This is a genomic window from Mesorhizobium sp. WSM4830 (assembly GCF_055811495.1).
In genome coordinates this window covers 15765-69415 of record NZ_JBVVQI010000005.1, presented here as the reverse complement: position 1 = coordinate 69415, position 53651 = coordinate 15765, and the positions used below count along the sequence as shown (strand labels likewise).

Genomic DNA, 53651 nt, shown 5'->3' with positions numbered 1-53651 from the left:
AGCCAAGCAGAAGAACGTTTTTCGCAACAGGCTTTACCGCGAAAGGATCGAGGCGGACCCTGAAGCGTACGCCAAGTTTAGAGCGCGCGCCAATGAGCTCAGACGAGGGAAAGACAGAAGCAGGGGATGGAAAGCAGCTAACCGCGATAAACAGAACGCTTACAACCGAGCATATTACCGGCGCGCGAAGGCGCGGAAGGCCATGAAGCTAGACCCCGGCAGGATCTACGCCGCAATTTTCAAGGCCATACCGACCGGTTGGCCGAAGCATATGCGAGACGACGTCGCCGGGATGATTTGTCTCGACATACTGGAAAATCGCGCCCACCTCGATCGTGTAGACCAGCTTGTAAAAACAGCCTCGACCCGGTTCAACCGCACCATGGAGACGTGGAAAACGAAATCGCTCGATGCAGCAATTGAAGGCACGGACAACGCTCTTATCAACATGGTGACGGTTGACGACTTGCCATGGCATTAACGTGCGTCATCGCGCCCGTACGTTAGGAACGGAGTTAGGAATGGAAAGGAAGCAGAGAAGAAACTGCATTATAATCAACACGTTACTAGCAAATATGGCGGAGGGAGTGGGATTCGAACCCACGGTGGGCTTGCACCCACGCCGGTTTTCAAGACCGGTGCCTTAAACCGCTCGGCCATCCCTCCAAGGTGACTTTTCAATCACTTAGGATATCGCGAGAGGAGCGGGTTCGAGCTGTCGGTACCGGATTGGCACCAGGACGTTCCCCGACCGGTTCGCGTTCCATTCCTGTAAAGCCGCATTCAACGCCAAGTCAACCGTGGCGGCCGCACCTTTCGGCGCGATCCAGGACGGTGAGAAGCGCCATGGCGAGCTGTGTTTTGTGCTGAGTGTGGAAAATCGTTTTTAAAACCCGCACGGAGTATTAATCGTTGAGCGCTGATATGTTGAGCGCATTAGGGACATGTAAGTAAATCGTATTCTGGAGTTGATTTTGGCCGTACTTGGCGCTCTCCCGCCCGGTCTCCGCTGTAGACCAATCTGCGAAACCGACTGGGAGGGAGTGGTCGATTGCCTGTGCAGGGGCTTTCCGGCGCGTAACCGGAGCTACTGGACACACGCTCTGACCCGCTTGTCGCAGCGGCCTGTGGTTGCCGAGTTCCCACAATATGGCTTTGCCATGGAGCACGCCGGTCAGATCGTCGGCGTTGTGCTCACCCTTTATGCTCGCTACCAGGGGTCGGAGAGCGAGGAAATCCGCTGCAATCTTTCAAGCTGGTCAGTCGATGCAGAATTCCGTCCTTATGGTGCCATGTTGGTAGCGGCGGTTCTCAAGCGGAAGGACGTGACCTACACGAACATTTCGCCCGCACAAGCGACATTGAAAGCCAACCGGGCGCTCGGCTTTCGGCTGTTCTCCAGCGGACAATTTACCTTCTTGCCGGCTTTAAGTTCGGCGCAGCGGTCATGTCGCGTGCTCGAAATGCGTCCCGATCTTCCGGAATTGGCGATGCTGCCCGAGGGTGAGAGATACATACTCTCGGAACACGCCGCGCTGGGCTGCCTGTCGTTGATCTGCATTTGCGACGGAGCAGCGTTCCCCCTGGTGTTGATGCCGCGCCGAATGTTGCACGGTGTTATCCGATCCCATCAGGTCATCTATTGCCGCTCGCTTGCGGATTTGAGCTGCTGCGCCGGTGCGATGGGGCACTTTCTCTTGCGAAGAGGAATCCTCGTTTGCTTTGTCGACGCCAAGGAGCCGATTCCAGGTTTGGTGGGATGGTACCGGCCCAACAAGGGGCTGAAATATTTCAGGGGTCCCAAACCACCTGCACCTGGAGATCTGACGTTCACCGAGCTTGTGATCTTCGGTCCCTGAATCTGCGCTGGCAGCCAGGCCAAGCGAAGGGCAAAGTGCGCCACGAACGGCGTTGCTGATCGATAAGCGATGACTTTCATGCCGATCGGCGAGACGGTTCGTGCCACAATCTCGCCCGGTTCCGACCACAATCGGTTAATACGGTGATAAACAATTCCTGCGCACAAAAAGGATTGGGGTAGGGCGTCACCGGCGTTTCTGGAGTGGGTGCTTTGGCATCGCTGACGTTTATGCTGCGGTGCCTTCGTCGATGCTATAGGGGACAATCAAAATATGCAGACCACGGCGCGCCCGCGTCTTCGTCGCGCTTCCGCTTTCGCGCTGTTTGCCTTGTCGGCCGCCTTTCTTGCGGCATGTGCGACGCCGCAGCAAAAGGCGATGGTCAACAAGAAACCTCGCTCCAAGGAATATTTTTCCGAAGCCGAGTATGGCGTGAAAGCCAGCCCGCGCGTGATGTTCAAGACATCTCGGGGACGCGACCAGCTCGGCAAGCCCTATCAGGTGCGCGGCAAGTGGTATTATCCGAAGGAAGACAAACGTTACGCCAAGGTTGGCCTCGCGTCCTGGTACGGTGAGGCGTTCCACGGCCGGTTGACCGCCAACGGCGAAGTTTACGACATGGCAGATCTGACGGCGGCGCATCCGACCATGCCGCTGCCGAGCTATGCGCGGGTCACCAACATGAAGACCGGCAGCTCGGTGATTGTGCGCGTCAACGATCGCGGACCCTATCATGATGGACGCATCATCGATGTGTCGAAGCGCGCTGCTGAAATGCTCGATTATGCCAATATCGGTACGGCCGAGGTGAAGGTCGAATATGTCGGCCGTGCGCCGCTCGAAGGCAATGACGGGCAGTATCTTATGGCTTCGTATCGTCCAGGCAACAGGGTGCCGGATCCGTCGGACGGTCTGCCCAGCGGTGTCATGGTCGCGATGAATGGGCCGTCGCCAAGCCTGCCGGTGAGCGCTGCTGCCGTGCCGTTCCCCGGTCAGCTGACGAATTCCGGGCAGGGATCCGATGCAGGGCCTGTCATGGCGGTGCAAGCATCTGCTTCGGGAGACATTGTACTGCCCGATTTCGGCCCGATCGTGCCAGAGCGTCCGGAGATCAACCTGCCGGCGCAATCGCCGTTCACCGTGGCGTCGCTGTCTTATGCGGACGAGCGCGTGCAGCGCGCCTCCAACGCGTTTGCCGGGTTGGATGGCGCCGGCATTTCGCCCGCCGAAATTCTTCAATCGTGGAAGCGGCAAGCTCCTCCAACCGGGTCGCCCGCGGCCTATGTCGCGGCGGGTTCGTTCGAGAATGCCGCCGAAGCGGAGCGTGTGGCTGCCCAGCTTTCCAGCTTCGGCAAGACCGAGATCCAGCGCTCGGAACTTGAAGGCAAGGACTGGTACTCGGTCAACCTCTTTGCCGACGGCCGTGGCAGCCTGGACGAGATGCTGCAGGCAGCGTGGTCGCATGGTGCGCCGGATGCGCTTGCTGTACGCAACTGAGCTCGGGGCTGCCTGGTTTTTTCGTGCGCGATTGATCCGCCAGGCAAAAGCCTGATAGCTTCTGCCAACTTGCAAAAGCGCCGGCTCACTGGTCGAACCTGATGAAATTTTTTCACCCTTTCACCGGGCTTATGGCGCTCGGCCTGCTGCTGCTCTCGCTTGCGCCGGCCTCAGCACAGCTTTTCGAGACCAAGGCCGCGCAGGCCTTCATGATCGATGCCGAAACCGGAACCGTGCTGTTTTCCAAGGACGCCGACAGGTTGATCCCGCCGGCCTCGCTGGCCAAGCTGATGACGATGGAAGTGGTCTTCGACGCCATCAAATCAGGGCGCATGACGCTCGATGACACCTTCGTGGTGAGCGAGAACGCCTGGCGCAAAGGCGGCGCTCCTTCGGGGACATCGACCATGTTCGCCAAGCTCAAGTCGACGATCAGGCTGGAAGACCTGATCCAGGGCGTGACCGTGCAGGCGGCCAATGACGGCTGTATCGTCATCGCTGAAGGGATGGCCGGGTCCGAGGCAAACTTCGCGGCGCAGATGACCGAGCGTGCCCGCCAGATCGGCTTGCAGAAATCGACTTTTGTCAATTCCACCGGTCTGCCGGCCGATGGGCAGCAAACGAGCGTTCGCGAACTCGCGCTTCTGGCGCTGCATATCTGGCGCAACTACCCGGATCTCTACCGCTATTACGGCCAGAAGGATTTTACCTGGAACAAGATTTCCCAGAGGAACCGCAATCCGCTGCTGGCCATGGATATAGGCGCCGACGGGCTCGCGGTCGGCGCGAGCGAGCAATCCGGGTTCGGCATCGTCGGCTCGGTCAGCCACAATGGCACAAGGGTGATCGCGGCGATGAGCGGCCTGGCAAACGACCGCGAGCGTGCTGAGGAAGCGCGAAAGCTGCTCGACTGGGGCGTTCGCTCCTTCGAGAAGACTGAAATATTCGCCAAGGACGAAGTGGTTGGCGAAGCCCAGGTCTTTGGCGGCGCCAAGTCCGGTGTCGCGTTAAAGGCAAAAGGACCGGTGCAGATCTTCCTGCCGATCACCAACCGCGACAAGCTCACCGCCAGGATCGTCTATGACGGACCGGTTGCAGCGCCGGTGGAGGAGGGGCAGCCGGTCGGTGCGCTGCGCGTCTGGATCGGCGATACGCTGAGCCAGGAGACGCCGCTGTTTGCCGCCGAGTCGATCGGTGTCGGCTCGCTGCCGCGGCGCGCGCTCGATGCCGCCAAGGAACTGGCCGTCGGCTGGCTGCGTTAGCACCGTCGCGGTGGACCTTTTTTCCCGCCGGGACTATACGGTCCCCGAAGTATGGACAAAGGCTTTGGCGCGCGGATTTTTCATCACTTTTGAAGGCGGCGAAGGAGCAGGCAAGTCGACGCAGATCGAGCGACTGGCAAAGAAGATGCGCGCCAAGAAATACGATGTGCTGGTGACACGTGAGCCGGGTGGCTCGCCGGGCGCGGAGGCGGTCAGGCATGTCCTGCTTTCAGGCGCAGCCGAGCCGTTCGGCCCCAAGATGGAAGCGTTGCTTTTCGCCGCTGCGCGATCCGACCATGTCGAACAGGTCATCCGGCCGGCGGTCGAGCGCGGCTCGGTCGTGCTTTGCGATCGTTTCATGGATTCCTCGCGCGTCTACCAGGGCGTCACCGGCGGCCTCGACCCGGCATTCATGGACGCGTTGGAGAAGGTCGCCATCAACGGCATGGTGCCGGACATGACACTGATCTTCGACATCGACCCTGCCGAGGGCCTGAGGCGCGCTACCGCCCGGCGGGGAAGCACTGACGGACCGGACCGCTTCGAGAAGGAAACATTGGCCATCCACCAACGCCGGCGTGAGGCGTTTCTCGCGATCGCCGCAGCTGAACCCGAACGCTGCGTCGTCGTCGATGCGTCAGTCGACCCCAACACGGTGGAGGATGTCGTTACCGCCACCGTCTTCGCGGCTCTCGAGAGGATGATGCCGGCGCAAAGAAGGCAGGCGGCGCCGGCATGATTTTCGAACGCATCGCGCCCGAACAGCACGACACGCTGGACGGGGTGCCAGAGCCATCCGAGACGCCGCGTCTTGTCGGTCACCTGCAGGCGGCCAACATGCTGGCCACCGCTTACCGCTCGGGAAAGCTGCCGCACGCACTGATCTTTGCCGGACCGGTTGGCATCGGCAAGGCGACGCTGGCCTTTCACCTGGCGCATCATCTGTTGAGGCACCCGGCCTTCGAGCAGGCGCCGGAAAGCCTTGCCGTTCCAGATCCGGCTTCGTCACTGTTTCGCCAGATCGCCACCGGGGCACATCCTTCGGTGCTGCATCTTACACGCCCCGCGAACGACAAGACCAAGAGCTTCAAGACAGTGGTCACGGTCGACGAAATCCGCAAGGTCAGCCGTTTTCTGTCGTTGACGTCGCACGACGGCAGCTACCGGGTGGTTATCGTCGATCCCGCCGACGACATGAACACCAATGCTGCCAATGCCTTGTTGAAGAATCTTGAAGAGCCGCCCGCGCGCACCTTGTTCATCCTCATCGTCCATGCGCCGGGCAGTCTGCTGCCGACGATCCGGTCGCGCTGCCAGATGGTGCGGTTGGCGCCGCTCGATGCCGAGAGCTTGATGACGGTTCTGGAGGGTATCGAGCCGCCGCCACCGGAGGATCCTGCGGCGCGCGCGGCGCTGGCGGAGCGGGCAGCGGGCAGCGCGCGCAATGCGATCCTGTTGACGCAGTATGGCGGGCTTGAAATCGCCGCCACCCTCGACGCTCTGGTGATGTCCAAAAAGACAGATGTCGCAGGCGCCTACCGTCTTGCCGAGGCGGTCGCCGGCCGCGACCAGGCGATCCCGTTCGAGATATTCAATCGCCGCGCGCTTGATCTGCTGTCGGCCGGCGCCAGCCAGGCAGCGCTCGCCGGCGATCTCGCGCGGGCCAAAACGCTGTCGGATACTTGGCACGAGGCTTTGAACGCTATATCTGAAACCGAGACCTACAACCTCGACAAAAAGCAGCACGCCCTGACCATGATCGACCGCCTGAATTCTGCAATGCGAATGTGACGGCCGCTGGCGTGGCTTTTGAAGCTCCTGAGTATTGATTCCCAATCAATCGCAGGAACTTCGAAGCCACCACATTGGCGTCGGATGGCAATTGCCGTTTCGATGCGATATCTCACCGCGACATCTTTCATTCAGACATTCATGACGGCTCATCCATGGCACGCGAAAAATACTACGTCACGACGCCGATTTTCTATCCGAACGGCAAGCCGCATATCGGCCATGCCTACAATGTCATCGCCAGCGACACGCTGGCCCGCTTCCAGCGGCTCGACGGCAAGGACGTCTTCTTCGTCTCGGGAACCGACGAGCACGGTTTGAAGATGCAGCAGACGGCGGACGCCGAAGGCCTGACGCCGAAAGCGCTTGCCGATCGCAACTCGGCGATCTTTCGCTCGATGCTCGAAGCGACCGGTTGCTCGAACGACGTTTTCATCCGCACCACCGAGGAGCGTCATTACAAGGCCTGCCAGGCGATCTGGACGCGCATGGCTGAGAATGGCGACATCTACCTCGACCGCTACAGCGGCTGGTATTCGGTGCGGCAGGAAGCCTATTTCGACGAGGCCGAAACCAAGGTCGGTGACGACGGCGTGCGCCGCGAACCGCTCGGCTCGCCTGTCGAATGGACCGAGGAAGAGAGCTATTTCTTCCGCCTTTCCGCCTATCAGGACAGACTGCTCGCGCTCTACGAGAACAGCCCCGAGTTCGTCGGACCGGCAGAGCGGCGCAATGAAATCATCAGCTTTGTCAAATCCGGCCTGAAGGATCTGTCGATCTCGCGCACCACATTCAAATGGGGCGTGCCGGTGCCCGGCGATGGGAAGCATGTGATGTATGTCTGGGTCGATGCCCTAACCAACTACATCACCGCCGCCGGTTATCCGGATCCGGCCAATGAGAGATGGTCTTTCTGGCCGGCGAACGTCCACGTCATCGGCAAGGACATCATCCGCTTCCACGCGGTCTACTGGCCGGCATTCCTGATGTCGGCCGGCGTCGAATTGCCGAAGCGCGTGTTCGCGCATGGTTTTCTGTTCAACCGTGGCGAGAAAATGTCGAAGTCGGTCGGCAATGTCGTCGACCCGTTCGCGATGATCGAGCACTACGGCCTCGACCAGGTGCGCTATTTCTTCATGCGCGAAGTGCCGTTCGGCCAGGACGGCAGCTACAGTCATGAGGCAATCGTCAACCGCACCAATGCCGACCTCGCCAACGATCTCGGCAATCTGGCGCAGCGCTCGCTGTCGATGATCGCCAAGAACTGCGGCGGCGTGGTGCCTAAGCGCGGCGAATTGAGCGATGCCGACAAAGCGATCCTCGATCAGGCAGATACCGCCCTTGTCACGGCGCGCAGGACGATGGCCGACCAGGGCATCCACCTTGCTCTGGCGGCGATCTTTGGCGTAGTGGCCGAAGCCAACCGCTATTTCGCCGGGCAGGAGCCATGGGCGCTGAAGAAGACCGATCCGGCGCGCATGGAAACGGTGCTGTGGACGACCGCTGAGGTGATCCGGCGTGTCGGGTTGCTGTGCCAGCCCTTCATTCCGCAGTCGGCGGCAAAGCTGCTAGATCTTTTGGCGGTGCCGGCCGGCAGCCGCAATTTCGAGCATGTCGCGGAAGGCCATTCGCTGGTATCCGGTACGGCGCTGCCGGCGCCGGAACCGGTATTTCCACGCTATGTCGAGCAAACGGATACAAGCACCTGATGCTGGTCGACAGTCACTGCCATCTCGACTTTCCGGATTTCGCCGAAGAGCGGGCGGCCATCGTCGCCCGCGCCCTTACGGCCGGCATCGGCCGAATGGTGACGATCTCGACGAGGGTGAAGCGATTTAGCCAAGTGCTTGAGATTGCCGAGACTTTCGATGAGGTGTATTGCTCGGTAGGCACCCATCCGCACAATGCGGCCGAAGAGCTTGATGTCACTGTCGATGATCTGGTGCGGCTCTCTGCTCATCGCAAAGTGGTGGCGATCGGCGAGGCCGGGCTCGACTATTTCTACGATCATGCGCCGCGCGACGCACAGGCGCAGAGCTTTCGCACCCACATCGCCGCGGCGCGCGTGACCGGTCTGCCGTTGGTCATCCATTCGCGTGACGCCGACGATGACATGGCTGATATCCTCGAAGAAGAGACAGGGAAGGGCGCCTTCCCCTTCATCCTGCACTGTTTTTCGTCGGGGCGCCGGCTGGCCGAGATCGGCGTGGCGCTCGGCGGCTACGTCTCGTTTTCCGGCATCCTGACCTTCAAGAACTCCGCCGAGCTGCGCGCCGTCGCCGCCGATGTGCAGCGCGACCGTCTGCTGGTCGAAACCGACGCGCCATACCTTGCGCCGATACCGTTTCGCGGCAAGCGCAACGAGCCTGCCTATGTTGCGCATACAGCCAAGGTGCTGGCCGAGACGATCGGCGTCAGCGAGGCCGAGATCGCTGATATCACCACGGATAATTTCTTCCGGCTGTTCAGGAAAATGCCGCGCCCGAGCGCGCCGGGCGCCTGACGCATGAGCGACCGGTTACGTCTTACCGTCCTCGGCTGCGGCTCTTCGCCGGGCACGCCACGCATCACCGGCGACTGGGGCAATTGCGATCCCGCGAACCCCCGGAACCGGCGCACGCGCACTGCAGCGCTCGTCGAGCGGATCGCGGCGAGTGGCGCCCGGACCACGGTCGTCATCGACACCGGCCCGGATTTCCGCGAGCAGATGCTGCTGGCATCGGTCAAGCGCATTGATGCGGTGGTCTATACACATCCGCATGCCGACCATATCCACGGCATCGACGATTTGCGCGGCTTCGTGCTCGAGCAGCGCCACCGGATCGACATCCATGCCGATCAGGCTACCATGCTGCGCCTACGCGAGGCGTTCCGCTACTGTTTCGAAACACCGAAAGGCAGTTCGTATCCGCCGATCGTCAACGCCCATATCATCGACCACCACAGGCCGGTGGTGATCGAAGGCGAGGGCGGCGCCCTCACCCTCGAACCGCTGCTGCAGCTCCATGGCGACATCACCTCGCTGGGTTTCCGCATCGGCGGGCTGGCCTATTGCCCTGACGTCAGCGACTTTCCGGAGGCGACCGCCAAGCGTTTGCGCGGGCTGGACATGCTGGTCATCGACGCGCTGCAATACACCATCCATCCGAGCCATCTGTCGCTTGGCCAGGCGCTTGGCTGGATCGAGAGACTGGCGCCGAAGAACGCGGTGCTGACGCATATGCATGTGCCGCTCGACTACGCCACGGTAATGGCCGAGACGCCTGATAACGTCGAGCCTGCTTATGACGGCATGACGATCGAAATCCCTTATGAATCAGCGTGAAGGACCAAGTTTTTACGGCTGGGTTCCCGGGTTGGATCTCGCGAGGTGCTATCTTCACGCCACATCTAATCGGCCACGTCAGTTCCATAATCTATCTTATGCGACTAACGCCTATAGCATCCGTTGGCGGCGAGATCAGACCGGTCATTCTTAGACATTCGCTATAGCGCTGTGGAGGCAACGGGCATGCTAGGGTTGCGAATCATGAAGACACTCCCGCTGCTTGCAAGTCTTGCCCTCACACTCGCGTGCGCGCTCACTGACGCGCGAGCGCAGGACCTTGATCGTGCTCCAGGCGAAAACGACCTGGCTTTCGCCAAACGTGTTGTTGGGTTCGCCGACAATGCTGATCCGCACACCACAGCCGTGAGCTGGAACGGCCTCCAGACACTCTTTGTCGATTACCAGACCGCTGAGGACTATCCGGAACGCCCGCTCGTCGCGCTGCAACGACTAGCTGACAACAGGTATCGTGCAATCCAGGTCACGCTCGGTGAACAAGAGGGCGACACACCGGACATTGCGCTGGGCCTCGCCAACGCCGACCACGACCCGGCAAAGGAACTGATCGTGATACTTTCCTGGGCTCAGATGCACTACGATGTCGAAGGGACGCTCTACGAAGTTCGCATCTTCGATGATCCCAAGCCGGGCCAGAAGGCGCTGACTCAATTGAAAGCGAGCCGGAAGTTCGATGCCACATGCGACTGCCATTGGCGCGATGGCACAACGAAGCACTTCCGCTTCAAGACCATCGCGGCGGTCAAGACTGAACTGAAGCGCCTGGGCTATTAGCGGCCGGCGGGGGCTCGCTTCCCGGATGTTGCCCTCGCCACCTCGCCTATGCTGACCCGCAATCTTCACCAGCGCCGGCACAGGCACAGGCTGGGTCGCTCGTCAGAACTCCATATCACCGAAATCCCCGCCATTATCGGAGCTGGAATCGCCTGCCTGATCGGCTTCGTCCGGCTGCGGCGTCGGCTGTTCAGCTGCCTTCGCTTCGCTGCCGCCAAACATGCCGGCGATCGCGTTGCCGAGCAGCACGCCGCCCGCCACGCCCATCGCGGTCTGCGCGGCGCCGGCAAGAAAACCGCCGCCTGCCCGCTGTGGCGTGTCCTTCGGCCCTTCAGTTGCAACGGAGGCGGTGCGCCCTGCCCGCGGAACCGAGCCTGAGCGCCTGCCGCCGCCGCGGCCGAAGAAGCCGCTGAGCGGTCCACCGCCGGCCGGCTGCTGCGCCTGCTCTTCCAGTTCTTCGATGCGTGCCTGAGCTGCGTTCAGCGCCTGCTCCTGCACCACGATCGTCTGGGCCATGTAATATGGCGCCCCAGGCTGCTGGGTGATCTGGTCCTGGATGAAGCGCTCTGCTTCGGCATCGCGCGGCGGCGCCTGGCGCTCGACGTTTGCCAATTTCTCGAAGAGCTGTCCGATCGCCTGTTGATCGTTTCTGTCCATGATGTCCAACTCCGGTCTTGGTTCAACGCCGGCTATTCGCGCTCGCCGGTGAAGTTCAACAGCAGTTGGAAGATGTTGATGAAGTTCAGATAGAGCGAGAATGCACCGAAGACAGCGAGCTTCTGCTGTGATTCCGCACCGAAGTTTTCCGCATACTGCTCCTTGATGGTCTGGGTATCCCAGGCAGTGAGGCCGATGAAGACGGCGATGCCGATCACCGAGATCGCGAACTGGAGCGCGGTCGAGCCCAGGAAGATATTGACGACGCTGGCGATCACCACGCCGATCAGGCCCATGATCAGGAACGACGAGAACTGCGTCAGGTCGCGTTTGGTCGTGTAGCCGTAAAGGCTGGTCGCGCCGAACATGGTGGCGGCGATGAAGAAGGTGCGTGCGATGCTGGTGCCGGTAAAGACCAGGAACACGGAAGCCAGCGACAGGCCCATGACGGCGCAGAATGCCCAGAACATCGCCTGGGCGCCGGCTGCCGACATCGTCTGCATCCGAAACGAGAACAAGAGCACAAAGGCCAGCGGGGCAAGCATCACCACCCATTTCAGCGGGGTGGAGAAGATCGGCACGTAAAGGGCGGGCGTGGAAGCCACCACGAACGCGATCACGCCCGTGACGACGAGGCCAAGGCCCATATAGTTATAGACGCGCAGCATGTGCCGGCGCAGACCTTCGTCGTAGACGGCTCCGGCTCGGGCTCCGGCCCCGATATATCCGAGATTGTTCATGTGGTTCTCCTTCTTGAAGGTCGATCAGTAAAGCGTTTTGGCGAGCGCTTCGGCCGTGCGATCGAGACCGCCGACATCGCTGCGTCCGACGACCGCGTAGGCGACCTCGCCGATCTGGAAATAGGCCGAGGAAACTTCGCCCGAGGGAGCGACAGTCGGTTTGACGACGTCGAATGTTCCGGGCCGGATGGCGAACAGCGAGACCAGCCCCATCTCTTTTGTCTCGACGGCCATCTCGACGCTCGGGCCGAATTGCGATGGATAGATCTGCACGTCACGGACCGTCCAGTCCGCTGGCAGCGATGGCATCACGATCGCAGTCGCGGCGCGGATTTCATCGGCGTTGTAGCCGGGTGCCGCGGTTTGGGACGACATCGCCTCACGCATCAGTGTCGTGCGGTGCGCCCGCACCGCCTCTTCTACATAGGCGGGCGGATGGGTCGAAGCGACGACTTCCGTCACCGATATCGGCCCGATGAGCCCATTCGCAAGCCAGCCTGCAGCGACGAAACCAGCGACCACCGCCGCTCGCTGCAAAGCACCAAGGACACGGCCGCGCGCTAACCCCCGCTCCAGCCGCCGTGCCGCATCGGCCGTCGCGGGCCTCGCCATGCCTTTTGATCCGGCAAGCGCCACGCGCAATTCGTCACGCATCCGTAGGTCGGACATCACCCGCGCGGCCGCTTCCGGGCGAGCCGAAAGGAACGCCTCGACCTCGATGCGACGAGCCACGTCCAGCTGATCGTCGACATAGGCGTCGAGATCGGTGTCGGTCACGGGATCGCGCAGTTGGTTCATCATCGACCTCCGACGATCTTCAGATGGCCTTTCGCGCGTGCCGGCACGGCGTCCTCCATCTCGCGCAGGGCCGCACGCGCCCTGGCGATGCGCGACATCAGCGTGCCCAGCGGTACGCCGCTGATCTCGGCCGCCTCGCTATAGCCAAGCCCCTCGATGGCGACGAGATACAACGCCGAACGCTGCTCCTCCGGCAATTCGAAAAAAGCGTCGCGCACCTGCGCCAGACGGACCGAATGCTCCTGCGGAGCCTGGACATTCGCCTCGGCGAGATGGCCCGCCTGTTCAATGCGCATTGCTTCGGATTTGCGGGATCGCAAGCCGTCGATGAACGCGTTGTGGACGATCGACAGCAGCCATACGCGAAGATTTCCGCCGGAGCGGAAGCTGCCGCGTCGCTCATAGGCACGCACCAGCGCATCATGTACCAAATCCTCTGCATCGGCGCTGTCGCGTGTCAGCGAGCGTGCATAGCGGCGCAGTGAACCGAGCTGTCCCAGAATATCGAAGCGTGGCATCGGCCGTTTCATGTCCTGTTTACGGAGCAGGTTGGCATTTTAATCCCGCCCTCCCCGAATTTTCTTGCGGCTCGCCGCGCTCGCGTTCTGGGAGATACCGCGCCTGCCTTCGCCCCGCAGATAGTATCGGCCGCCCTCGAGGCAGACCGACGCCGAGTTGGCGCATATGAAACTGCTGGCAAAGTATGGCCGGTTTGCGTATCACTCCGCCGCCAACGGAATCTTATCGATGTTCGAAAATCTCCAGCCCGCGCCTGCCGACAAGATCCTGGCCTTGATCGGCCTCTATCGCGCCGATCCGCGTGCCGACAAGGTCGATCTCGGGGTCGGCGTCTATAGGGATCGCGACGGCAAAACGCCGGTGATGCGCGCGGTGCGCGAAGCCGAAAAGCGGCTGCTGCAAGGCCAGGATACCAAGACCTATCTCGGCCTTGCCGGCGATACCGCCTTCAACGCGGCGATGGCCAGGTTGGTATTCGGCCCAGCAGCCGACATGACGCGCATTCGTGCGGCGCAGGCGCCAGGCGGCTCCGGCGCGCTGCGGCTGGTGGCAGAGCTGCTGAAAAGGACCCGCACCGACGCGATGGTCTGGCTGTCGGATCCGACCTGGCCGAACCACATGCCGGTGATGCGCGCCGCTGGCCTGCAGACACGCGAATACCCCTATTTCGACGCTGCTTCTGGTGCGGTTCGCTTCGACGACATGCTGAATGCATTGAGAGCCGCGAATCCTGCCGACGTCGTATTGTTGCATGGCTGTTGCCATAACCCGACAGGCGCCAATCTAGACATCTCGCAATGGGCTGCCGTTGCCGATCTTGTCGTTGAGCGCGGCCTGCTGCCCTTTGTCGACATCGCCTATCAAGGCTTTGGCGAGGGGCTTGATGCGGATGCCGCCGGCTTGCGCCTTCTGGCGGCGAAAGTTCCGGAAATGGTCGTTGCCTCGAGTTGCTCGAAGAACTTTGCCGTCTATCGCGACCGCGTCGGTGCAGCGCTGATCATTGCGAAAGACGGCGCGCAGGCGGATTTGGCGATGGGCCAGATGCTGTCGGCGGCACGTGCCATGTATTCGATGCCGCCGGACCACGGCGCGGCCGCGGTGCGCATCGTGCTTGAAGACCCCGCATTGCGTTCCGACTGGGAGGCAGAGCTTGAAGAGATGCGGCTGCGCATGCTGCGGCTGCGCGTCCAGTTCGCCGAGGCGCTGCGCCGGCAGTCCAACTCCGATCGTTTCGATTTCGTCGCCAGCCATCGCGGCATGTTTTCCCGGCTCGGCCTGTCGGAAGCGCAAGTCGAGCGGTTGCGCGCCGAGCATGCCATCTACATGGTCGGCGACAGCCGCATCAACGTTGCCGGCCTGCCCGAGGACGGCATGGATGCGCTCGCCAAGGCGATCGTCTCAGTGCTCGACTGATGCTTTTTGGTTGACCATGATCTTTCCGAAAACCAGCTTCCACTTTTCGCTGACGCAGTCGGTCCGTTCGGGATCATGGTCTGGCCGCCCATCTGGGGACAATGCGCCCTCGCCGGCTGAAGCCGTTGGCCGCACAGCCGTGTGCAGGATAGCGTTCGCCTGATGAAACCCTCGAAAGACATTTCCCGGCTGATCGAGATAATGGCCGCGCTACGAGCACCGGAAACCGGCTGCCCATGGGATATCGAGCAGGACTTTTCGACAATCGCGCCATACACGATCGAGGAAGCCTACGAAGTGGCGGACGCCATTGCGCGCGGCGACCTGGACGATCTGCGGGATGAACTCGGCGATCTCCTGCTGCAAGTGGTCTACCACGCGCAAATGGCCGAGGAGGCCGGTGAATTTTCATTCGGCGATGTGGTCCAGGCCATCACCACAAAAATGATCCGCCGCCACCCCCATGTCTTTGGCGACGACAAGGCGCGCAGCGCCGGCATGGCCAAGGGCATGTGGGAAAAGATCAAGGCAGAGGAAAAGGCTGAGAAACGCAGTGCGCGGCTCACCCGTGGGCTCGACCCGGAAGACCATGGCAAAGGCTTTCTCGACAGCGTGCCGGTCGCCCTGCCCGCGCTTACCCGGGCGCTGAAGCTGCAGGAAAAGGCCGCCCGCGTCGGCTTCGACTGGAGCGAGGCGGCACCGATCCTCGACAAGATCGAGGAGGAGATCGGCGAACTACGCGAGGCGTTGGCCAAAGGCGACACTGCGCCGATCAAGGACGAGTTCGGCGATATGCTGTTTGCGGTCGTCAATCTCGGCCGGCACCTCAAAATTGATTCCGAAGCGGCACTCAGCGGCACCAACGAAAAATTCCGGTCGCGCTTCCACTATGTCGAGCGGACGCTGCAAGCGTCGGGAAGCAGCCTCGAAGAGGCGACGCTGGACGAGATGGAAGCGCTCTGGCAGCAGGCAAAGAGCGCGAAGTAAACGCCCCTACCCGTTGTTTTGACGGCGCAATCGGCTTTCAATCTCTTGCCGAGAGCTGTGCGTGGCCTTGAGCGCGATGGTCACGCTGCCATCCTCATTGTCATCACGCGAGACGATGTCGCCGTTGCGGTAAAGCCAGTCGACGACGGCGAGTTGGTCGGGCTTGAGCGTGACGGTGAACGTCTCCAGTTCGCCCGACATCATCGTCTCGATGATCGCCTTCAGCGCATCGATGCCCTCGCCGGTTACCGCCGATATGGCGATCGGCGGTGCCTTCTTGCCGTCAGCACCATCGGCAAGCAGCCGCGCCCGGTTGCCCTCGTCGAGCCGGTCGATCTTGTTCCATACTTCGATGACGCGCTTGTTATCGCCGGCATCGACGCCGAGATCGGCAAGGATGCGCTCGACATCTTCGGCCTGCGCGGCCGTATCGGGATCGGAGATGTCGCGCAGATGAATGACGAGGTCTGCCTCGACCACTTCCTCCAGCGTCGCCCTGAAGGCCGCGACCAGATGCGTTGGCAGGTCGGAAATGAAGCCGACCGTATCGGAAAGGATGATCGGCGTGCCGTGCGGCAGGCGCACGCGGCGCAGCGTCGGGTCGAGCGTGGCAAACAGCATGTCTTCCGCCAGCACCCCTGCTCCGGTCAGCCGGTTGAACAGCGTCGACTTGCCGGCATTGGTGTAGCCGACGATCGCCACCACCGGAAACGGCACCTTCTTGCGCTTGGCGCGGTGCAGGTCGCGGGTGCGGCGCACGGTTTCGAGCTCGTGCTTCAGCTTGGTGATCTTGTCCTGCAGCACACGCCGATCCGACTCGATCTGGGTCTCGCCAGGGCCGCCGAGAAAGCCGGCGCCGCCGCGCTGGCGCTCGAGGTGGGTCCAGCTCCGCACAAGGCGGCCCTTCTGGTAGTTGAGATGGGCAAGGTCGACCTGCAGCGTGCCTTCCTTGGTGCGGGCGCGCTCGCCGAAAATCTCCAGGATCAGTCCGGTGCGGTCGAGCACCTTGGCGTTCAACTCTTTTTCGAGGTTGCGCTGCTGTACCGGTGTCAGCGGATGATCGACAATGACCACTTCCGCGTGGCCCTCTTTGACGATCTCGGCAAACTCCGCGACCTTGCCGCTGCCAAGCAAGGTCGCCGGACGTGGATCGTTGACGGTCACCACCGCCGTGTGGACCAGGTCAAGGTCGATGGCGCTGGCGAGGCCGACCGCCTCGTCGCGACGGGCCTCGGCAGAACGGGTTAGGCGCGGGCGATTGGTATCGTCGTCGCCACGCGGCTGCCGGGTAAGCACCGGCACGATGACCACCGCCCGGGTCGGACCGTTGGCCTCTATCCCGGTCTGATGTACTGGTTTTCCGCGAACGCTGCGGTCCGCGTCTGTCTCACGTGCCAATCAGGCGCCCTGGCTTTCCTCACCATCGAACATCTGAACCGGCTGGCTCGGCATGATCGTGGAAATAGCGTGCTTGTAGACAAGCTGGGAATGGCCGTCGCGACGCAGCAGAACGCAGAAATTGTCGAACGAAGTGACCACGCCGGTCAGCTTCACGCCGTTGATGAGAAAGATGGTGAGTGGGTTTTTGCTCTTGCGAACTGAATTCAGGAACAGGTCCTGAAGATTTTGCGATCGTTCCGCCATTGTTCTTGTCTTTCGCCGATCCCCTTCGGTTTGCAGGCCAATGCGCCAAATTAGCCGGCACATGTCAAGCACGCAAACACCATCTTGCCGTCAGTAACGACAAGCAGAACGAGATATATTGATGTTCATTCCATCTGTGCGGTTATCAGGCTGGACTTTTTTCCGCAACGTCAAAAAAGGCCTGCCGTAATGAAACTGTTATCGAGCCCGGGTGGCCGTTGGCGACGGCAGCGCCATCGATCGCTACCACGGGCATGGCAATCGTGGTCGCGGAGCTGATGAAAACCTCGCGTGCGGCCTTGGCCTCGGCAACCGAAAAGCCGCGCTCCTCGATCTTCAGGCCGAGCTTGGCAGCGACATCGAACAGCGTCGTGCGGGTGATGCCGCGCAGGATGCCGTGCTCGGCGGGGCGCGTCACCAGCACGCCGTCCCTGGTGATGATCCAGGCGTTCGACGATCCACCTTCCTTGACGGTGCCGTCGACATCGACGAACCAGGCCTCCTGAGCGCCGGCTTCCTTGGCTTTCTGCTTGGCCAGCACGTTCGGCAGCAGGCCGACCGACTTGATATCCACCCGATCCCACCGGTTCTCCGGCACCGTGATGACCCGGATTCCGCTCTCGGCCCGCTTCGCGGCAGCTGCAGGATCGGCTTTTTTGGCGGTCACCACCAGCGACGGCTTCGTGCCCGCCGGCGGGAAGAAAAACTCGCGGCTGGCGACACCGCGCGTCACCTGGACATAGACCAGGCCGTCGACGACATGGTTGCGGCGCACCACCTCGCGCATGACGAGCGGCAGCACGCCGCGCGTGATCGGCCAATCGATCGAGAGTTCGGTAAGCGAGCGGTTCAATCGGGCGAGATGGCGCGGCATGTCGACGATGAAGCCTCGTGCCACCTCGCAGACCTCGTAGACGCCGTCGGCGAATTGATAGCCACGGTCCTCGATATGCACGGAAGCTTCGGCGTGAGCGACGTAGCGCCCGTTCACATAGGCAATGCGCGGCATGGCTAATCCCTGGAAGAAGTCCCGGCTTTCTTATGCGATTCCAACACCGCCGTAACCGATAATTGCGTGGGCCACGACCGGTTTGGCTGTCAGACGCCCAGCGACTTCAGCTTGCGGTGCAATGCAGAGCGTTCCATGCCGATAAACTCTGCTGTCTTCGAGATGTTGCCGCCAAAACGGTTGATCTGGGCGATCAGATAGTCCTTCTCGAATTGTTCGCGCGCTTCCCGCAGCGGCAGCGCCATTATGTGCTGATCGGACTTGTTTGGAGTGCGCGGCATGACGTCGCCGATCTCGGCAGGCAAGAGGTCAGCGGTGATCGGCGCATCGACATTGTCGCCGCGCGCCAGGATCATCAGGCGCTCGACATTGTTTCGCAACTGCCGAACGTTGCCCGGCCAGTTGTGCGCCTGCAGCACCGCCAGCGCGTCGTCGCCGATGCGGCGCGGCTTGATGCCGGCCTGGCGAGCGATCTGCTTCATGAAATTGTCGACCAGATAAGGAATGTCCTCGCGACGCTCGGCCAGTCCCGGCACCATAACCGGAACCACGGCCAGGCGGTGATAAAGGTCCTCGCGGAAACGGCCGTCGGCGATCATGGCTTCCAGGTTCTGCGAGGTCGACGAGATGATGCGCACGTCGACCTTGACCCGCTTGGTGCCCCCTACCCGCTCGAACTGCTGTTCGACTAGCACGCGCAGGATCTTGTTCTGCGTCTCGCGCGGCATGTCGGCCACTTCATCGATGTAGAGAATGCCGCGATGGGCCTCCTCCAGCGCACCGACCTTGCGTTCGACGCCGTTCGATTCGGTGCCGAACAGCTCGATCTCCATACGCTCCGGGGTGATGTTGGCGGCGCTCAGCGTCACAAACGGTGCACTCTTGCGCGCTGAGAGCGCGTGGATGGCGCGCGCGGCCAGTTCCTTGCCCGAGCCGGAGGGGCCAATGATCATGACGCGGCTGTTGGTCGGCGCGACGCGCTCGATGGTCTGGCGCAATTGGCTCATTGCCGACGACATGCCGATGAGGTCGAAAGTCTCGCCGCTGCGCAGCTTGAGGTCCGAAACCTCGCGTCTCAATTTGGAGGTTTCGAGCGCCCGTTCGGCAATGAGGATCAGCCTGTCGGCCTTGAAAGGCTTTTCGATGAAATCATAGGCGCCGCGGCGGATGGCCGAGACTGCCGTTTCGATATTGCCGTGGCCCGAGATCATCACCACCGGCAGATTCGGGTGCATCGTCTTGATCTCGTCTAGCAAAGCCAGACCATCGAGCCGCGAACCCTGCAGCCAGATGTCGAGGAAGATCAGTCTGGGTGCCCGGTCGGCGACCGCCGCCAGTGCGCTGTCGGCATCAAACGCCGTGCGTGTTTCGTGACCTTCGTCGCTCAGGATACCGGCGACGAGTTCGCGGATGTCTTCCTCGTCATCGACGATGAGAATATCAGAAGCCATTACCGACCTTTTCAGTTTCTTTTTCGTGTTCCGTCTTGCCCTCGCCGCGTATCGGAACGGTGGCGGCAACCGGCAGGATGATGCTGATCATTGCACCCCGCCCATCGTGGAAGTCCGCTGGTGCATCGTGCAATTCGAGTCGCCCGCCATGGTCCTCCACGATCTTCTTGACGATAGCGAGGCCAAGCCCGGTGCCTTTCTCGCGTGTCGTCATGTAAGGCTCGAGCAAGCGCTGCCGGTTCTCGCGCGGCAAGCCCCTGCCGTTGTCGATGACGTCGATTCGAATCGCGCCATTCTGACGCCCGGCTTGAATCCGGATTATGCCGTGCGGACGATCCTCTGCATCAAGTCCGTCGATGGCTTCGGCAGCATTCTTGATGACGTTGCCGAAAGCTTGCGCCATCAGCCGGCTGTCGAACGTGCCTTTGAGCGGCTCGTTGCCGAAGAAGCGCTCGAAGGTGATGTCAGCCCGGCTCACTTCGACCAGGAACGAGGCTTCGCGCAACGAATCGCGCAGGTCGATGGCCTTCATTTCCGGTTTCGGCATGCGGGCGAACGCCGAGAACTCGTCGACCATGCGTCCGATGTCCTCCACTTGCCGGATGATGGTGTCGGTGCATTGATCGAAAACCTCACGGTCCTCGGTGATGACCTTGCCGTACCGTCGCTTGATGCGCTCGGCCGAAAGCTGGATAGGCGTCAGCGGGTTCTTGATCTCGTGGGCAATGCGCCGCGCCACGTCGGCCCATGCGGAGGAACGCTGTGCCTGGACCAGATCGGTAATGTCGTCGACCGTCACGACGTAGGATTTATCCTCCGAACCGTCGTCGCCGGCTTCGATGGTGATCTGCACGTTGAAGGTCCGTTCAGTGCCGGCACGATAGAAGGTGACCTGTTCGCGATAGACCGGCTTGCCCGACTTGCGGCCGATCTCGAAGACGCGCCCGACATGCGGCAGCACGGCGGAAAGGTTCTGCCCAAGCGCTGCCGTGGCGGATATGGCCAGCATCGTTTCGGCCGAACGGTTGACAATAGTGACGATGCCATATGGATCGACGCCGATGACCCCGGCGGTGACGCCGGCAAGCACCGCCTCCGAAAAGCGCCGCCGTTCATCGATCAGATCCTTGGCCGACAGGATCTCGTTGCGCTGCGATTTCAACTCCATCAGCATCTTGTTGAATGTGTCGCCGAGCGAGGCGACATCGCCATCGGAGGGGCGGACAGGCACGGCTACGTCGAGATTGCCGGTAGCGACCTCATCGGCCGCGCCGATGAGCTGACGAATCGGCCGCACCAGGCGGTCGGCCACCGCAATGCCAGTCCAGATGGCGGACAGGATGATGATCAGCGTCAGCGACAGATAGGGAAGCGCGAAAGCCACTTGCGAGGTGCGGCGATTGTCTTCGAGACCGCGATATTCGGCGGTGTTGGATTTGACGATCTGCCGTGCCTTGATCACCTCGGGATCGACGAGGCGGATGGTGTAGAGATAGAGCCCGTCGATCTCGCGCAGCTTGACGATGGCACCCATGATGTTGCGGGTGCGCGGTTCTATCAGCACTGGCTTCCCGCCGGCAGCGCTTGCCACGGCGCCCTCCGGCGGCTCCGGCATGGCAAAGTCCGCGTCGGTCTTGGCGCTCATGACGAAGGAACCGTCGGGCTTGATGAGTGCAGCGTGCGCCAGCGAGCGTCCCACCGCCTCCTTGTTCATGAGGTCGAGGAAACCGGTACGATCGAGGCCGTAGAGCGTGCGCGAAGCGTCGAGGTCATAAGCCATCGACAACGTCGTGCCCTGAAGATTTCGCGCGTTTTCCTGCACATAGGCGTCGGCGATCGACAACGACGAATTGACGATCGTCTTGGTGCGGATCTCGAACCAGCGGTCGAGGCCGATGTCGAGCGTGATCGACGCGATGATCGCCACCATGATCGCGGGGATGGCGGCGACCAGCGCAAACATCGCCACGATGCGCACATGCAGGCGCGACGCAGCCTTGCCGTGCCGGCGTGCCATCAGGATGCGATGCACCTCGCGGCCGACCAGCAAGATCAGAAACAGGACGAACGCCGCATTAAGCGCAATCAGCGCCAGCGTCGTCCTCGCGTCGGGCGTGATCGGCGTCGCGCCAACCAGAATGGCGAAGGAGATGGCCGCCGTCACCAGCGCACCGGCAACGGCGATCACGCCGGGCAGCGCAAGCAGCCGGCGACCGTCTCTCGCGCCCGTATTGCTGAAAAGCGGTTTGCTCAGTGTCGGTGCGTGCAGGGCCATGTCGCAGTCTAGAGCCAGTGATTGCGTCGGATGTATGCAACGCATTGTGGCGATTATGCAACAAGTGTGGCCGAGACGGAAATCTTTCGGCAATCGATCCCCTGGAAAGCGCTCGTAAAGGGATTCGTCTAGACCTGCCTGGACGATTTATAGACGTTGACGCCGAGTTCGCGGATCTTCTTGCGCAGCGTGTTGCGGTTGAGCCCCAGCAGTTCGGCAGCCTTGATCTGGTTACCGCGCGTTGCGGTCATTGAGGCGAGGACGAGCGGATATTCGACCTCGGAGAGGATTCGCTGATAGAGGCCGGCCGGTGGCAAATCGCCGGCAAACGAGGCAAAATAGCGTTGCAGGAAATGCTCCACCGCCTGGCCGATGGAAAGGTCATCGGGAATGAGGTTGCCACCACCTGGAACGACAGGCCTTTCGCCGGTCTTCAACTCCGCCTCGATGATCTCGGCGGAAATCTCGTCCTGCGAATACAGCGCAGCCAGCCTGCGGATGAGGTTTTCGAGTTCGCGCACGTTACCCGGCCATGGATAGCGCTTCATCAGCTCGATGCCGCCGGTCGAGATGCGCTTGGTCTGCAGGCCTTCACTGGCGCCGAGCTTGAAGAAGTGCCGGACGAGGTCCGGAATGTCCTCCGATCGCTCGCGCAGCGCCGGCAGCCTGAGCGGCACAACGTTCAAGCGGTAGAACAGATCCTCCCGGAAAAGCCCCTGATTGATCAGCGTGCGTAGGTCCTTGTTGGTGGCAGCGACGATGCGCACGTCGGTCTTGATCGGCGTGCGGCCGCCGACCGTAGTGTATTCGCCCTGCTGCAACACACGCAGCAGCCGCGTCTGCGCTTCCATCGGCATGTCGCCGATCTCGTCGAGGAAGAGCGTGCCGCCTTCGGCTTGCTCGAAACGGCCGGTGGATCGGTTCTGCGCACCAGTGAACGCACCCTTCTCGTGCCCGAACAACTCCGATTCGATCAAGTCGCGCGGGATCGCTGCCATGTTGATGGCGACGAAGGGACCGCCCCGGCGGCGGCCGTACTCATGCAGCGCGCGCGCCACCAGTTCCTTTCCGGTACCCGACTCTCCGCTGATCATCACCGTTAGGTCGGTCTGCATCATGCGCGCCAGCATGCGGTAGATGTCCTGCATGGCCGCCGAGCGGCCGACCAGCGGCATCGTTTCCGGCGGCTCGTCGGCCCGCGTATCGATCTTGGGCCGCCGCGGCTCGGAAAGCGCGCGGTTGACGATGTTGAGCAGTTCGGTCAGGTCGAACGGTTTCGGCAGATATTCATAGGCTCCGGTTTCGGAGGCTCGGATTGCTGTCATGAACGTGTTCTGCGCACTCATGACGATGACCGGCAGTTCCGGTCGCGCCTTCTTGATGCGCGGCAGCATGTCGAAGGCGTTCTCGTCAGGCATGACAACGTCGGTGATAACCAGATCACCCTCGCCCGCCGCAACCCAGCGCCACAGCGTCGAAGCGTTGGAGGTGACACGCACGTCGTGGCCAACGCGCGAAAGCGCCTGGTTGAGGACGGTGCGGATGGCCGCATCGTCGTCGGCGACGAGAATATTGCCGCGAACGGTCATTTGCGGTCTCCTTCACCGTCGTCGTCGGTGCCAAACTGGGTTTCTTTCCACGCCGGCATCAGGATGCGGAAGGTGGTGCCGCGCGGGGTCGATTCGCATTCGATGATGCCGCCATGCTCGCCGACTATCTTTGCGACCAGCGCCAGACCGAGACCGGAGCCGTTCGGCTTGGTGGTGATGAAAGGATCGAACAGGATCGGCAGGATATCCTCGGAGACACCCGAACCGTTGTCGCGTACGCAGAATTCCAATGGCAGCGACACGCGGTCCTGAGTCCCGGGTACGGAAACGCGAATGCCCGGGCGGAAGGCTGTCGACAGTATGATCTCGCCCTGTCGATCGCTGCCGATCGCCTCGGCGGCATTTTTTACCAGATTGAGGAACACCTGGATGAGCTGGTCGCGATTGGCAAAAACCGGAGGCAATGATGGATCATAGTCCTCCAATATCTTGATCCGCTTGGCAAAACCGTTCTTGGCGATTGCCTTGACATGGTCGAGCACGACATGGATGTTGACGGGATAACGGTCGATCGGCCGCTCGTCCGAAAATACCTCCATGCGGTCGACCAGCGAGACAATGCGGTCGGTCTCGTCGGTGATCAGCCTGGTCAGTGCGCGATCCTCGTCAGACGCCGACAGTTCAAGCAGCTGCGCGGCACCCCGAATGCCGGACAGCGGGTTCTTGATCTCATGGGCAAGCATCGCGGCAAGGCCGGTAACCGAGCGTGCCGCGCCGCGATGCGTCATCTGCCGGTCGATCTTGTCGGCCATTGAGCGTTCCTGGAACATCACCACGACCGAGCCTGGAAATTCAGTCACCGGTGCGACGTAGAGGTCGACTACCTTCTCGATGCCGAGACGTGGCGACGACACGTCCACCCGGTATTCGTTGACCGGCGCCCGGCGCTCGCGCACCTGGTCGACAAGCGTTAGCAGCGGACTGCCGAAAGGAATGAGCTTGTGCAGCGTGTTGCGGGCGAGCATCGTGGCGCTCGAGCGGAAAAAATCCTCGGCATCGGCATTGGCGAAGGTGATGAAGCCTTGTGGATCGACCATGATTACCGGCCGACGAATGGTGTTGAGCACAATATGCGCGGCGTCCGCCATATCCGTGCTCTGTGTGACGGTAGCGTTCATGCCGCACTCCGCAGGTTCGCCGCTTCGGGAGCGCTTGAGAACATGTCGCGCAGCAAGGCAATGACATGCCCAGGCTCGAAAGACGTGAGTATGGCCTTGCGCCGGTCGTCGCTTGTGGCGGCGTGGCGGTCGAGATACCAGCCGAGATGCTTGCGCGCCTGGCGCAATCCGCTTTCCACGCCATATAGCGTCAGCATGTCTTCGTAATGGGCAATGACGTAGTCGCTCAGCGCTTGCGGGCTGTCCGGCATGCCGGATACCGGCTCGGCCAGCGCGGCCGCCACAATGCTGCCGGCAGTCCACGGCGCGCCATAGTGCGCACGGCCGATCATCACCGCGTCGGCGCCGGACTGATCGAGGATCGACGCAGCCTCTGCCGGCCAGCCGACATCACCATTGGCAACCACCGGGATCGAGACGGCCTGCTTGACGCGTGCGATGGCACGCCAGTCGGCTTTGCCCTGATAGAACTGGCAACGCGTGCGGCCGTGCACCGTAACCATTTTCACCCCGGCCTGCTCGGCGCGTCGCGCCAGCATCGGCGCGTTGAGCGCACCTTCGTCCCAACCGAGCCGCATTTTGACCGTGACCGGCACGTCGATCGCGCCGATCACCGCTTCGATCAGCGACAGCGCGTGGTCGAGGTCTCGCATCAGTGCTGAACCGGCATAGCCGCCCGTCACCTTCTTGGCCGGACAGCCCATGTTGATGTCGATGATGTCGGCACCCTCGCCGGCCGCGATTCGCGCGCCCTCGGCCATGTGCACCGCCTCGCGGCCGGCAAGCTGGACCATGTGGACAGGCAGCCCGGAATGACGGATGCGCAGGCCCGAGCCAGCCCTGCCCTTTGCGAGCTCACCGCTCGCCACCATTTCCGATACAACCAGCCCGGCGCCATGGGCATGGGCGCGCTGCCGGAACGGCTCGTCGGTGATGCCCGACATCGGCGCGAGAAACACGCGATTGCGGATTCTCACGCCACCCACATCCAGCGGCGAAGCCAATTTGGTCACATCAGGCATGCACAAAAACCAAGCACCTTCGATTGCTGCACATTCTCTAGCCAGAACGACGGCAATGTGCAACGCGCAATGTCGTGACATTAAGGCGCATTTGGGAAAAAAGGACCGCCGGACCGCATCAATCCCTAGGTCTTCCGAAAGCGATACCACTTTTCGGGATCATGCGCTAAGCGTCTCGGCATGAGAGATGCGAGCGAAAAGCAAGCCGCGGACGACAAGGTCGCCGTGGTCATCGTTGCTGCCGGCCGCGGCGCGCGCGCCGGACATGCCAATGGGCCGAAGCAGTATCAGCAGATTGGCGGCGGCGCCGTTATTGCACGCACGCTCGACGCCTTTCTGACGCATCCGAAGATTGGACCTGTCGTCGTTGCTATCCATGCCGATGATGGCACGCTCTTCCGTCGCGCCGCCGGCGCAAATGCCGACCGTGTCGTCGCTGTGACCGGCGGCACGTCACGGCAGGAGTCCGTCCGCCTTGGACTGCTGGCGTTGAGAAGCCATGCGCCGGGCCGGGTCCTGATCCATGATGCGGCTCGGCCGTTTGTCGACGCGGAACTGATAGACCGCACGATCGCCACCATTGGCGAGCGCCAGGGAGCACTGCCTGCCTTGCCGGTTGCCGATACGCTCAAGCGCGAAACGGCCGAAGGTATGATCGGCGAAACCGTGTCCAGGGCCGGGCTTCATGCCGCACAGACACCGCAGGGCTTTCCGTTCTGGCCGATACTGGCTGCGCACGAAAAGGCTCATCACCTGGGCAAAGCGAATTTCACCGACGATGCGGCAATCGCCGAATGGGCGCATATTCCGGTGAAGATCGTTCCCGGCTCGCCGGACAATGTCAAACTGACCTGGGCACGGGATATTGCAATGGCGGATCAGCGGCTTTCCAGCGCCTCACGTTTTCCCGACATCCGAACCGGCAATGGCTATGACGTCCATGCGTTCGAGCCCGGCGACCATGTCACCCTGTGCGGCGTCGCCATTCCGCACGACAGGAAGTTATCCGGCCATTCGGATGCGGATGTCGGCCTGCACGCCTTGACCGACGCCCTGCTCGCCACCTGCGGGGCCGGTGACATCGGGACGCATTTCCCGCCATCCGACCCGCAATGGAAAGGGGCCGCTTCACGCATCTTCGTCGAACACGCGGCCAAGCTGGTGCGCGCCCGCGGCGGGCGCATCGCCAACGCCGATATCACGCTGATCTGCGAGGCGCCGCGCGTCGGCCCTCATCGCGAGGCCATGACCGAAGCGCTTTCGGCAATGCTGCGAATTTCGCGCGACCGCATCTCGATCAAGGCGACAACCAATGAGAAGCTCGGCTTCGTCGGCCGTGAGGAAGGCATAGCGGCCATCGCGACCGCCAGCGTTGTATTTCCAGGGGATGTCCCTGAATGAGCAATAGCGATCTAGCAGATGCCCTGCTTCAGGCCTGCCAGCAGCGCGGCATCATGCTGGTGACGGCCGAGAGCTGCACCGGCGGCATGATCATCGCCGCGCTGACCGACATCGCTGGCTCTTCCGCGGTGGTCGATCGCGGCTTCATCACCTATTCCAACCAGGCCAAGACCGAGATGCTCGGCGTCTCGGCCGCTACGCTCGAGGCGCACGGCGCGGTCTCGCGCGAGACTGTGGTGGAGATGGCGGCCGGAGCCTTGGCCCATTCGCCGGCCGGGCTCGCCCTGGCGGTGACCGGCATCGCCGGACCGGACGGCGGCTCTGCGGAAAAACCTGTCGGCCTGGTCTGGTTCGGCGTTGCCGTGGCTGGGCGGCCGGTAGTCAGCGAATGCCAGCTGTTCGCCGACAAGGGCCGTGATTTCATCCGCCGGGAGACGGTCCGGCATGCGCTTGAGCTGGGTCTGCGCGCGCTCGCTGCGGATCAGGCTGCCGATGGTGCGCCGTAGATGATTTCGGCCCGTTTCTCGAACGCCTCGGAGAACATGCGGAAGGCGCGGTCGAACATGGTTCCCATCAGCGCACCCAAAATGCGGCTCTTGAACTCGTAGTCGATAAAGAAGCAGACGTTGCAACCGCTGCCGTCCGCCGGGTCGAAGCGCCAGACATTGCTCAGATATTTGAAAGGGCCGTCAATGTATTTGACATCGATGGCGTTCTCTTCCGGCTTCAGCAGCACCTGCGTGGTAAAGGTCTCGCGGATCGCCTTGTAGCCGATGCTCATGTCGGCGATGAGCAAGGTGCGTCCGTCGCGTTCCTTGCGTGAGCGAACCGTCAGTGCCTCGCAAAGCGGCAGGAATTGCGGATAAGATTCGACATCGGCGACCAGAGCGAACATCTGCTCCGGCGTATGCGCAACGCGGCGATGGGCTTCGAATTGTGGCATAAAACCGGAGTGTTAGGCGGACTTTTTGAGAAACGCTTCGCGCGCCGCGCGCAACCTGGCGAAATCGTCGCCGGCGTGGTGCGACGAGCGTGTCAGCGGGCTCGACGCCACCAGCAGAAAGCCCTTGGTCCTGCCGATCGTCTCGAAGGACTTGAATTCCTCAGGCGTGACGAAGCGGATCACCGGATGGTGTTTCTTCGAAGGCTGCAGATATTGGCCGATGGTCATGAAATCGACATTGGCCGAACGCAGATCGTCCATCAGTTGCAGGATTTCGTTCCGCTCCTCGCCAAGGCCAACCATGATGCCGGACTTGGTGAAGATCGAGGGGTCAAGCTCCTTGACCCGCTGCAAGAGCCTGATGGAGTGGAAATAGCGCGCACCCGGCCGAACCGTCAGATAGTTAGACGGCACGGTCTCGAGATTATGGTTGAAAACATCCGGCTTGGCCGCCACGACGATCTCCAGCGCACCGTCCTTGCGCAGGAAATCGGGCGTCAGGATCTCGATCGTCGTCGACGGGGTTGCTGCCCTGATCGCACGGATGACATCGGCAAAATGCTGGGCCCCGCCGTCGGCCAGATCGTCGCGGTCGACGGAGGTGATGACGACATGGCTTAGGCCCATCTGCTTGACGGCGTGTGCGACACGCGCCGGCTCATCGGGATCGAGTGCGGTCGGGATGCCGGTGGCGACATTGCAGAAGGCGCAGGCCCGTGTGCAGATCTCACCCATAATCATGAAGGTGGCGTGCTTCTTCTCCCAGCACTCACCGATATTGGGGCAGCCCGCCTCTTCGCAAACCGTTACCAGTTTGTGAGACCTAACGATTTCGCGCGTCTCGGCATAGCCTTTCGACATCGGCGCCTTGACGCGGATCCAGTCAGGCTTGCGCAGAACGTCCTGATCCGGCTTGTGGGCCTTTTCGGGATGCCGCAGGCGCGGCGCGTTGGCAATCGTGTCGAGGACGGTGACCATGTGAAACCCGGCTCTTGGCAAGCGCTTGTCCAGCGCTCGCTCTACCCACGTCATCTAGGACTTTTCGGCGAAAAGAAAAAGGCCGCGATCACGCATGCCGCGGTGGCCTTTTTCGCATAGCAAGTATCGGCACAGGTTAGCGGCGCACCAGTCGTCCGAGCGCAATCAGAATGCAGGCACCGATGAAGCCGGTGATCAGATAGGCGATCCAGCCGACGCCGAAGATGCCGATGTTCAGGGCCTGCAAGATGGCGTTCAACACGATTGCGCCGACAATGCCGAGAATGATGTTCATAAGGATGCCGGTATTGCTCTTCATGACCATCTCGGCGAGCCACCCCGCCAAGCCGCCGATGATGATGGCTGCTACCCAACCCACGCCGTTCATTTCCATATGCCCTCTCCTTGTATGATGGATGATGCGTGCGAAACGAATTGCTCTGCCGTCGAGTTCCTTTGTGTCTTCCGCGTGAGACTCGCCCAATTAATTTATCATGCATTCAGTGCGCGACCATAGGCGTCGAGTACACTCTCCTTCATCATCTCCGACAGCGTCGGGTGCGGGAAGATCGTGTGCATCAGCTCTTCCTCGGTGGTCTCCAGGTTCATCGCCACGACGAAGCCCTGGATCAGTTCGGTTACTTCTGCGCCGACCATGTGGGCACCCAGCAACTGGCCGGTCTTCTTGTCGAAAATGGTCTTGACGAAGCCTTGGTCCTCGCCGAGCGCAATCGCCTTGCCGTTTGCGGCGAACTGGAAGCGGCCGACACGGATGTCCTTGCCGTCGGCTTTCGCTTTGGCTTCCGTCAGTCCGACCGAGGCGACTTGCGGATTGCAATACGTGCAGCCCGGGATCTTCAGCTTGTCGGTGGCATGCACGCCGGGGAAATTGGCGATCTTTTCCACGCACACCACGCCCTCGTGCTCGGCCTTGTGGGCGAGCATCGGCGGTCCGGCTACGTCACCGATGGCATAGATGCCGGGCACGTTGGTCTTGCCGTAGCCGTCGACGACGACACAACCGCGTTCCGTCTTCACGCCGAGCGCCTCGAGGCCGAGATTCTCGATGTTGCCTTGCACGCCGACGGCCGAGATCATGCGGTCGGCAGTGATCTTCTCGACCTTGCCGTCCCTCATCTCGACATGCGCGGTGACCGAGCTAGCACCCTTCTCGACCTTGGTCACCTTGGCTTCGAGGATGATCTTCATGCCCTGCTTTTCGAATTGCTTTTGCGCGAATTTCGAGACTTCGGCGTCCTCGACCGGCATCACGGCTGGCAGCAGTTCGACCACCGTCACCTCCGCGCCCATAGTGCGGTAGAAAGAGGCGAACTCGATGCCGATGGCGCCAGAGCCCATCACCAGCAACGATTTCGGCATCTCTTTTGGCACCATCGCCTCGAAATAGGTCCAGATCAGCTTGCCGTCCGGCTCGATGCCGGGCAATGCGCGCGGCCTGGCGCCGGTCGCCAGGATGATGTGCTTGGCGCTATAGGTGCCCTCGCCCTTGACGCCCTTGGGCGCCGGTGGCTGCGGCTCCATCGGCTTCTTCGACGATTTCGACACGACGATCTCGCCAGGTTTGGTCAGCTTGGCTTCGCCCCAGATGACGTCGACCTTGTTCTTCTTCATCAGGAAGCCGACGCCGCCGTTGAGCCGCAGCGAGACCTTTCGCGAGCGATCTACGACGGCGGCTGTGTCGACGCTGACCTTGCCATCGATCTTCAGGCCGTAATCCTTCAGATGATCCGAATAGTGCATGATCTCGGCGGAGCGCAGCAGCGCCTTGGTCGGAATGCAGCCCCAGTTGAGGCAGATGCCGCCAAGGTGCTCGCGCTCGACGATCGCCGTCTTGAAGCCAAGCTGGGCCGAACGCACTGCAGTGACATAGCCGCCGGGGCCGGAGCCGATGATGATGACGTCGTAGTTCTCAGCCACGGCTCTCTCCTTCACAATTCCAACATGAGGCGCACGAGCGGCGCCAGCGCTTGCCCGACGTTCCGCGTGTTTTCTGCGTCGAGGTGGACGCCGTCGAGCGGCGTGGTTTTGGCCACCGTGCCGGCATCGAAGAAGCCGCAGCCGGCCTCGTCGGCAAGGGCGGAATATTGCGGCGCCAGCCGCTTTGACGCGTCATCGCCGCCGGCGAACATTTCCTTGAATTCGGCGTTTTCCGTGCGGCTGACTACGGGCGGCGCGACGATCAGGATCTGCGGCGCCGGCCAATCGAATGGGTAATCGTGACCGCGCACGATATCGATCAGGCGTTGCACGCCTTGCTTGGCCGCGACCGGATTACCATGAATCCACGGCTTCATATCGTTGGCGCCGAGCATGATGATGATCAAGTCGATCGGCGCATGCGTCGTCAGGATTGTTGGCAACAGCCTTGCACCATTGCGGTCCGCCCCGGCCAAGTGATCGTCAAAGGCGGTGGTTCGGCCATTCAGGCCTTCGGCGATGATCTCGACGCCGCTGCCCAATGCCGCCTGCAGCACGCTCGGCCAGCGATCTTCCAGCGGATGCCGGCCGAGGTTTGCCGCGTCATAGCCCCAGGTCAGCGAATCGCCGTAGCAGAGGACCGTCTTCATGTGGCTGCCTCGCCGAAACCTGGTTGCGAGCGCCCCAATCGCCAGCGCACAAAAAGCCACTGGACCAGCACCGTAGCGATGCCCGGCAGGACGAGACCGGCGACGATGGGAAGATCGCTCGACCACTGGCGTTTGCCCGGCGGCTGGGAGAAAGTCCAGCCGATCAGGGCAACTCCAATGAGCACAAAAAATGCTAACCCTATGATCGCGGTCAGTTTTGTTGCCCGTCGTGGGTCCGACATGAATTGTGCGATGAAGAATGCGAGCGTCGCGAAGATGGTGACGAGAGCCGAGATTATGAATACAAGGATGTACTCCACGTCGGCATTGGTGGCGACGGCGAGCCACTGCACCACCAATCCGCCGGCTAAACCGGAAAGAAAGAAGGCAAACAGGCTGGTGAAGAATTTCCGCACCGCCCTGTTCCCCTCTCTTAGACCAGCATGCCCATCGGATTTTCGATCATACGCTTGAAGGCGACGAGCAGCTCGGCGCCGAGCGCACCGTCGACTGCGCGGTGATCGGTCGACAGCGTCACCGACATGATTGTGGCGATCTTGATCTCGCCGTTCTTCACCACTGCGCGTTGCTCACCGGCGCCGACCGCCAGGATCGTCGCATGCGGCGGGTTGATGACGGCAGAAAAATCCTTGATGCCGAACATGCCGAGATTGGACACCGCCGTGGTGCCGCCCTGATATTCTTCCGGCTTCAGCTTGCGGCTGCGGGCGCGGCCGGCAAGATCCTTCATCTCGTTGGAGATGACGGACATCGTCTTTTCGTCAGCACGCCGGATGATCGGGGTGATCAGGCCGCCGGGGATCGATACGGCAACGCCGACATCGGCGTGCTTGTGCTTGATCATGGCGTTTTCTGTCCACGACGCATTGGCATCCGGAACCGCCATCAGCGCCATGGCAAGAGCCTTGATGACCATGTCGTTGACCGACAGCTTGTAGGCCGGCGTTTCGCCCTTCTCGGTCTTCTTCACCGGCGCGGCCGCATTGATCTGCGTGCGCAGAGCCAGAAGTGCGTCGAGCTCGCAGTCGAGCGTCAGATAGAAATGCGGGATGGTGGTCTTGGCTTCGACCAGCCGCCTCGCAATGGTCTTGCGCATATTGTCGTGCGGGATCAGCTCGTAGGAGCCTTCGGCAAACAGTTTGAGCACCTGCTCGTCCGACATCGCCTTGGGTGCTGCGGCCGCAGGTGCCGGAGCGCCGGCGGGCGCCGCTTTTGCCGCTGGTGCCGCCTCGGCGCCGCCACTGGAAATTGCGGCATCGACATCGGCCTTGACCACGCGACCATGCGGGCCGGAGCCTGTCAGCACCGCGACATCGACGCCGGCTTCCCTGGCAATGCGCCGGGCCAGCGGCGAGGCGAAGATGCGCTCACCGCTTGCATGGCCGTTGGCGGTAGGCGGCGCTTCCGCCTTGGCTGCAGGTGCGGCAGGCTCCTGCTTCGGCGTTTCGGGCTTTGGTGTTTCAGCTTTGGAGACGTCCGCTTTCGGAACCTCAGCCTTTGCCGGCGCAGCGGCGTCACCGCTTTTCGCGGCAGAAGCAGCATCCTCGCCCTCGGCCGCCAACACCGCGATCAGCGCATTGACCTTGACGCCTTCAGTGCCCGCCGGAACCACCAGCTTGGCAACCGTGCCTTCGTCGACGGCTTCGACTTCCATCGTTGCCTTGTCGGTCTCTATCTCGGCAATCACGTCTCCCGGCGAGACCTTGTCGCCTTCCTTGACCAGCCACTTGGAAAGGTTGCCTTCTTCCATCGTGGGCGGAAGCGCCGGCATGGTGATGTTGATCGGCATTTTGTCCTCCCGCCCTGCTCAGCGATACGTGACGGCTTTGACCGCCTCGACGACCTCGCCGACATTGGGCAGCGCCAGCTTTTCGAGGTTCGCCGCATAGGGCATCGGCACGTCCTTGCCGGCAATGGTGATGACCGGTGCATCGAGGAAATCGAAGGCGCGCTGCGAGACCTGGTTGGCGATATGGTCGCCGACCGAGTTCTGCGGAAAGCCTTCCTCGACCACCACCAGGCGATTGGTCTTCTTGACCGAGGCGATGATCGTGTCGAAGTCGAGCGGGCGGATGGTGCGCAAGTCGATGACCTCGGCATCGATGCCCATGCCACGCAACTCCGCCTCGGCCTTGATCGCGTAGGTCATGCCGATGCCGAACGAGACGATGGTCACGTCCTTGCCGGATTTGTGAATGCGCGCCTTGCCGATCGGCAACACGAAATCGTCCATCTTCGGCACGTCGAAGGAGTGGCCGTAAAGGATTTCGTTCTCAAGGAAGATGACCGGGTTCGGGTCGCGGATCGCCGCCTTAAGCAGACCCTTGGCGTCGGCGGCGGTGTAAGGCATTACCACCTTCAGGCCGGGAATATGGCTGTACCAGGCGGCATAACATTGCGAATGCTGCGCGGCGACGCGGGCAGCCGCGCCGTTCGGGCCGCGAAAGACGATCGGGGCGCCCATCTGGCCGCCGGACATATAGAGCGTCTTGGCGGCTGAATTGATGATCTGGTCGATCGCCTGCATGGCGAAGTTGAAGGTCATGAATTCGACGATCGGCTTCAGGCCGGCCATCGCCGCGCCAACACCAACGCCGGCAAAGCCGTGCTCGGTGATCGGCGTGTCGACCACGCGCCGCGGACCGAATTCCTGCAATAGGCCTTGCGTGATCTTGTAGGCGCCCTGATACTCGGCGACCTCCTCGCCCATGACAAAGACATCGCCGTCGCGGCGCATTTCCTCAGCCATTGCATCGCGCAAGGCTTCACGCACCGTGGTCGAGACCATTTCGGTGCCGGCCGGGATGTCCGGATCGGCGGCAATTTCCAACCTGGGCGCGGCGGCAACAGGTGCTGCAGCTTCGCTCTTGGCCGGAGCGGCAGCGGGGGGCGGAGCGGCAGCGGGCGCTTCTGCTTGCGACTTGATAGCCTCCTCGCCGATGCCTTCGCCTGCCTCGTCAATGTCTTCGCCATCGACGGCCAGCACAGCGATCAGGGTGTTGACCTTGACGCCTTCGGTGCCGGCAGGAACCACGATCTTGGCAAGCGTGCCTTCGTCCACGGCTTCGACTTCCATCGTTGCCTTGTCGGTCTCGATCTCGGCAATGGCGTCACCGGCCACGACCTTGTCGCCCTCTTTCTTCAACCACTTGGAAACGTTACCCTCTTCCATGGTCGGCGAGAGGGCGGGCATGAGAATTTCGATCGGCATGTCCTTGCCCTCTCGTTAAAGTACGATATCGGTCCAGAGCTCGGACGGATCCGGCTCCGCGTCGTTCTGGGCAAATTCTGCGGCGTCGGCGACAACGTCGCGGACTTCCTTGTCGATGGCCTTGAGCTCGTCCTCGCTTGCCCATTTTTTGTCGAGCAGCCGCGCCTTGACCTGCTCGATCGGGTCACGTTCTGAGCGCATTTTCTGCACTTCTTCCTTGGAGCGGTATTTTGCCGGATCCGACATCGAATGGCCGCGGTAACGATAGGTCTGCATTTCGAGAATGAGCGGCCCATTGCCGGCGCGGCACCATTCGGCGGCGAGGTCGCCGGCGGCCTTCACGGCGCGCACATCCATGCCGTCGACCTGGATGCCTGGAATCTTGAAGGAGGCGCCGCGGTGCGAGAAATCCGTCTCGGCCGACGAGCGCGAGACCGAGGTGCCCATGGCGTAGCGGTTGTTCTCGATGATGTAGATCACCGGAAGCTTCCACAGCGAGGCCATGTTGAAGCTTTCGTAGACCTGGCCCTGGTTCGCGGCGCCATCGCCGAAATAGGTCAGCGTCACATTGTTGTTGCCGCGATAACGGTTGGCGAAGGCAATGCCGGTGCCGAGCGACACTTGCGCGCCGACGATGCCGTGGCCGCCGTAAAAATGCTTCTCCTTGGAGAACATGTGCATCGAGCCGCCCTTGCCCCTGGAAAGGCCGCTACGGCGCCCGGTCAGTTCGGCCATGACGCCGCGCGGCGACAACTCCATGGCCAGCATATGACCATGGTCGCGATAGGCGGTGATCATCTGGTCGCCATCGATCAGCGCCATCTTCATGCCGGTAACGACCGCTTCCTGGCCGATGTAGAGGTGGCAGAAACCGCCGATGAAGCCCATGCCGTAAAGCTGGCCGGCCTTTTCCTCGAAGCGGCGGATGAGCAGCATGTGCCGGTAGGCGGCAAGCTCCTGGTCCTTGGTGAACTCAACAGGCTTTGGGGTGGAAAGGCCCGGCGTTTTGCCGTCGGATTTGGATTTGGCAGGCGCTCTTCTGGTGGCGGTGGCCATGCATCACTCCCTGTGGGCGTCTCTTGGCGGACAGCGAGGGAGATCAGTTCTCCCACCGATTTGAGGCAGGCTAACATGCAGGGAAGGCTTTCGCCATGCCGAAAACGCATGGCTGTCATGCATCTAAGCAATTAAAATCATTGCAAATATCGCTGATTAACTGAGATCAGGTTATCTTGCGACCGGCAGCATGATGGTGATCTCGTCGGCGTGGGACAGATTAAGTGCCTTGCGCGCCTGCTCGTCCAGCATGTCCTTCTCCAGCGTGCCCTCATGCATCAGCTGAACGCGGCGCTCGAGGTCGATCCGGCGCGCCTTGACGGCATCGAGCCTGCCCTGCAATTCGGCAGTCTCGGCTTCGAGCTGATACTTGGAATAGATGCCGAACTCGCCATGATAGGCATGGAAGCCGAAATAAGTCAGGAACACCACGCAGAGCGAGGGGATGATCAGCCGGCCGGTGTTTCTTTGCTTGTGCTGGCGTGTCCACATGGTCCGAATCCTCTACGCCACCTTTGTCGCCCGATTGTGCTTAATGGACGGTTACAGACTGTTGGATTCAGAGCCAGGAAGCAAAAAAGGGCGGGAATGTCCCCGCCCTCGCCGCCGCGGATTTTCTCTCGAAAATCAGCTTTTCACGATGGACTTGCCGGCATATCGCGCCTGCTTGCCGAGCTCCTCCTCGATGCGGATGAGCTGGTTGTACTTGGCCATGCGATCGGAGCGTGACAGCGAACCCGTCTTGATCTGCCCGCAATTGGTGGCAACGGCGAGGTCGGCGATGGTCGAATCCTCGGTCTCGCCCGAGCGGTGCGACATCACCGCGGTATAGCCGGCCTTGTGCGCGGTCTCGACGGCGTCGAGCGTTTCGGTAAGCGAGCCGATCTGGTTGACCTTGACCAGGATCGAATTGGCGACACCCATGCGGATGCCGTCGCGCAGCCGCGCCGTGTTGGTGACGAACAGATCGTCGCCAACCAGCTGCGTTTGCTTGCCGATGAGATCGGTCAGTATTTTCCAACCGTCCCAGTCATCCTCCGCCAGGCCGTCCTCAATGGTGATGATCGGGTAGTCGGCAGCAAGCTTGGCCAGATATCTGGCCTGCGCCTTCGGGTCGCGGGTTTTCCTCTCGCCTTCATAGACGTAGTTGCCATCCTTGAAGAATTCGGTCGCCGCGCAGTCGAGGCCTAGCGCAACCTCCTCGCCGGGCTTGAAGCCAGCCTGCTCGATCGATTCCATGATGAAGTCGAGCGCGGCCGGCGCGCTCTTCAGGTTGGGGGCAAAGCCGCCCTCGTCGCCGACATTGGTGTTATGGCCGGCGCCCTTCAGCTTCTTTCGCAGCGTATGAAAGATCTCCGAGCCCCAGCGCACGCCGTCGCGCAGCGTCGGCGCGCCGATCGGCAGGATCATGAATTCCTGGAAATCGATCGGGTTGTCGGCATGCGCGCCGCCATTAATGATGTTCATCATAGGCACCGGCAGCACATGGGCCTTGGTGCCGCCGACATAACGGTAGAGCGGCAGGTCGGCCGCTTCGGCCGCGGCCTTGGCCACCGCCAGCGACACGCCGAGGACGGCGTTGGCGCCGAGCCGGCTCTTGTTGGGCGTACCATCGAGCTCGATCATGGTCTGGTCGATATGGATCTGATTCTCTGCCTCCATGCCGCCGATCGCCTCGAACAGCTCGCCGTTCACCGCCTCGACCGCTGTCAGCACGCCCTTGCCGAGATAGCGGGGGCCGCCATCGCGCAGTTCGACCGCCTCATGCGCGCCGGTCGAGGCACCGGACGGCACCGCGGCGCGACCCATCGAGCCGTCTTCGAGCACGACGTCGACCTCGACGGTCGGATTTCCGCGGCTGTCCAGGATTTCACGCCCGACAATGTCGATGATGGCCGTCATTGCGATGTCCCCAATTGATCGATTGAAGCGTCGCGCACCTCTTAGCCAAAGCGCCGCAAAACGCAATCGGGGCACCTGCAAATATTGCCCGTGCGCTACGGGATTCACGAAGCACGAAGCGCTGTCATCATTTGTCATGCGCCGCATGCCGGTTTCTGGTCTATGGCTCTTGTCGCGCGGGGCGAAACAGGAGGAGTTTCGCCATGTCCCAGTTGAGCGGTATTGTGAGTTTGTTCCTGATTGCGGCTGCGTTCCTGACGTCGTGCGACAATCAGCAACCCCCGCAGGGATCGTCGCCTTTGCCGGCCCTGCAGATTGCGCAGTAGCATCCCGCCACATCGAAAGGCCCCCGATTTCCGGGGGCCTTTTTTGATTCCAGGAGACTTAGTCAGTGCCAGTAAGGTCAGTGCCAGTAAGGCTCGACCTTGTAGTAGTTGTATGAGGCGTCACGCGCGGCCTCGCCGTCGGCGCCGGTCAGCTCGTTGATCGAATAGGAAGGAGCGGCCATCAGCTGGTCTTTGGTGAACGGCACGACATAGCCACCCTTGTTCTCATCATAGTCTAGGCTCGCCCACGGAATGGCGTGGTATTTCTCGCCGATGCCGAGAAATCCGCCAAAACCGATCACGGCAAACATGATTCCGTTCGACAATTTGTCGAGCATGACGTCCTCGATGTCGCCGATATGAGTGCCTTCCGTATTGTAGACCGATGTGCCGATAACCCGCGAAGCGGCGATGGCTTCGGTGTGTCCCGTCTGGGTCGTCATGGTGTGCTCCTCGTCATCGTTGACATTAGATTTTGACAATGAGGGCCGCGGGCTAAGGTTCCAGGCGGGTTCGAAATTCTTCAAAGTTTTCTTGGCGACGCTGCTGTGGCGCTACCGCTGGTTCAACCCACGCTTTTGGCGATGCGATCGAACGCCATCAGCCGTTCAAGCAATGCGGGAAGATCCTTCAGCGGCACCATGTTGGGACCGTCGGAAGGCGCGTTGTCGGGGTCCTGGTGCGTCTCGATGAAGACGCCGGCGACGCCAACCGCGACGGCCGCGCGCGCCAGCGTCTCGACAAAGCGCCGGTCACCTCCAGACGAACCGCCCTGCCCACCCGGCTGCTGCACGGAATGGGTGGCATCGAAAATCACCGGCGCGCCGATCTCGGCCATGATCGGCAGCGCCCGCATGTCGGACACCAGGGTGTTGTAACCAAAGGATGCGCCGCGCTCGGTGACCAAGACATTGGCGTTGCCGGAGCCGATGATCTTGGCGACGACGTTCTTCATGTCCCACGGCGCGAGGAATTGCCCCTTCTTCACATTGACCACCTTGCCGGTTCTTGCCGCAGCAATCAGCAAATCGGTCTGCCGGCTAAGGAAGGCGGGAATCTGCAGGATATCGACATGCGGCGCGACGATCGCGCATTGTTCCTCAGTGTGGACGTCGGTCAGGATCGGCAGCGAAAAATTCTTGCGCAAATCGTCGAAGATCGGCATTGCCGCTTCAAGTCCCGCACCGCGCGTGCCGCCAAGCGAGGTGCGATTGGCCTTGTCGTAACTGGTCTTGTAGACGAGCCCGATGCCGAGCCTTTCGGTCAGTTCCTTTAGCGCACCGGCCATGTCGAAAGCGTGCTGCCGCGATTCCAGCTGGCATGGACCGGCGATCAGCGACAGGGGCGCGCCGTTGCCGAAAATGACCTTGCCGACCGCAACGGAAGAGTTCGGCATCAGTGGATTGAGCTTGTTCATGCGATCTCCCGGAAAATGAAGGCTGCGCCCTGCCCTGGCGCCGGCGGCACGATGATATCACCGCCGCGCATGTGATGTTCGACGGAATTGGCTGCAAGCAGCTTGGCGACGGCATCGCCGTGCCTAATCGAAAAGACGATCCCAGCAAAGCGGAGTTCAGATGGTGCGCCGGCAGGAATGCCGAAGCGTGCCGAATAGGCTGCAGGATCCAGAACGGTCACGACGGCATTCGGCAGCTCACAGACAGTGCCGCCGCCCTGAGCCTCGATTCCGGCTGCGATCGAAATCACATTGCGTTGTTCGGAAGGTTCGCCACTGACTGCCACGACTTCGACAATGCCGGTTGCGCTATTAGCGTGGGCCTGCAACGCAGTGCGGTCGAGGTTCGGCGCATTGATCCGCTCGCAGGCGAAGAGAAAAGCGTCCGTTGTCTTGCCTGTAGCCGCGAAGGCCAGTTTGAACGATGCGGTGTCGCTCTTTCCCGCCGCATCGGTGAAGGCGCGCGAAAAGCTTAGCGCGTCTCCCGCCGACAGACCGGCTTCCATGTAGCGCGCGTGGTCCGCGGCGGCGCTTTCGGTGCCCAGCGCCACGGCAGAAAATCCTTCATCGCCGTTTTCTTCGCGATAGGTGCGATCACGCGCGACAAAGACATTGCGGTTCGCGATCGCCGTTGCCACGGCCTGCCGGTCAGCGACCGCGAGCGGCTCGAGATAGGTACCGTCGGTGAGGAAGACACAGCAGTTTTCCGTTCCGAAAGGGTGGATACCTGTCGGCGCAACGGTAAAGCCGAGCGAGGTCAAGCGCGCCCGCGCAACATCGAGGCTCGCTGTCGGCAGCACCAGGTGATCGAGCGGATGAGGCCTTGCGGGGGTGTTCTCGGTCATGTCCCGCGCGATGTGCCTCATTCCTGAAAACGGTTCAAGGGCTTGGCCGACGCCTCAGCGGCAAGACCACCTCAGCCCGTAGGGGACGGCGGCTCGTCAACTTGCAACAATGTCGGCCGAATAACGCAATTCGCGCAGAGGTTTGACCCGGCTGGTTGTCTCTGCATAGAGCGGATGCGCCTTGTAGGCGGCGAGCGCCGCTTCGTCCTCGAACTCGGCATAGACGACCACATCGATCTCATCCGAGAGCGGGTCGACCTTAGTGTTGAGCGTCACCTCGAAATGACGCGAATGAGGTATCTTGGCAAGCGCCAGGAGGCCCGTGCGCACTGCCTCGACATCCGCTTTATGCCGTGCGCTGAAGAAAACGATATGCCGGATCAACCCAGCCTCCTCGACCGTTGGACCGGCGTTCTTTTGTGTCAGCGGCAGCGTGCCGTCAATCGGCAGGTTTGTCGCGTCTGCGAACCGTAGCAGCGAAGAGAAACTACACCATGCTGGTTACATAGTGCACGATGCGGGTCACCTCCCTGACCGTCCTGTCGAGGTAGCGGCCTTGGTTGTAAATGCCGTCCCAGATCAGGAAAAAGGTGACAGTCGTGATGACGATGACATAACGCATGACTAAAACTAGCGCATATGGACGCTTGCAACCATAGCGATTCCAACGCTGCTTGGGAGGCCCCCCGAATTTTTTAGCGAGCCTTAATCTAGTTGCCCTGGGATTCTTGCTGGCCTCGCCTCGGTCTCCACACGCCCCCGCCGTCAAGCGGCGTTTCGTACCACCTCCTGACAAGGTCCCCCTGCCTGGGAGTGGCTGCCGTATCGGGACATTTTCTTAACCCTGAGACAGTTTCGAGCCGACGCTCAAATCCTCAAAGAGTGATGCGGTATTTTGCAAAGCCTGCTTCGCCCTCGCCCGCCGGCTCGATCTTCAGCGACTTCACTTGCGCAATGAAATCCTTCGCCTTGGCGCCGGTCTCGAATACGACGCTGGTTCCCGGTAGTGGCGCAAACGACCAGTTGGCGTCCGCCGACGGGTTGATGGTGCTTTTGCTGACGATATAGCGCACGATCACGTCGCGGTTGGTGTCGGGCGCTTCGTAGATGATCTTCGAGGCATTGATCTCCGGGAAATTGCCGCCGCCGCCGGCCCGGTAGTTGTTGGTGGCGACGACGAATTTTCGCTTGGGATCAATTGGTTTGCCGTCGAACATCAAGTCAATGATGCGGGTCGAGCCGGCATTCACCAGCCCGCCCTTCGAATCATATTTCGGTGGCTGCGACAGATCGATCTTGTATGTGACGCCGTCGATCACGTCGAAATTATAGGATGGGAAGTCGGTGTTGACGAGCGCCTGGTCGGCTTTGCCCGGTTCGATCCGGTTGAAGATGCCGGCCGACATTTCCAGCCATTCCTTCACCTCTGCCCCGGTGATTTCGACGGCGCGCACCGTGTTTGGATAGAGGTAGAGGTCGGCGACGTTCTTGATGGCGATATCGCCCACCGGCACGTCGGTGTAATAGTCGGCTCCGTTGCGCCCCCCGGCCTTGAACGGTGCCGCCGCCGACAACAACGGCATATCCTTCCACTCTGTGTTCTTCAGGATGTCCTTCAAGTACCAGGTCTGCGCCTGGCTGACGATCTGCACCGATGGATCGTCGGCAACCAGCGTAAAATAGGAATAGAGCGGCGCCGAGGTTTTGCCGACCGGCCGGCGCACATAGGCAAGCGTCGCCTCGTGGTCCTGTTTGAGCGCGTCGACGATGCGCTGGTCGTCCGCGACGGTCGGCTTGTTCGTCTTGTCGACCTGCTCAAAGATAGGCCTGGCCTCAGAGATCGCCGAGGCGATTTTCCACGTCGATCCGTCGCGCTCCAGCAACAGGTCGATCAGCCCCATATGCGAGCCCCAGAAGCCGGCCATGACGGCGGGCTTGCCCTGCAACGTGCCCTTCGCCGTATCGACCGCGTCCAGTGACTGAAAGTCCTTCTTGCCGGGGAAGACGAGATGCTGGTGGCCGGTGAACACCGCATCGATACCTTCGACACCGGCAACGAAGAAGGAGGCATTCTCCATCATGTCGCTTTGCTTCACGTCGATGCCGGAATGGGAGAGCGCAATGACGATGTCAGCGCCTTCTTCCTTCATTTGCGGCACCCACGCTTTGGCCGCCTCGACGATGTCGCGCGTCTTGACGCTGCCCTGGAGATTTTTCAGGTCCCAGACCATGATCTGCGGCGGCACGAAGCCGATGATGCCAACCCGGATCGGTTGCTCGGCGCCCGACCCGTCTTTGATCTTCCTGTCGAGGATGACGTAAGGCTTGAGATAAAGCTTGTCGTCGCGCGGGTTCGCGGCGAGCTCCGTGCCGCGGATCAGGTTCGCGCAGACAAACGGGAAATTGGCACCGGCCAGCACCTTGTCCATGAACGACAGGCCATAGTTGAACTCGTGGTTGCCGAGCGTCGAGCATTCGTAGCCGAGCAGGTTCATGCCCTTCATGACCGGATGCAGATCGCCGTCCTTCATCCCCCTCTCGTAGGCGATGTAGTCGCCCATTGGGTTGCCTTGCAGAAGGTCGCCATTATCGATCAGCATCGCGTTGGTTGCTTCCTTGCGCACGGCTTCAATCAACGATGCCGTTCGCGACAGCCCCATCGTGTCGTTAGCTTTGTCGGCGTAGTAATCGTAAGGCAGCACGTTCACGTGGATGTCGGTCGTCTCCATAATCCTCAGATGCGCCTGATTGGCTTGAGCCCGGGCGGAGAACGGGTGCAGCATGATCAGCGCTCCGCTGGCGGCAACGCCGGCGAGGAAATCGCGGCGTGAGACTAGGTGGCGCAATTGGGACATTCGTTTTCTCTTTCTTCCACGACGTGACAAGTCCTGCCCGAAGCAAAGCTTCGCGCCGAAATACAGCCGAGTCCAGAAGCCGATTCCATCAAGAGGAGGTGACGCGCCGATGAATGTCCGGCAGCGAACAATCAGCCCTTATCGTCGTCACCCTGGGTGATCAGCCGAGCGCTGCGCTGACCGGTGAAGTAGATCCATAGCCAGCTCAGGGAAACCGCAAGCCGGTTACGAAAGCCGATCAGGAAGTAGATATGCGCCAAGCCCCATAACCACCAGGCAAGCCGGCCGGTAAGCTTGATCCAGCCGAAATCGATGACCGCGGCGCGCTTGCCGATCGTCGCCAGATCGCCGTCATGCCTGTAGCTGAAAGGACGCGGCGTCGCGTCACCGGCAAGCCTTGCCTTGATCGTCGCGGCGACGTGCCGTCCCTGCTGCTTGGCGGCGGGCGCGACGCCCGGCACCAGCCGGCCGTCCGGCCGCAGGACGTGCGCTGCGTCACCGACGACGAAAATCTCCGGGTTTCCCGGCACACTCAGGTCGGGCTCGACAAACACCCTGCCCGCGCGGTCCGCTGCCGCGCCGAGCCATTCGGCGGCCGGGGAAGCGGCGACGCCCGCCGCCCACAGGATTGTCCTGGCCGGCAAATGGGCGTCGCCGAAGACGACACCCTCGGCATCGCAGCGCGTAACCGCCCTGCCGAGTTCGACGGTCACGCCGAGCCGTTCGAGCGCCTTCGTTGCATAATCGGAGAGTTCGGGAGCGAAATTCGAGAGGATGCGGTCGCCGGCCTCAATCAGCACCACACGCGTCTCGCGCGTATCGATGTTGCGGAACTCGCCGCGCAGCGTGTCATGCGCAAGTTCGGCAATGGTGCCGGCCAGTTCCACGCCGGTCGGCCCGCCGCCGACGATCGCCAGCGTCAGCAATGCCTGGCGCTTGGCGGGATCGGTTTCCCGCTCGGCCTGCTCGAAAGCCAAAAGAATACGCCGTCGAATGGTGGTGGCGTCCTCCAGCGTCTTCAGGCCCGGGGCGAACGGCTCCCATTCGTCATGGCCGAAATAGGCGTGTCGCGCGCCGGTGGCCAGCACCAGCGTGTCGTAAGCGACCGTGCCGCCGTCCTGCAGCAGCACCCGCTTGCCGCCGCGGTCGATTCCAGTCACGGCGGCGAGCAGCGTCGTCACGTCATTGCGCTTGCGCAGGAGATGGCGGATCGGCCAGGCCACTTCGGAGGTGGCCAGCGCCGTCGTCGCCACCTGGTAGAGCAGCGGCTGAAAAAGGTGATGATTGCGCCTGTCGATCATGGTGATGCGCACCGGTGCGCCGGCAAGTGCGCGGGTGAATTCGAGGCCGCCGAAACCGGCACCTACGACGACGACGTGATGGTTGGCTGTGTTCATCTCACTTATCCCTCTCGCCAAGACTGATGTAAGTATCGTTGTGCAGTGCAGCAATGGCTGCGCTGCAACTGCCTGGGACTCGTCTCTTGATGTCGTGAATACGCATGCTGCAGGCCCATTCCCGGATATAGCCTACGTCCAGGATACGACTTGGTTGGAACTGTATATTGCAGGTGAAGCATGGCTAGGGATGAAGACGAAGGCTCAGCGCAGTACGCCTCGCCGCCTTGTTTTATGCACGAGCTCGACCCGGAGTTCCAAGCGCCGCTATCCGACTGGACCGACGTAAGGCGCTGGCGCAAGGCCGAGCGCGAGCGGTTGATCGCATCCCGCCTTGCCGTTTCAGCCGACACGCGCGCAGCCATGTCGCAGCGCATTGCCGAAGGGCTCGACGCGGTGATCGGCGACATCGCCGGCCGCATGGTCAGCCTCTATTGGCCGTTTCGCGGCGAGCCGGACCTGCGCCCGTGGATGGAAACCGTTAACGCGCGGGGCGGGCGCACGGCGTTGCCCGTCGTCGTGGAGAAAGACCGGCCGCTTGTCTTTCGCGCCTATACCCACGGAGACCGGCTGGAGAAGGGCGTCTGGAATATCCCGATACCGGCTGACGGCGATCCGGTGCTGCCCGACATCGTCATTTCGCCGATTGTCGGCATCGATCCCGGGCAGTTTCGCCTGGGTTATGGCGGCGGCTTCTTCGATCGCACGCTTGCCGCGATGCCCTCCAAACCGCTGGTCATCGGCGTCGGCTACGAACTGCAGCGCATCGTCACCATCTACCCACAGCCGCACGACATTCCGATGGACCGTGTGGTGACCGAGGCATTCAACACCTAGGCGAGTTCGGGGCCTAGGCGAGCTCGGGCTTCATTCCCACGGCAGTGCGATCGACGATTTCGCGCAAGGCAAAAGACGAATTGATCTTCGTCACATGCGGCATTGCCGACAGCCACTCCTTGTGGATACGTTCGTAGTCGACGAGATCCTTTGCCGCGATGCGCAGGATGTAGTCATATTCGCCCGACATCAAATGGCAGGACAGGACGTTCGGGCAGCGCTTTATCGCCGCCTCGAAATCCGACAACGTCTTCTCGAATTGCCCGGACAGCGATATATGCACGATCGCCGTCATCTGGTGCCCAAGTGCAGCATTGGAAAGCCGGGCATGATAGCCGCGGATGGTTCCGGATTTTTCCAGATTGTCCAGTCGCCGCGAACAGGCCGACTGCGACAGGCCAACCTTCTCGGCCAGCGCTGCGTTCGGTATCCGCCCGTCTTTCTGCAATGTCTCGAGAATGGCGATATCAATCCTGTCGAGCGGCATTTTTGCGGGTTCCTGCGACAATTCTAATGTTTTGCGCAACGATTATCGAACAGTGGCCTCTCAGGCAAGCGCATTCGCAAACACCTACCGAGCGATTCGTGGTTCACTATCTCTGGACAGGGAACAGCCCCAAAAAGGGGACGGATCAGGAGAAAAAAATGCGCGTCGGTTGCCCCCGGGAAATCAAGAACCATGAATACCGCGTCGGCCTGACACCCGGTTCGGTCCGCGAATATGTCGCGCATGGCCATGAAGTGCTGGTCGAGACCGGCGCTGGCGCCGGCATCGGCGCCGACGACAACGCGTATCGTGCCGCCGGCGCCACGATTGCCAAGACGGCCGCCGACGTGTTTGCCAAGTCGGACATGATCGTGAAGGTCAAGGAGCCGCAGCCCAACGAATGGGTTCAGCTCCGCGACGGCCAGATCCTCTATACCTATCTGCATCTTGCTCCGGATCCGGAGCAGACCAAGGGCCTGCTGGCCTCCGGCGTGACCGCGATAGCTTACGAGACCGTCACCGACGAGCGCGGCGGCCTGCCGCTCCTAGCACCGATGTCGGAAGTCGCCGGCCGCCTGTCGATCCAGGCGGGCGCCACGGCGCTGCAAAAGGCCAATGGTGGCCGCGGTGTGCTACTTGGCGGCGTGCCCGGCGTGCTGCCCGGCAAGGTCACTGTGCTCGGCGGCGGCGTCGTCGGCCTGCATGCCGCACGGATGGCGGCCGGCCTTGGCGCCGATGTCACTATCATCGACCGCTCGATCCCGCGCCTGCGTCAGCTCGACGATATCTTTGGCGGCCGCGTCCACACCCGCTACTCGACCGTCGAGGCGCTGGAGGAAGAATGTTTTTCGGCTGACATAGTCGTCGGCGCCGTGCTGATCCCGGGGGCAGCAGCACCCAAGCTGGTGACGCGCGAAATGCTGTCGGGCATGAAGAAAGGCGCCGTGCTGGTCGACGTCGCCATCGACCAGGGCGGCTGTTTCGAGACCTCGCACGCCACGACCCATGCCGAGCCGACCTATGAGGTCGACGGCGTCATCCACTATTGCGTCGCCAACATGCCGGGTGCGGTGCCGGTCACCTCAGCCCACGCGCTCAACAATGCGACGCTGCATTATGGCCTGCAGCTCGCCGACAAGGGCCTCAAGGCGCTGGTAGACGACCACCATCTGCGCAACGGGCTGAACGTCCACAAGGGCAAGATCACGAATCGCGCAGTGGCCGAAGCGCTCGGTTACGAGCTGGTCGAGCCGAAGGCCGTTCTCGCCGCCTGAGCTGTCCGAATCTGCCTCTCCAGTGCCCGTCGGATTCGTCCGACGGGTTTTTTCTTATGTCGAAAAACTGAAAAGTGTCGAGGCGCGCGGAATGACCGGACAACAAAAAAGCGGAGCCAAAGCCCCGCTTCCTCGATTGTCGAAAATTCCCGCCGGTTCATCCGCGGTCGGCAAATCGATCGACAGTGTCTTTCTACCGCCGGTATGCGACGGGCGTACGACAGCCCCAAGCCGGTGCAGCCTGTCCGGTTACGCGCGGTCGATCCGGCACTGATAGCAATTGTTGCCCGCCGAGCGGATGTGGACGTAAGCGATGTCGTCGCGTTCGAACAACGTCTCTGCCCGTGCGGCAATGGCGTCGGTCGGAATTACGCCGCCGCTGCCGTAAACGATGCGGTCGTCCTTGCCATAACCGCGCACGATGTAATCGCTGCTTTCGAGTATTTCGGGAAGCAACTCAACCTCGACAGCGCGTTCGCATTCTTCAGCATGAAGAAAGATCGGCCCGGTTTCGGTATAAGGCTGCAGCTCCGGAAAAGGCCGATATGCCAGAACAAGATAGGCTTCTCCCGTAGCAACGTTCTTCAGGCAGTGACGGCAAGGCACGCCGTCGCCGTCCGAAATCTGCCGCTCTGGCTTAAGGCCATAAGCATCCGCCCCGCCGCGCTGAAGTGCCCGGACGGCATCGGTTGGCAAGGCTTTGAATTTTAGCGTCATGGCATGATCTCCGGTGTGTCGACTGGAGATTATGCTCGCAAGACGGAGCTTCCCACCCGATTCCTGCCGAAATGGATCAATCCATCAGCGCGTCGAGACCACGAACCAGACCTTTGATCTGCTGCACCCGTCTGATGGCGAGCAGCGTGCCCGCCACGTAAGGCGCCGCGGACGAGCCAGCGTCGTGGCGGATGGTCAGCCGCTCGTCTGGCAGGCCGAACAGCGCCTCGCAGGACAGGATGTAGGACGGCAGGCGAAGCGCGTGCACTTGCACCCCCTCGCCTGCGCCGACCGCACCACCGCGTGTAGCGGGCACGCCAGAGACCTCGGAGACCGGCTTTGCCGTTGAGGCCTTGCGGATGTCGGCCAGCGCCTCAGCAAGCTCCCGTGCGGTACCGGAGGGCGCGTCGGGCTTCTTTGCACTGGCATAATCGATGACCTCGACATCCGGCACGTATTTTGCCGCCATAAGTGCAAACCGCTTCATCAGCGTGGCGGTGATGGAAAAGTTGCCGGCGGCAACGACGCCGACGCCGTTGGCGCGCGCCGCGGCGTCGATGTCGGCATAGTCGGCAGCACCCAGTCCCGACGTGCCGATCACAGCGTGCCGTCCCTTGTCGATGGCGAGCAGCACATGGTCTTTCACGACATGCGGCTTGGTGAAGTCGACCAGCACGTCCGACGGCGCCTCCAGCGCCTCGGCCAGCGAGGCGGAAACGGTGATACCATTAGCCGGCATGCCAACCAGCAGACCGGAATCCTGCCCCGCGCCGCTGCGTGATACCGCCCCGGCCAGCGCCATGTCGCCTTGCGCCCCGATCGCCGGAACCAGCGCCTTGCCGACCCAGCCGGTCGCGCCGGCCATTACCACGCGTATTGCCATCGTGCGATCCTCCATCGGTTTTTAGACGATAGCGATATGGAAAGAGCCAAGCTCATTCAAGCCGGGTCCGCCTTTGAGTGTTGATCCAGAGACCCTGGGACGTGGCAACGACAAGCTGAAGCTTGGATGAACGGGCCTGAAAAAATCAAAGCCGCATGACGCTGGCCGCCCGCTCGGCAAAAGACATCGGATGTACGACCTCCTTTTTTTGCGCCACTGGCGTAAAGCCGATTTTTTGATAGAGCGGCAGTGCTGCTGGGTGATCGAGGGTGCAGGTCTGCACCGTCACCCGCTTTGGCCCGTGCGACCAGGCTGCGGCGATTGCCGCACCGAGGAACCAGCGGCCGATGCCTTGCCCGGTCGCGTGCTCCATCATTCCGAAATAGGCGAGTTCGACTTCTTCCGGCAAATGCGGCTTGAGGTCGAAGAAGCCGGCCGGCGCACCATCCAGATAAAGTACCCTGATGTCGCGGTCCTCGCGGTGGATGCCCGCCGCAAGCTCCTCGTCGCTCAGCCTCAGCACATTGACCCAGTGCCATTTGCGGCCGACCCGATCCATCAAATAGCGGTAGAAATGCAGCGGAATGTCTTTGGTCTTGAGCAGCGCGATCTGGCGGTTGTAGGGCAGCGGCGGCGAATAGGCAGGCGGCACATGCATTTCGAGAAACGTCACGGTGACGTCGATGTCTTCCAGCGATCCGTCTTCCATCCCCGTCAGTCCTTGCCCGTCACGACGGGCGTGTCGGAAAGCCCGCCCCATTCGGTCCATGAACCGTCATAAAGCCTGTTGTCGGCATGGCCAAGCGTCTCCAAAGCCAGCGTGATGGCTGCCGCGGTGACGCCCGACCCGCAGGAGGTGACGACCGGCTTCGACAGGTCGATGCCGGCTCCTTCGATCACTTTGCGTAGCCTGTCCTTCGGCAACAATTCGCCGTTTTCCGAAAGCGCCGAAAACGGCACGTTGTGCGCGCCCGGCATATGGCCGGAGCGGATGCCGGGGCGCGGCTCCGGCTCGGTGCCGGCAAAACGGCCAGGCGAGCGCGCGTCGGCGATCTGGCTCTCCCCCGTCTCGACGATCCGGCGCATGTCGGCAAGGCTGGCGACGCGGGCCGCATCGAAGTTGGCATAAAACACGCAAGGCGCGATCTTCGTCGGCTCCGCCGTCACCGGCCGTCCGGCGGCTTTCCAACGGTCGAAGCCGCCGTCGAGCATATAGACCTGGAACACGCCCATGACGCGAAACAACCACCAGGCGCGCGGTGCAGAAAAGAACCCTGGCCCGTCATAGACAACAATCGTGTCATCGGCCGAAATACCCATCGCGCCGACATATTGCGCGAAATGCTGCGGCGACGGCAGCGTGTGCGGCAGAGCCGCGTCGGGGTCCGAAACCGCATCCTGGTCGAGGAAGCGGGCGCCTGGAATATGCGCTGCGTCATACTCGGCGCGCGCGTCACGCTTTTGCGCCGGCAGATACCAGGACGCGTCTACAATCGTCAGGCCGGGCTCGCCGAGCCGCTTCTGTAACCAATCGGCATCGATGGTGAAAGGACTGTCGTCGGCCATCTTTTCTCTCCTGTCCCGCCCGTCGCAGTCCTATATCAGGCTGGCGGCATAGGACCAAAGCGAATGCGGAAGCGCCGGTTCTCGCGACCCTTCTTCTCGATCTTGCCGATATGGATCTCGCCGATTTCGCTGGTGCTCTTTACATGGGTGCCGCCGCAAGGCTGGCTGTCGATCGAGGCGTTCTCGCCGATGCAGACCAATCGGATCTTTCCCGTGCCGGCCGGGGGCCGCACATTCTTGGATTTCACCAGGCCCGGATTGGATGCCAGTTCCTCGTCGGAAATGAGCCGGGTGAAGATCGGGTGGTCGGCTCGCACCAGCTCCATCAGTCTGGCCGTCACGTCTTCCTTGCTAAAGCCGGCGTCCGGGATGTCGAAATCGATACGGCTGTCGTCCTCGGAAACCGCGGCGCCGGTGATCGGGAACGGACAGACGACGGTAAGCAGGTGGCAGGCAGAATGCATGCGCATCAGCAACTGCCGCCGCGGCCAGTCGATGGCGAGCCTCATGCGCTCGCCCACCTTTGGAACTGCCTGCTCCGGCGCCGGCACATGGATGATCTCGTCCTTGGTTTCGCCGGTGATCGTAGCGGCAATCGCTATGCCGGTGCCGTCGGCGCGTTCGAGGCTACCGGTGTCGCCCGGCTGCCCGCCCGATGTGGCGTAAAACACCGTCCGGTCCAGAATGATGCCGCCGCGATCGTTGACTGCGACGACGGTGGCGTCGGCCGTCCCCAGATAGGTGTCGTCACGAAACAGCGCTTCGGTCTTGTGCGCCATCACGCAACCCTTTCGAATGGCACCGAAATCGTGCTCTGTTGCTCCATCCAGCCCGGCACCGGCAGCTTCTTTTCGCGCAGGAATTCAGGATTGAACAGCTTCGACTGGTAGCGCGTGCCGTAGTCGCAAAGCATGGTCACGATGGTGTGGCCGGGGCCTAGCTCGCGCGCCAGGCGAATGGCGCCGGCAATGTTGATGCCCGTCGAACCGCCAACGCAAAGCCCCTCCTCCTGGATCAGGTCGAATACGATCGGCAGTGCGTCCTCGTCGGGGATCTGGAAGGCAAAATCGGGTGTAAAGCCTTGGAGGTTGGCGGTGATCCGCCCCTGCCCGATGCCTTCGGTGATCGAACTGCCCTCGGATTTCAGCTTGCCGCTGGTGTAGAAGGAATAGAGCGCTGCCCCCAGCGGATCGGCCAGCGCGATCTTGACCTGGTTGTTTTTGGCCTTCAGCCCGAAACCGACGCCTGCCAGAGTGCCGCCGGAACCGACCGCCGACACGAAACCATCCACCTTGCCGGCAGTCTGGTTCCAGATTTCTTCGGCCGTGGTGCGGATATGGCCGTCACGGTTGGCGACATTGTCGAACTGGTTGGCCCAGATCGCGCCGTTCGGCTCGGTCTTCGCCATCTGATCGGCCAGCCGGCCCGACAGCTTCACGTAGTTGTTCGGGTTCTTGTAAGGCACGGCGGGCACTTCGATCAGCTCGGCGCCGAGCAGTTTGATCGTATCCTTCTTCTCCTGGCTCTGGGTGTCGGGAATGACGATCACCGTGCGATAGCCGAGCGCCTTGGCAACCAGTGTCAATCCGATGCCGGTATTTCCGGCCGTCCCCTCGACGATGACGCCGCCGGGCCGCAGCAGCCCGCGCTGCTCCGCATCGCGGATGATAAACAGGCCGGCGCGGTCCTTGACCGACTGCCCGGGATTCATGAATTCGGCCTTGCCCAGGATCTCGCAGCCGGTTGCTTCCGAGGCCTTGTTGAGGCGGATCAGGGGCGTGTTGCCGATCACGTCGATCACAGAACGGGGCATGGAGATTCCTTTGTGGGTGCGGCGAAACCCTAGAAACCCGAAGCTTCGGTTTCAAGGCAAGAATTTGCCTGGTCCAGTCGCATTTCGCACACTGCAATTCCTGCAGCCAGGCGCGCCCGGCCGGTATTCATTTCAACCATGTACCGAAAAGCACTCTTTTCATTCGATTTCTTCACCGTTAGAGCACAAGCTAAGAAGAGCCGGCGGGGCGCAGCATGACACTCTATCGGGCCAATCCGAAGCATGGCGTCGCCTGGATTACGGGCGGCAGCAGCGGTATCGGCCGTTCGCTGACCAAGGATCTTGCCGCTCGGGGCTATGTCGTCGCGGTGACTGCGCCCGATGACCATCCGATCGATACGCTCATCGTCGAAACGGCGCAGATGGCGGGCCGTGTCGCAGCCTATCCTTGCGACGTGACCGACGAAAAACGTATGGCGAAGACGGTTGCAGCGATCGAGAAAGATCTCGGTCCGATCGTGTTGGCAGTGTTCAACGCTGGAAGCTATATCGCAACGCCGGGCGAGGATCTTGTGGCGCGCAATTTCCGTCGGTCTTTCGAGGTCAATTATTTCGGCATCATCAATGGCCTGGTGCCTGTCATCGAACGCATGCGCATACGCTCGCGCGGTCATGTCGTGCTGATCGGTTCGGTCACCGCCTATTTCGGCTGGCCGACCACCGCCGCCTATGGCGGCACCAAGGCGGCAGTCAATATCCTGGCCGAGTCGCTGAAATACGATTTCGACAAGATGAACGTCCGCATCCAGGTGATTAATCCGGGCTTTGTCGACACGCGGCTGACCGAAAAGAACTTCCTGCCGATGCCGGGCTTGATGCCGGTCAATCTGGCCTCGCGCCGCATCGCGCAAGGCATCGAATACGGCGGCTTCGAAGTCACTTTCCCACGCCGCCTGAGCTGGACGCTGAAGCTGCTCAGGATGCTGCCGAGGCCGTTCTGCCGATGGGTGATCAGCACGGTCACCCGCTGGAATGCGCGGCCGCTGAATTTCGACCGCAAGCCGCCGGTCGAATAGGATCAGTGACGGGGCGACGATCATGTTTGCGGGTCGCTGGGGCGCCAGGTCATTGCCGGCGACGCGCTGTCGCCATCGACCACGGCTTTCCTCGCGCGGCGGATTGTCATTTGGATCGAGGCGGTGGTGAAGTGAACCAAAGGCCCTCAAGCAAAAGGGGGGGGCCCCCCGGGGGGGGGGGGGGGGCGCGCGGGCGGGGGGGGAAAAAACCCCCGGGGGGGGCGGGCCCCCCGGGGCAATATTTTGGACCCCGCGCGCCCCCCCCGGGCCCCCCCCGCCCGGGGGG

At 61.7% G+C, this 53651-nt stretch carries 54 protein-coding genes and 1 tRNA gene (1 of these 55 only partly in view); 17 read left to right on the top strand and 38 right to left on the bottom strand.

Features of this window, described 5'->3' with window-relative positions; all coding sequences use genetic code 11:
• Window positions 1–481: the 3' portion of a hypothetical protein gene (locus AC0L2Y_RS08940; RefSeq protein WP_473555447.1), read on the top strand. 101 nt of this gene lie to the left of the window's left edge; 481 of the gene's 582 nt are visible here — the last part of the coding sequence; its start codon lies beyond the left edge, outside the window; the stop codon is at window positions 479–481.
• Between the two features lie 95 nt (window positions 482–576).
• Here AC0L2Y_RS08940 and AC0L2Y_RS08935 read toward each other — a convergent pair.
• A tRNA-Ser gene (locus tag AC0L2Y_RS08935) sits at window positions 577–666 on the bottom strand.
• A 461-nt stretch (window positions 667–1127) separates the two neighbouring features.
• Here AC0L2Y_RS08935 and AC0L2Y_RS08930 point away from each other — a divergent pair.
• The 9 genes from AC0L2Y_RS08930 (at window position 1128) to AC0L2Y_RS08890 (ending at window position 10529) form a co-directional block, all read left to right on the top strand.
• Entirely contained in the window at window positions 1128–1859 is a 732-nt protein-coding gene (locus AC0L2Y_RS08930; protein WP_473555445.1) for a hypothetical protein, read from the top strand.
• Window positions 1860–2132: 273 nt separating this feature from the next.
• Window positions 2133–3356 (top strand): septal ring lytic transglycosylase RlpA family protein, encoded by a 1224-nt coding sequence (locus tag AC0L2Y_RS08925; RefSeq protein WP_352491342.1) that lies wholly within the window; start codon window positions 2133–2135, stop codon window positions 3354–3356.
• A 131-nt stretch (window positions 3357–3487) separates the two neighbouring features.
• Window positions 3488–4618: a D-alanyl-D-alanine carboxypeptidase family protein gene (locus AC0L2Y_RS08920; RefSeq protein ID WP_473555738.1), complete on the top strand. Its 1131-nt coding sequence runs from the start codon at window positions 3488–3490 to the stop codon at window positions 4616–4618.
• A 64-nt stretch (window positions 4619–4682) separates the two neighbouring features.
• Window positions 4683–5357 carry a dTMP kinase gene (gene tmk / locus AC0L2Y_RS08915; RefSeq protein WP_352491343.1) on the top strand — a complete coding sequence of 225 codons (675 nt, stop codon included), beginning with the start codon at window positions 4683–4685 and terminating at the stop codon, window positions 5355–5357.
• Window positions 5354–6409 (top strand): DNA polymerase III subunit delta', encoded by a 1056-nt coding sequence (locus tag AC0L2Y_RS08910; RefSeq protein ID WP_352491344.1) that lies wholly within the window; start codon window positions 5354–5356, stop codon window positions 6407–6409. The genes tmk and AC0L2Y_RS08910 overlap by 4 nt, the downstream gene beginning before the upstream one ends.
• Before the next feature lie 122 nt (window positions 6410–6531).
• Window positions 6532–8118 carry a methionine--tRNA ligase gene (gene metG / locus AC0L2Y_RS08905; RefSeq protein WP_352491407.1) on the top strand — a complete coding sequence of 529 codons (1587 nt, stop codon included), beginning with the start codon at window positions 6532–6534 and terminating at the stop codon, window positions 8116–8118.
• Complete coding sequence (locus AC0L2Y_RS08900) at window positions 8118–8912, top strand: TatD family hydrolase (RefSeq protein ID WP_352491345.1); 795 nt, start codon at window positions 8118–8120, stop codon at window positions 8910–8912. Before metG ends, AC0L2Y_RS08900 begins: the two co-directional genes overlap by 1 nt.
• A 3-nt stretch (window positions 8913–8915) precedes the next feature.
• Window positions 8916–9734, top strand: coding sequence for an MBL fold metallo-hydrolase (locus AC0L2Y_RS08895; RefSeq protein ID WP_352491346.1), 819 nt, complete (start codon window positions 8916–8918; stop codon window positions 9732–9734).
• Between the two features lie 204 nt (window positions 9735–9938).
• A complete protein-coding gene (locus AC0L2Y_RS08890) occupies window positions 9939–10529 on the top strand; it encodes a hypothetical protein (RefSeq protein ID WP_473555442.1) in 591 nt (196 codons plus the stop codon).
• A gap of 102 nt (window positions 10530–10631) precedes the next feature.
• On the opposite strand, the gene AC0L2Y_RS08885 is transcribed toward AC0L2Y_RS08890, so the two are convergent.
• Genes AC0L2Y_RS08885 through AC0L2Y_RS08870 form a run of 4 tightly spaced genes read right to left on the bottom strand, consistent with a single transcriptional unit; the run spans window position 10632 to window position 13254 of the window.
• Complete coding sequence (locus AC0L2Y_RS08885) at window positions 10632–11186, bottom strand: DUF2076 domain-containing protein (RefSeq protein WP_473555440.1); 555 nt, start codon at window positions 11184–11186, stop codon at window positions 10632–10634.
• Window positions 11187–11218: 32 nt separating this feature from the next.
• A complete protein-coding gene (locus AC0L2Y_RS08880; RefSeq protein ID WP_352491349.1) occupies window positions 11219–11926 on the bottom strand; it encodes a Bax inhibitor-1/YccA family protein in 708 nt (235 codons plus the stop codon).
• A 24-nt stretch (window positions 11927–11950) separates the two neighbouring features.
• Window positions 11951–12724 carry an anti-sigma factor family protein gene (locus AC0L2Y_RS08875; RefSeq protein WP_473555437.1) on the bottom strand — a complete coding sequence of 258 codons (774 nt, stop codon included), beginning with the start codon at window positions 12722–12724 and terminating at the stop codon, window positions 11951–11953.
• A complete protein-coding gene (locus AC0L2Y_RS08870) occupies window positions 12724–13254 on the bottom strand; it encodes a sigma-70 family RNA polymerase sigma factor (RefSeq protein ID WP_473555436.1) in 531 nt (176 codons plus the stop codon). The genes AC0L2Y_RS08875 and AC0L2Y_RS08870 overlap by 1 nt, the downstream gene beginning before the upstream one ends.
• 217 nt (window positions 13255–13471) lie before the next feature.
• Between AC0L2Y_RS08870 and AC0L2Y_RS08865 the strand changes: the two genes are divergently transcribed.
• Both AC0L2Y_RS08865 and mazG read left to right on the top strand, forming a co-directional pair.
• Entirely contained in the window at window positions 13472–14656 is a 1185-nt protein-coding gene (locus AC0L2Y_RS08865; RefSeq protein ID WP_473555434.1) for an amino acid aminotransferase, read from the top strand.
• Between the two features lie 162 nt (window positions 14657–14818).
• Entirely contained in the window at window positions 14819–15643 is an 825-nt protein-coding gene (gene mazG, locus AC0L2Y_RS08860) for a nucleoside triphosphate pyrophosphohydrolase (protein ID WP_352566218.1), read from the top strand.
• 6 nt (window positions 15644–15649) lie between these two features.
• Here the strand turns inward: mazG and hflX are convergent, their stop codons facing one another.
• From hflX to dusB, 8 genes are all read right to left on the bottom strand, one after another.
• A complete protein-coding gene (hflX, locus tag AC0L2Y_RS08855) occupies window positions 15650–17041 on the bottom strand; it encodes a GTPase HflX (RefSeq protein ID WP_473555431.1) in 1392 nt (463 codons plus the stop codon).
• The gene (gene hfq / locus AC0L2Y_RS08850; protein ID WP_006202172.1) at window positions 17042–17287 is read right to left on the bottom strand and encodes an RNA chaperone Hfq; all 246 of its coding nucleotides are present in this window, start codon (window positions 17285–17287) and stop codon (window positions 17042–17044) included.
• A 145-nt stretch (window positions 17288–17432) separates the two neighbouring features.
• On the bottom strand, window positions 17433–18296 hold the full coding sequence (locus AC0L2Y_RS08845) for a D-amino-acid transaminase (protein ID WP_473555430.1): 864 nt from the start codon (window positions 18294–18296) through the stop codon (window positions 17433–17435).
• Window positions 18297–18385: 89 nt separating this feature from the next.
• The gene (gene ntrX, locus AC0L2Y_RS08840) at window positions 18386–19747 is read right to left on the bottom strand and encodes a nitrogen assimilation response regulator NtrX (RefSeq protein WP_352491356.1); all 1362 of its coding nucleotides are present in this window, start codon (window positions 19745–19747) and stop codon (window positions 18386–18388) included.
• Window positions 19737–22022, bottom strand: a complete 2286-nt coding sequence (locus tag AC0L2Y_RS08835; RefSeq protein WP_473555427.1) for a sensor histidine kinase NtrY-like — start codon at window positions 22020–22022, stop codon at window positions 19737–19739. Before AC0L2Y_RS08835 ends, ntrX begins: the two co-directional genes overlap by 11 nt.
• 128 nt (window positions 22023–22150) lie before the next feature.
• Window positions 22151–23611: a nitrogen regulation protein NR(I) gene (gene ntrC / locus AC0L2Y_RS08830; protein ID WP_023675074.1), complete on the bottom strand. Its 1461-nt coding sequence runs from the start codon at window positions 23609–23611 to the stop codon at window positions 22151–22153.
• Window positions 23608–24750 (bottom strand): two-component system sensor histidine kinase NtrB, encoded by a 1143-nt coding sequence (locus tag AC0L2Y_RS08825; RefSeq protein ID WP_473555424.1) that lies wholly within the window; start codon window positions 24748–24750, stop codon window positions 23608–23610. Before AC0L2Y_RS08825 ends, ntrC begins: the two co-directional genes overlap by 4 nt.
• Window positions 24747–25772, bottom strand: a complete 1026-nt coding sequence (dusB, locus tag AC0L2Y_RS08820; RefSeq protein WP_473555422.1) for a tRNA dihydrouridine synthase DusB — start codon at window positions 25770–25772, stop codon at window positions 24747–24749. Before dusB ends, AC0L2Y_RS08825 begins: the two co-directional genes overlap by 4 nt.
• A 180-nt stretch (window positions 25773–25952) precedes the next feature.
• On the opposite strand from dusB, the gene AC0L2Y_RS08815 reads away from it, so the two are divergent.
• Together AC0L2Y_RS08815 and AC0L2Y_RS08810 are read left to right on the top strand one after the other, a co-directional pair.
• Window positions 25953–27173, top strand: coding sequence for a bifunctional 2-C-methyl-D-erythritol 4-phosphate cytidylyltransferase/2-C-methyl-D-erythritol 2,4-cyclodiphosphate synthase (locus AC0L2Y_RS08815; protein ID WP_473555419.1), 1221 nt, complete (start codon window positions 25953–25955; stop codon window positions 27171–27173).
• Entirely contained in the window at window positions 27170–27679 is a 510-nt protein-coding gene (locus tag AC0L2Y_RS08810; protein ID WP_473555417.1) for a CinA family protein, read from the top strand. The genes AC0L2Y_RS08815 and AC0L2Y_RS08810 overlap by 4 nt, the downstream gene beginning before the upstream one ends.
• Here AC0L2Y_RS08810 and AC0L2Y_RS08805 read toward each other — a convergent pair.
• The 18 genes from AC0L2Y_RS08805 to AC0L2Y_RS08720 form a co-directional block, all read right to left on the bottom strand.
• Window positions 27655–28116, bottom strand: a complete 462-nt coding sequence (locus AC0L2Y_RS08805; RefSeq protein ID WP_473555415.1) for a type II toxin-antitoxin system RatA family toxin — start codon at window positions 28114–28116, stop codon at window positions 27655–27657. The genes AC0L2Y_RS08810 and AC0L2Y_RS08805 overlap by 25 nt on opposite strands.
• Window positions 28117–28128: 12 nt before the next feature.
• Window positions 28129–29094 carry a lipoyl synthase gene (gene lipA, locus AC0L2Y_RS08800; RefSeq protein ID WP_473555736.1) on the bottom strand — a complete coding sequence of 322 codons (966 nt, stop codon included), beginning with the start codon at window positions 29092–29094 and terminating at the stop codon, window positions 28129–28131.
• Between the two features lie 136 nt (window positions 29095–29230).
• Window positions 29231–29488, bottom strand: a complete 258-nt coding sequence (locus AC0L2Y_RS08795) for a GlsB/YeaQ/YmgE family stress response membrane protein (RefSeq protein WP_473555413.1) — start codon at window positions 29486–29488, stop codon at window positions 29231–29233.
• A 98-nt stretch (window positions 29489–29586) separates the two neighbouring features.
• Window positions 29587–31032: a dihydrolipoyl dehydrogenase gene (gene lpdA, locus AC0L2Y_RS08790; RefSeq protein ID WP_352491363.1), complete on the bottom strand. Its 1446-nt coding sequence runs from the start codon at window positions 31030–31032 to the stop codon at window positions 29587–29589.
• 11 nt (window positions 31033–31043) lie between these two features.
• Window positions 31044–31682, bottom strand: coding sequence for an SGNH/GDSL hydrolase family protein (locus tag AC0L2Y_RS08785; RefSeq protein ID WP_473555412.1), 639 nt, complete (start codon window positions 31680–31682; stop codon window positions 31044–31046).
• Window positions 31679–32098 (bottom strand): hypothetical protein, encoded by a 420-nt coding sequence (locus tag AC0L2Y_RS08780; RefSeq protein ID WP_473555409.1) that lies wholly within the window; start codon window positions 32096–32098, stop codon window positions 31679–31681. Before AC0L2Y_RS08780 ends, AC0L2Y_RS08785 begins: the two co-directional genes overlap by 4 nt.
• A 17-nt stretch (window positions 32099–32115) precedes the next feature.
• Window positions 32116–33492 (bottom strand): pyruvate dehydrogenase complex dihydrolipoamide acetyltransferase, encoded by a 1377-nt coding sequence (locus tag AC0L2Y_RS08775; RefSeq protein ID WP_473555407.1) that lies wholly within the window; start codon window positions 33490–33492, stop codon window positions 32116–32118.
• Window positions 33493–33510: 18 nt separating this feature from the next.
• Window positions 33511–34914 carry a pyruvate dehydrogenase complex E1 component subunit beta gene (locus AC0L2Y_RS08770; protein ID WP_473555404.1) on the bottom strand — a complete coding sequence of 468 codons (1404 nt, stop codon included), beginning with the start codon at window positions 34912–34914 and terminating at the stop codon, window positions 33511–33513.
• Between the two features lie 15 nt (window positions 34915–34929).
• Complete coding sequence (gene pdhA, locus AC0L2Y_RS08765; RefSeq protein WP_352491368.1) at window positions 34930–35970, bottom strand: pyruvate dehydrogenase (acetyl-transferring) E1 component subunit alpha; 1041 nt, start codon at window positions 35968–35970, stop codon at window positions 34930–34932.
• Between the two features lie 171 nt (window positions 35971–36141).
• The gene (locus AC0L2Y_RS08760) at window positions 36142–36462 is read right to left on the bottom strand and encodes an FtsB family cell division protein (RefSeq protein WP_292655325.1); all 321 of its coding nucleotides are present in this window, start codon (window positions 36460–36462) and stop codon (window positions 36142–36144) included.
• A 135-nt stretch (window positions 36463–36597) separates the two neighbouring features.
• The gene (gene eno, locus AC0L2Y_RS08755; protein ID WP_473555402.1) at window positions 36598–37872 is read right to left on the bottom strand and encodes a phosphopyruvate hydratase; all 1275 of its coding nucleotides are present in this window, start codon (window positions 37870–37872) and stop codon (window positions 36598–36600) included.
• 403 nt (window positions 37873–38275) lie between these two features.
• Window positions 38276–38641 (bottom strand): PRC-barrel domain-containing protein, encoded by a 366-nt coding sequence (locus tag AC0L2Y_RS08750; protein WP_023675091.1) that lies wholly within the window; start codon window positions 38639–38641, stop codon window positions 38276–38278.
• A 122-nt stretch (window positions 38642–38763) separates the two neighbouring features.
• Window positions 38764–39615, bottom strand: coding sequence for a 3-deoxy-8-phosphooctulonate synthase (gene kdsA / locus AC0L2Y_RS08745; protein WP_473555400.1), 852 nt, complete (start codon window positions 39613–39615; stop codon window positions 38764–38766).
• A complete protein-coding gene (locus AC0L2Y_RS08740) occupies window positions 39612–40499 on the bottom strand; it encodes a VOC family protein (RefSeq protein WP_473555397.1) in 888 nt (295 codons plus the stop codon). Before AC0L2Y_RS08740 ends, kdsA begins: the two co-directional genes overlap by 4 nt.
• A 96-nt stretch (window positions 40500–40595) precedes the next feature.
• Window positions 40596–40883 (bottom strand): Dabb family protein, encoded by a 288-nt coding sequence (locus AC0L2Y_RS08735; RefSeq protein ID WP_473555395.1) that lies wholly within the window; start codon window positions 40881–40883, stop codon window positions 40596–40598.
• A 103-nt stretch (window positions 40884–40986) separates the two neighbouring features.
• Entirely contained in the window at window positions 40987–41121 is a 135-nt protein-coding gene (locus AC0L2Y_RS08730; RefSeq protein WP_292655342.1) for a hypothetical protein, read from the bottom strand.
• A gap of 253 nt (window positions 41122–41374) precedes the next feature.
• Window positions 41375–43354, bottom strand: coding sequence for a bifunctional 2',3'-cyclic-nucleotide 2'-phosphodiesterase/3'-nucleotidase (locus AC0L2Y_RS08725; RefSeq protein ID WP_473555392.1), 1980 nt, complete (start codon window positions 43352–43354; stop codon window positions 41375–41377).
• A 131-nt stretch (window positions 43355–43485) separates the two neighbouring features.
• On the bottom strand, window positions 43486–44751 hold the full coding sequence (locus AC0L2Y_RS08720; protein WP_473555391.1) for an NAD(P)/FAD-dependent oxidoreductase: 1266 nt from the start codon (window positions 44749–44751) through the stop codon (window positions 43486–43488).
• 180 nt (window positions 44752–44931) lie between these two features.
• On the opposite strand from AC0L2Y_RS08720, the gene AC0L2Y_RS08715 reads away from it, so the two are divergent.
• Window positions 44932–45588 carry a 5-formyltetrahydrofolate cyclo-ligase gene (locus AC0L2Y_RS08715; RefSeq protein ID WP_352491374.1) on the top strand — a complete coding sequence of 219 codons (657 nt, stop codon included), beginning with the start codon at window positions 44932–44934 and terminating at the stop codon, window positions 45586–45588.
• Window positions 45589–45601: 13 nt separating this feature from the next.
• On the opposite strand, the gene AC0L2Y_RS08710 is transcribed toward AC0L2Y_RS08715, so the two are convergent.
• Window positions 45602–46075 (bottom strand): Lrp/AsnC family transcriptional regulator, encoded by a 474-nt coding sequence (locus tag AC0L2Y_RS08710; protein WP_023675099.1) that lies wholly within the window; start codon window positions 46073–46075, stop codon window positions 45602–45604.
• Window positions 46076–46233: 158 nt separating this feature from the next.
• Between AC0L2Y_RS08710 and ald the strand changes: the two genes are divergently transcribed.
• Window positions 46234–47349 (top strand): alanine dehydrogenase, encoded by a 1116-nt coding sequence (ald, locus tag AC0L2Y_RS08705; protein ID WP_352491375.1) that lies wholly within the window; start codon window positions 46234–46236, stop codon window positions 47347–47349.
• A gap of 249 nt (window positions 47350–47598) precedes the next feature.
• Here the strand turns inward: ald and AC0L2Y_RS08700 are convergent, their stop codons facing one another.
• The 6 genes from AC0L2Y_RS08700 to AC0L2Y_RS08675 all read right to left on the bottom strand — a co-directional run bounded on the left by AC0L2Y_RS08700 (window position 47599) and on the right by AC0L2Y_RS08675 (window position 52328).
• Window positions 47599–48066 (bottom strand): DUF1203 domain-containing protein, encoded by a 468-nt coding sequence (locus AC0L2Y_RS08700; protein WP_473555388.1) that lies wholly within the window; start codon window positions 48064–48066, stop codon window positions 47599–47601.
• 76 nt (window positions 48067–48142) lie between these two features.
• A complete protein-coding gene (gene dapB / locus AC0L2Y_RS08695; RefSeq protein WP_473555386.1) occupies window positions 48143–48949 on the bottom strand; it encodes a 4-hydroxy-tetrahydrodipicolinate reductase in 807 nt (268 codons plus the stop codon).
• Between the two features lie 145 nt (window positions 48950–49094).
• Window positions 49095–49658, bottom strand: coding sequence for a GNAT family N-acetyltransferase (locus AC0L2Y_RS08690; RefSeq protein ID WP_473555384.1), 564 nt, complete (start codon window positions 49656–49658; stop codon window positions 49095–49097).
• A 5-nt stretch (window positions 49659–49663) separates the two neighbouring features.
• A complete protein-coding gene (sseA, locus tag AC0L2Y_RS08685; RefSeq protein ID WP_473555382.1) occupies window positions 49664–50515 on the bottom strand; it encodes a 3-mercaptopyruvate sulfurtransferase in 852 nt (283 codons plus the stop codon).
• Between the two features lie 35 nt (window positions 50516–50550).
• On the bottom strand, window positions 50551–51294 hold the full coding sequence (locus tag AC0L2Y_RS08680; RefSeq protein ID WP_473555380.1) for an alanyl-tRNA editing protein: 744 nt from the start codon (window positions 51292–51294) through the stop codon (window positions 50551–50553).
• The gene (locus tag AC0L2Y_RS08675; protein WP_473555378.1) at window positions 51294–52328 is read right to left on the bottom strand and encodes a cysteine synthase A; all 1035 of its coding nucleotides are present in this window, start codon (window positions 52326–52328) and stop codon (window positions 51294–51296) included. Before AC0L2Y_RS08675 ends, AC0L2Y_RS08680 begins: the two co-directional genes overlap by 1 nt.
• 215 nt (window positions 52329–52543) lie before the next feature.
• Between AC0L2Y_RS08675 and AC0L2Y_RS08670 the strand changes: the two genes are divergently transcribed.
• Window positions 52544–53365, top strand: a complete 822-nt coding sequence (locus AC0L2Y_RS08670) for an SDR family NAD(P)-dependent oxidoreductase (protein ID WP_352491382.1) — start codon at window positions 52544–52546, stop codon at window positions 53363–53365.
• The last annotated feature ends 286 nt before the right edge of the window (window positions 53366–53651 follow it).

Bases quoted from the DNA above. Each gene is read 5' to 3' on its own strand.
- AC0L2Y_RS08730 (WP_292655342.1), bottom strand. From the start codon at position 41,121: ATGCGTTATGTCATCGTCATCACGACTGTCACCTTTTTCCTGATCTGG.
- lipA (WP_473555736.1), bottom strand. From the start codon at position 29,094: ATGGTCACCGTCCTCGACACGATTGCCAACGCGCCGCGCCTGCGGCAT.
- AC0L2Y_RS08875 (WP_473555437.1), bottom strand. From the start codon at position 12,724: ATGAACCAACTGCGCGATCCCGTGACCGACACCGATCTCGACGCCTAT.
- kdsA (WP_473555400.1), bottom strand. From the start codon at position 39,615: ATGAACAAGCTCAATCCACTGATGCCGAACTCTTCCGTTGCGGTCGGC.
- AC0L2Y_RS08865 (WP_473555434.1), top strand. From the start codon at position 13,472: ATGTTCGAAAATCTCCAGCCCGCGCCTGCCGACAAGATCCTGGCCTTG.
- hfq (WP_006202172.1), bottom strand. From the start codon at position 17,287: ATGGCGGAACGATCGCAAAATCTTCAGGACCTGTTCCTGAATTCAGTT.
- AC0L2Y_RS08760 (WP_292655325.1), bottom strand. From the start codon at position 36,462: ATGTGGACACGCCAGCACAAGCAAAGAAACACCGGCCGGCTGATCATC.
- mazG (WP_352566218.1), top strand. From the start codon at position 14,819: ATGAAACCCTCGAAAGACATTTCCCGGCTGATCGAGATAATGGCCGCG.
- AC0L2Y_RS08900 (WP_352491345.1), top strand. From the start codon at position 8,118: ATGCTGGTCGACAGTCACTGCCATCTCGACTTTCCGGATTTCGCCGAA.
- AC0L2Y_RS08670 (WP_352491382.1), top strand. From the start codon at position 52,544: ATGACACTCTATCGGGCCAATCCGAAGCATGGCGTCGCCTGGATTACG.
- AC0L2Y_RS08710 (WP_023675099.1), bottom strand. From the start codon at position 46,075: ATGCCGCTCGACAGGATTGATATCGCCATTCTCGAGACATTGCAGAAA.
- AC0L2Y_RS08785 (WP_473555412.1), bottom strand. From the start codon at position 31,682: ATGAAGACGGTCCTCTGCTACGGCGATTCGCTGACCTGGGGCTATGAC.
- AC0L2Y_RS08835 (WP_473555427.1), bottom strand. From the start codon at position 22,022: ATGGCCCTGCACGCACCGACACTGAGCAAACCGCTTTTCAGCAATACG.
- AC0L2Y_RS08770 (WP_473555404.1), bottom strand. From the start codon at position 34,914: ATGCCGATCGAAATTCTCATGCCCGCCCTCTCGCCGACCATGGAAGAG.
- ald (WP_352491375.1), top strand. From the start codon at position 46,234: ATGCGCGTCGGTTGCCCCCGGGAAATCAAGAACCATGAATACCGCGTC.
- AC0L2Y_RS08895 (WP_352491346.1), top strand. From the start codon at position 8,916: ATGAGCGACCGGTTACGTCTTACCGTCCTCGGCTGCGGCTCTTCGCCG.
- AC0L2Y_RS08885 (WP_473555440.1), bottom strand. From the start codon at position 11,186: ATGGACAGAAACGATCAACAGGCGATCGGACAGCTCTTCGAGAAATTG.
- AC0L2Y_RS08825 (WP_473555424.1), bottom strand. From the start codon at position 24,750: ATGAACGCTACCGTCACACAGAGCACGGATATGGCGGACGCCGCGCAT.
- dusB (WP_473555422.1), bottom strand. From the start codon at position 25,772: ATGCCTGATGTGACCAAATTGGCTTCGCCGCTGGATGTGGGTGGCGTG.
- AC0L2Y_RS08925 (WP_352491342.1), top strand. From the start codon at position 2,133: ATGCAGACCACGGCGCGCCCGCGTCTTCGTCGCGCTTCCGCTTTCGCG.
- pdhA (WP_352491368.1), bottom strand. From the start codon at position 35,970: ATGGCCACCGCCACCAGAAGAGCGCCTGCCAAATCCAAATCCGACGGC.
- ntrX (WP_352491356.1), bottom strand. From the start codon at position 19,747: ATGGCTTCTGATATTCTCATCGTCGATGACGAGGAAGACATCCGCGAA.
- AC0L2Y_RS08725 (WP_473555392.1), bottom strand. From the start codon at position 43,354: ATGTCCCAATTGCGCCACCTAGTCTCACGCCGCGATTTCCTCGCCGGC.
- AC0L2Y_RS08920 (WP_473555738.1), top strand. From the start codon at position 3,488: ATGGCGCTCGGCCTGCTGCTGCTCTCGCTTGCGCCGGCCTCAGCACAG.
- AC0L2Y_RS08880 (WP_352491349.1), bottom strand. From the start codon at position 11,926: ATGAACAATCTCGGATATATCGGGGCCGGAGCCCGAGCCGGAGCCGTC.
- AC0L2Y_RS08715 (WP_352491374.1), top strand. From the start codon at position 44,932: ATGGCTAGGGATGAAGACGAAGGCTCAGCGCAGTACGCCTCGCCGCCT.
- AC0L2Y_RS08675 (WP_473555378.1), bottom strand. From the start codon at position 52,328: ATGCCCCGTTCTGTGATCGACGTGATCGGCAACACGCCCCTGATCCGC.
- AC0L2Y_RS08910 (WP_352491344.1), top strand. From the start codon at position 5,354: ATGATTTTCGAACGCATCGCGCCCGAACAGCACGACACGCTGGACGGG.
- AC0L2Y_RS08870 (WP_473555436.1), bottom strand. From the start codon at position 13,254: ATGAAACGGCCGATGCCACGCTTCGATATTCTGGGACAGCTCGGTTCA.
- ntrC (WP_023675074.1), bottom strand. From the start codon at position 23,611: ATGACCGTTCGCGGCAATATTCTCGTCGCCGACGACGATGCGGCCATC.
- AC0L2Y_RS08720 (WP_473555391.1), bottom strand. From the start codon at position 44,751: ATGAACACAGCCAACCATCACGTCGTCGTCGTAGGTGCCGGTTTCGGC.
- AC0L2Y_RS08805 (WP_473555415.1), bottom strand. From the start codon at position 28,116: ATGCCACAATTCGAAGCCCATCGCCGCGTTGCGCATACGCCGGAGCAG.
- AC0L2Y_RS08810 (WP_473555417.1), top strand. From the start codon at position 27,170: ATGAGCAATAGCGATCTAGCAGATGCCCTGCTTCAGGCCTGCCAGCAG.
- AC0L2Y_RS08690 (WP_473555384.1), bottom strand. From the start codon at position 49,658: ATGGAAGACGGATCGCTGGAAGACATCGACGTCACCGTGACGTTTCTC.
- AC0L2Y_RS08845 (WP_473555430.1), bottom strand. From the start codon at position 18,296: ATGCCGCGCATTGCCTATGTGAACGGGCGCTACGTCGCTCACGCCGAA.
- AC0L2Y_RS08815 (WP_473555419.1), top strand. From the start codon at position 25,953: ATGAGAGATGCGAGCGAAAAGCAAGCCGCGGACGACAAGGTCGCCGTG.
- AC0L2Y_RS08750 (WP_023675091.1), bottom strand. From the start codon at position 38,641: ATGACGACCCAGACGGGACACACCGAAGCCATCGCCGCTTCGCGGGTT.
- eno (WP_473555402.1), bottom strand. From the start codon at position 37,872: ATGACGGCCATCATCGACATTGTCGGGCGTGAAATCCTGGACAGCCGC.
- AC0L2Y_RS08680 (WP_473555380.1), bottom strand. From the start codon at position 51,294: ATGGCGCACAAGACCGAAGCGCTGTTTCGTGACGACACCTATCTGGGG.
- AC0L2Y_RS08740 (WP_473555397.1), bottom strand. From the start codon at position 40,499: ATGACCGAGAACACCCCCGCAAGGCCTCATCCGCTCGATCACCTGGTG.
- AC0L2Y_RS08795 (WP_473555413.1), bottom strand. From the start codon at position 29,488: ATGGAAATGAACGGCGTGGGTTGGGTAGCAGCCATCATCATCGGCGGC.
- AC0L2Y_RS08700 (WP_473555388.1), bottom strand. From the start codon at position 48,066: ATGACGCTAAAATTCAAAGCCTTGCCAACCGATGCCGTCCGGGCACTT.
- sseA (WP_473555382.1), bottom strand. From the start codon at position 50,515: ATGGCCGACGACAGTCCTTTCACCATCGATGCCGATTGGTTACAGAAG.
- AC0L2Y_RS08890 (WP_473555442.1), top strand. From the start codon at position 9,939: ATGAAGACACTCCCGCTGCTTGCAAGTCTTGCCCTCACACTCGCGTGC.
- AC0L2Y_RS08775 (WP_473555407.1), bottom strand. From the start codon at position 33,492: ATGCCGATCAACATCACCATGCCGGCGCTTCCGCCCACGATGGAAGAA.
- dapB (WP_473555386.1), bottom strand. From the start codon at position 48,949: ATGGCAATACGCGTGGTAATGGCCGGCGCGACCGGCTGGGTCGGCAAG.